Below are 57,671 nucleotides of genomic sequence, written 5' to 3'. Positions count from 1 at the left end.
GCGCAGCGTCTTAAGGATGAAGAACTGCCTGCTAATTTTAAGGTGTACGTGAACCCTTGGGCTGATGGTGGTGCCCGTGAGTCTTTTGTTCGTGATGCAACTGGCAAAGGGAAAGCAGTTAGCGATCGCCCCATCTCCAATTTAGAACAGCCGTTACCCCCATCTCTGCAATCACACAAACGGGTAATGATGTCAAGTGAATTAGAACGATATCGCCAAGTTGGGCAAAAAGCTAGTCAGGCAATGACAGAAGTACTCAAAGCCGCCAAGCCAACTTGGACAGAATATCAGTTAGCGGGTGCGGGTGCAGAGGCATTATGGGCGAAAGGCTTACATCCGGCGCTGACACTGGTAGCGGGTGAGAGGCGTTTACCGCTATACCGTCATGCTACACCCACAGGAGAACAGATTGGACGGCAAGCGATGCTGGTGTTTTGCGCTAGAGGTTACGGTTTATATGCAAATCTGACTCGATTTGTTTGTTTTGGGGCGCTTTCAGACGAACGAGCCGAATTGCATTCCCATGTGCGCGAAATAGAAGCAGTAGTTTTGAATTTGTGTCAACCCGGAACCAGTCTGGACAGAGTTTATCACGCGCTAGCTCAGGCTTATGAACAGCATGGATTTCCCAATGCCATCCACGAACATCACCAGGGAGGAACCACTGGATATTTAGCGCGAGAAATCGTAGCAAATCCAACTACTACTGATACTTTGGCAGAAGGTATTGCTGTTGCTTGGAATCCTAGTTTAGCAGGGGCAAAAATTGAAGATACTTTTGTGATTTTGAAAGATGGAAAGTTAGAAAATCTGACTTTTGATCCAAATTTTCCTAATGTTGAGGTAGAAGGAAGATTACGCCCTGTACCTTTGTATAATTAAAAATTATGGATTTTCAACAAGTATTCGGTAAACCACCTGAAACTCAAGCTAGTGCGCCAGGAAGAGTAAATTTACTGGGCGAACATACAGACTATAATGATGGCTTCGTTCTTCCAACTGCGATTCCTCAATCCACGACGGTACAACTAGGTTTTAGTAGCGATGCCTGCGGCGGGCTACGCCTACGCCAGCATCACTTTTACTCAGAAAATCTCAACGAGCAAGTCAGCATTTCAGATATTCATCATACGCCCTCTGGATTCGCCAGTTATATTTTTGGCTGTATTGAGCTTTTGCAAAAAGCAGGCTACACAATACCATCACTTTCTGTATACGTCAAATCATCGGTTCCTATGGGTTCGGGTTTATCTAGCAGCGCAGCTTTGGAAGTGGCAACCCTCCGGGCATTACGCCAACTTTTGAACCTTCCCATTGATGATGTTGAAATCGCCCAATTCGCCCAGCAAGCAGAAATTCAATATGCTGGCGTGCAATGCGGCATCATGGATCAGATGGCTTCTAGCTTGGCTGACACTGAGCATATCTTATTTTTAGATACTCGGACTTTAGAACGCCGGGTGATGCCTTTGCCTGAGAAAGCGGAGATTTTAGTTATTGATAGCGGTGTACCGCGCACACTTGCAAGTAGCGGTTATAATCAGCGTCGCGCTGAGTGTGAGGAGGCGGCGCGATCGCTCGGAGTGAAAGCATTGCGAGATATTATCGATGTTAATGTAACAGAAGTATTACCCGAACCACTAGAGCGTCGTGCCCGTCATGTGGTTACAGAAAATAATCGCGTCTTGGAAGTATTGCAGGGAGTCACATCTGAGCGTTTTGGCGAATTGATGAACGCTTCCCACGCCAGCTTGCGAGATGATTACGAAGTTTCAGTACCAGCCCTAGATAGGTTAGTAGAGATTTTGCAGAAAACAGAAGGGGTGTTTGGTGCAAGATTGACAGGTGCAGGCTTTGGGGGGGCAAGTGTAGCTTTGGTTAAATCAGGTGAGAGCGAAAGTATTGCAACTCATGTCCTTGAACAATACAACCAAGCAGGTTACAACGGACGAATTTTGGTTCCTTCTTTGGGATTGAGTGATGCAGCCTAAGAGGATGTTTGAAAAGTCCTTTCGTTGGTAGCAAAAAGTTTTAGATCCCCCTAAATCCCCCTTTTCAAGGGGGACTTTGATTCTAATTCCCCCCTTTTTAAGGGGGGTTAGGGGGGATCAACAAGTGCCTAAAATCACAGCTAACCACTTTTCAAACAACCTCTAAAGTTGTTTATGGAAATGTTGCCTAATAATTTAAGGTAAAAGGTGAATATAAATATCTATATGGTGCTGTGGATTCAGCAGGCAATACTATTTTAGGGCTTACGCACTCTATAAACGAATGATCATATTTATTAAACCCAATCTCACCTAAATCATCTCAAACTCTAATTGATGACTCTTGAGAAAATCATGGGTGAAATGATCCAGCACATTTGTATCAGCTAGTTCCAAATTATAAAAATCTACAGCTTCATGATCAAAATAGGGGCCAGCGTGCCAAGTACCCTCATGTAGCTTGATAAAACAATTCCCCGGAATGCGGAAAGCAGCAATCTCTTCTAATGCTGGTTCATTCACATCATTATTAGGAGGACAAACTGCAATTAACCAATCCTTCCCTTCCAAAGAACCCAGACATTGAGTGCATTGCACATGGCGAGTAATTTTGTGAAACTTTTGCCCCCTCTTCTCCAACCGCATAATATAAAATCGTGGAATCCCGTTTTGCAGGTTTAACTGGGCATCTTCCACATCGTAAGCTTTGCCATCAAGACTTGCAAAAATCACCTGTCCATAACGCCGAAAGTTTTCAGAAGTCACCCATTGTGCTTGCAATTGTTGCACTGTCTTTGATGTACTCATATCAAACCTTTGAGATGCTTAGGTTTATTTTCCCCCAAAATAACCAATAATTATTAATTCATAATTCATAGTTAAAAAATTCAATTATGAATTAGTAATTATAAATTATGAATTATTTAGCTAGCTAAATAACTACGTACTTGTTCTTTTTGCCGTCGGAGGAGGCTGAGAGCTTTTTGCTCTATCTGACGCACCCGTTCTCGACTAATACCCATGCGATCGCCAATCTGTGCTAAAGAAAGTTCATATCCATCAGTCAGACCAAAGCGCAAGGTTAATATTTCTCGTTGCTGGGGAGACAGCTTTGCCAACAAGTCTTGTAAGTCTTGGTGAAGAGATTCTTCAACAGCATAGTCTTCGGGAGAAGGGCCATCATCCTCCAGTATGTCCTGCAATTCTGTATCTTGTTGTTCACCAACTCGCGCCTCTAAGGAGAAGGGTTGACGCGCTAAGTACAAACACTCTCGAACTTGGCTAGGTGTCAAAGATAACGCCTTAGCAATTTCAGCAGTAGTAGGAACCCTACCTAACTGTTGAGATAATTCTCGCTGCACCCGTTTAATTTTGTTCAGTTTCTCAAAGACGTGGATCGGTAAACGAATTGTCCGTCCTTGTTGAGCGATGGCTCTTGTGATTCCTTGACGAATCCACCAGTAAGCGTAGGTAGAAAACTTATAACCAAGAGCAGGATCAAATTTATCCACCCCTCGCTCTAAACCCAAAGTACCTTCTTGAATTAAATCCATAAATTCCAGGTTGCGGTGCTGGTATTTCTTCGCCACTGCTACCACTAACCGGAGATTAGCCTGAATCATTTTCTGCTTGGCTTGATGTCCTTGAGTTAGCTGTTTCTCTACCACCTCAACACTTAACTCCACCTGATCTGCCCATTCTTGCAACGTGGGTTCGTGGTTTAATTTCACAGCCAATTCTTCTTTAGCAGCTAGTAAATTCATCATCTGCTGCACTTGCTCGGCAAAAATAACCTCTTGTTCACGAGTCAACAAATCTACACGCCCGATTTCTTGCAGATAACTACGCACAATATCATCTGTAGCTCGAGGTTTTTTATCTGCGGCTAAACTTTTTTTCTTCGTTTTTTGAACTTCGGTAGGTGGAGATGTTAAGTTGCTCATGGTTATTTGCTCCTCTGTAACCTCATCAATTTATTGGTATCAAGTCTAGATATTCAGACCCATAGCCATTTCACACTGCTAATCAATCAATTAGCAATACTGATGAATTCTGGTCTATGATACATTACAAGTCAATTCTTGGAGATAATAAACCCAAAATCAACCCACTCCCTAATAATAACATCATCAGTAGTGACAAATCAATTACCTCAAGTATGATCACCATATCTTTTGAATCTATTACACTGCTTTATTATTGATATTTGCATATAGCAGTCCTAAATGATTCATAAACTTCTTTCCTTCTTTCCTTGGCGCTCTTGGCGACTTCTCTGCGAGACGCTACGCGTTGGCGGAAGCCTCTCGCAGAGAAGGCGGTTCGATAATCTTTACAACTCAAATAGTATTGCTATATTTTGAAATATAATTATGATTTATTTAATTTTTAAATACAGTATATGAAGAAATGAAAAATTGCCCCAAAAACTATTTTATTACAATAAACAAATTAAGAACACAAAACCCCTACAGTAGTCGTATTTAAAATTATTAAAACAAAAAATAACAATTTGTTTTGATAGCTAATATTTGGGTTATATTTTAATTTTATTTTTATTGAATATCAAGTTATTAAACATAAAATGCCCATTTTTTACCCCTAATTTTTTACTAAATAATCCAATCATATTAAATAAATCCGGATACGTAGAGGGCTAACCATGAAAAAAGCACTTCTCCAGCCTCCTCTACTTAAGAACAGCTTTCTTAGGAGCAGTTCAACTGGCGGTGCAGCAACCGCTACAAAGGAAACAAACAAGTCAAATCCTACCTCAACCAAGACAGCATAGCTGCCTTGCTTCTTGAAAGTCCAGTTAAATACTTGTAATTAGGGATTTAGGACGGCAAAGACGCAGGCATCTATGATAATTGCGCTTGTGTCATACTGCACGCAGACATCTGTATTGGGTGCAGTATTATCAATGTAATTACTCTTGGCGACATTTTATTGACTAAAAGTAGTAACATTGGTCACATTAACACCAAGGATAATACTTGGCAAGATAGCAACACCCGCGATCGCAAATAATTATCCTATTTTAAGAAAAGACTTACGTTTAGGGGTGGTTATTAAACAGCATAATTTCAATAACAAGATTCCCGACTTCTCCAAAAATGCAAAAATCATCTGAAACCCTTAACAAGAGGATATCTTATATCATGTCCGCATAATTAGTTATCATAACCACAGTCATTACACCCCACCCCCAACCCCTCCCCTTATTCTTGGGGAGGTGAGACAAAGCGACGATTGTCGGGGTGGCGTGATTCGGGTTTAATAAGCAATCAAGCGGACGTGATATTAAACCTTCCACGCTTACTAGTTTTCACCTTAAGTTGATATAAAAGCACAGTTGTGAATCGACACAGATGATTGACTTGTTGCAAAAATTTTTGGAAGATGGTACTGTGTTGCAATTTTAACCTAACTTTTCAAGTATCACTTTATTAGATATTGGTTAAGAAAAACATTCACCTCATTGGCGCATAACCCAACATTAACTATTTTTCCTGCAATTCTTGAGAATATCCAATCCTTGACCATTATTACGGGAGTCTGGATCAATTATAGATACATATATTTCATGTATACGACGATCTTTGGCGATCGCTAAAGCACATGCGGGTGTGCGTCCATGAAAAGAACAAGGTTCAAGAGTTACATACATTTTCAAGAAGTTGAAAGCTTTGCCTTGAATTTGGTTAAGTGCGTCAGCCTCAGCATGGTGTTTTCCGGGCGCTTGCGTGTATCCTTGGGCTACTATCTCTTGGGCATCTATGATTACACAGCCTACTGGTGGGTTGGGCAAACATTCTGGCAAAGCTTTTCGGCTTTGAGCTAAAGCAGCCAGCATAAATATTTCATCCATGTTTTAACGTAATTATCTAGATAAATTACATTACCAATAATTAATTATCTCTTACTAAAAAAGTTCTATATCAAAACTTAGTAACTGTCACACTAATACCAGAATCGAGTTTAGGAACCTTGAGATACTCAATTGGCTCAGTACTTTGAGAAGTTTGGGTATTTGTTGGCTTTTGACATTGCTTAAAGAAAGCGCCTGGGTTATTGATGAACTCAAGTGGGTTAATCTTTTGGCATCCTTGCTCCTCTACTAGCAAAATTGATTCAGCAGTTTCTTTGGGATTATTAGTCTGTCCGGTAAAATTACTCCATGTAGTGTTAATCGTGGCTGGTTCCGTCAATAAAACTCCAGCCTGATTGTAATCGCCTGTTATCATGGGAACATTTTCTTGGTTAGCATAGACACTCTGAGGGAGAACGAGTGTACTAATGACAAGGACTAAGGTGATGGAAGATAATTTCATAATTAAATACTCTTTACATTTAATGTTAGTTTAATAATTAAAATTGGCTAGATACAGAAAGCAAAAAATGGCAGCCTAGTTTTAATGCTTCAGATTAACACAGGTAGCAAGAAGTTTAGCTAAACTTCATTAAAAATATAGTGAAGTTTATTTAGTCAGATGTAGACTTTTGTCTCAAAGTAGGCAGTTGAGCAATCCATGCTCTAACCATGTCAGAATTTGACACTCGTCTGTTCTCTGCTTTCTACTGCAACTGTGCTAACTCATATTCTTTTAGCCGTATTAATAAGTAGGTCAGCCCCAACTCTTGGAGACGCTACGCGAACTAGGAAGTCAAAAGTTAACACTGAGCGACTTGCCTTGACTTGTACTGAGCATCTCGACTTGCGGACATGGAACCGTAGCCGAAGTAGCGCAGTCGAAAGGAGTCGAAGTGTCACGCATTCACGCAGTCAAAAATTTTGAACCCCATACTTCTCTTCTTAGGCTGCGCCCTAAGCGTAGCTATGCCGCAGGCTTTACGACTACGCTCAGTAACTATAAAGAAATTTAGTTGCTCTGTACCTTTTTATTTCTGGTCAACGGAAAACTTTGTTCTTGGCATAAAGCAGCAGTGAAAACGATTGCATCCTAGTTTATCTCTCTTCACATAGTTCGGTTTTATTGTGCAAACTTAGTTACTAGCCGTTTATCTCTCATGCGTGTTACCATACGGTTACACAGATAAGACAACATATATATTGTTAGATAAACCTTGGAAGGAGTATTTTGTGTCTATTGCAAAATACAAACAAGGCGATCGCAAGTTTACGGGTAAGCCTAAACGGGATATAAGCTCAACGGTTACTGTGCTGTCATTTCCACACATCAACCCACATCAAAAAAAGTCTTTCACTAGTCTGGGCAAATTAAACTGGTTGTGAGTCCTTACAAGTTCGATACTTATAATCACACAATTTGATTATCGTCATATCATGTCCGCTTAATTAGTTATTATTCCGGGCATCTATGCAAAAATATTAAAACTCTCTTTCCCCCAGCTAATAGCCCCCAGCAAAAACTGCGGTCTTAATGATAAGTCTTTTACCGGACATGATATCAGTCCCGTATCGTCCTCAAGATTGACCATTATTCCAAGTAAGAACTAATTATTGTTGAAAGCTTTTAAGCAGAAGATCACGTAAATATCCATCCAGTCTTTCTAAGCGTCTCTTTTCACTGTCCGAAGCCTACCTCTGAAGTGGTTCCATTGCTTGTAGGCTGGCACACTTGTTTTATTACTTACCCTTAAGCAATTAATTCCTCTTGTCTTTTCAGAATCAACAAACAGGCAGCGAATATAGTAGCATTTGTATGAATATTTTGTAAAGTTATCCAATTCAGTGTTCTTACATAATATGATGTTGATTATTAGATGATTAATCAATACTTCCGTCAGTAGTAACACAAAGCTAAGTTAACCAAAAAATCGGAAGCCACTCAATTAAGGAGAGATTTTTGAGTTATCCTGTTTTTGTTGTCAGGATAAGATCAAGCAATATCAGGTAAAGTTCGACTGATAAAACTATATACATGTGGAGGATAAAATTGGTGCATTTTAGTCAAATATCTTCAGTGAGCCAGGAAATACAGAAAGATTTTAGCTTCAAAATAATTGACTATTAATTAGCAAAATCATCAATATCTACACCTATCCATCAGAGGATCACTACCAAGCTCTAGTCAATTACTATTTAGTCTTTCGTAGATAAGTGGAAGCCAGATACTGCTAGTTAAGAATGTCTATTAGTTTACAAAGAAAGGTAGCGGGCAGAAGGCAGTCCCAATGAACAAGTTTCACAACCAAGCATGAAAGTGGTCTTTCCCCACTCACCACTCACTACTCACCACTCCCTACTCCTGCCTCCTGAATTCACCTCTTGAACAACCTCAACAAAAAGGCATTAGCTGACAATCAACGCAGATATTACCATAGCAAAGTAGACTCCAGTGCTAGTGTCGGTAAAATACTGAGAAATATCTCCTGTAAGTAAATCAACTTTTTTATAAAATTTGTATATATTATGACGATGGAATCTTTGCCACAGTTTGAAGAAGTAAATATTCAGAAATACTTAGAAGTTATCCGACGCCGTTGGCTACCTCTAGTCGGAATTTTTGGCATAACTGTTACCCTTGGATGCTTGTATGCATTTTCACTAAAACCCTCATACAAAGCTGAAGGAAGTTTGATGATTAAAACAAATCGCTCTTCCTCACTCACAGGGTTACCGCAAGACATAGGACGCTTAGAAGCTTTAAATGTGAATGACAATCCCCTGGAAACTCAGGTGAGAGTTATTGGATCAAATCCAGTGATTGAGAAAACAATTAATTCCCTTAACCTCAAAGATAGCAAAGGCAAACGGCTGTCGATTCCCGATTTGGCAAAAAAACTTAAAATAGAAGGAATCAAAGGCACTGATGTTGTACAACTTTCTTATAAAGGCAGTGATCCTGAACTGGCTGCCAAAATTGTCAATGAAGTTATCGACAGTTATATCGACCTAAATATCAAAGCTAATCAGAATGAAGCACTGACAGCCAAAGAGGTTCTCGTAACGGAAGTACCCAAAGCTGAGGAAATTGTCAGAAGAGCCGAATCAAAACTGCGGCTATTTAAAGAAAAGAATAAAGTTGTTGTCTTGGGACAAGAAGCAAGCGCAGCAGTTGATACGATTTCCAAGTTAGGAAACCAAATTTCCCAAGCTTTAGCTCAACTAGATGATGTCAAAGGTCGTTTAGAACAGTTACGCAGTGAAGCTAAGATAGATTCACAGCAAGGTGTAATCGCATCTGAATTGACTCAAGCACCTGGAGTTCAGAAAGTGTTTGCCCAACTCCAAGACACAGAAAGCCAACTGGCACTAGAGCGTACACGTTTTTCACCTGAACACCCTACAATTACTAACTTACAAGAAAAAGTCGTAGCTCTTCAGAGCTTGCTAAAAGAGCGGATAGGACAATTCGCTGGTACAGGGCAGATAACAGAGGGAAGTTTGCAGGTTGGACAACTGCGGCAAAGCTTAATAGCAGATATTACTCGTGCTCAGGCAGAACGCGTCGGTCTAGAAAGACAAATTGCCACACTTTTGCGACAGCAAGATGCCTATATCAAACGAGCAAATAATTTGCCAAAGCTAGAACAGAGTCAACGAGAACTAGAACGGAAGCTGCAAGCAGCTCAAACGACTTACGAAACACTCTTAAAGAAACGCCAAGAAATTGATATTGCACAGAACCAAAAGATTCCTAATGCTCGTGTCATTTCCTATGCTTTAACCCCCGATAAAGCAGAAGGGCCTCGCAAAATCCTGTTTATTGTTGGTGGAGGAGGAGTTGGTCTTTTCTTAGGTATCATTGTTGCCTTTGGTTTAGACTTAGTAGACCGCTCGCTCAAAACGGTCAAAGAAGCCAAAGAAGTCTTAAAATACAGTGTTTTGGGAGTGATTCCGACACAAGCTAGAAATGGTAAAGATAATTCTTCTATAGCAGGAATCGATAGAGCTATTCCCAAAATCATTGGCAGAGATATTCCTTACTTCCCTCTTGGTAACGCATACCAAGTACTACAAGTGAACTTGAAGTTTCTCTGTTCTGATAAACCGCTAAAAAGTATTGTAATCACAAGTTCCGTTGCCAAAGAAGGAAAGTCTGACGTATCTGCAAATTTAGCTGTGACTATGGCTCAGGCAGGGCGGCGGGTCTTGTTGGTGGATGCAGATATGCGTAATCCCATGCAGCATCATATCTGGGGGCTAACAAATGCAACAGGGCTAAGTAATGCCATTGCTGGTCAAGTTTCTTTAGATGCAGCAATACAAGAAGTAATGCCTAATCTTGAGGTTCTTACTTCTGGAATCTTGCCTGCTAATCCAGTAGCAATGCTAGATTCTCAACGCATGGCAACATTAATTAGTAACTTTGGGATTGATTACGATTTTATAATTTTTGATACACCTCCTTTGTCAGGAATAGCAGATGCTGCTGTTTTAAGTACCCTCACTGACGGAATCTTATTAGTCGTTCGTCCTGGAGTAGTTGACTTGAACAGTGCGAATTCAGCTAAAGAGTTTTTAACTCAGTCAGGTCAGAAAGTGTTAGGGATAGTCATCAATGGTGTGAATACCAAAAATGAACCTAATAATTATTTTTATGAGAACAAAAAGCAACAAATTGAACAAGATTTAGTATCTAGCAGCTTAACAAAATTTTCCAAAGAGCGTTAATTAGACAAATTGCAAAAGTGAAGGTTGCTGCAAGTAAATTAACCTATCTTATTCCTGATTATGGAGGCATTCTTACATGGATAAAATTAAAACATCTTGTTTAATTAATAACTACAATTATGCTGAATTTGTTTTAGAGGCAATTGATAGTGCTTTAAATCAAACGGTTAAATTTGATGAAATTATTATTGTTGATGATGCATCTACAGATAATTCTGCGGAAGTTATCGATAAATTTGCTCAATTAGACAATGTTAAATGTATCTTTAAAGAAAAAAATCAAGGACAATTATCATCCTTTAATGAAGGTTTTTTAGCTGCAACCGGAGAGATTATATTTTTTTTAGATGCTGATGATATTTATGAACCTCAATATTTAGAAAACGCACTAAATTTTTATAGGAGACGTACTGAATGTGATTTTATATTTTGTGCATATAAGAAGTTTGGGGCAGTGGAAGGAATATTTCAAACTGATGCAGTTGATTTAGATTTGGGTTATTCAGTAATCAGAACTTTATGCAATGGTGAATGGATTGGCTCTATAACTTCAACATTATCAATACGTAGAGAAATAATCAGAAAAATTTTACCTATTCCAAATATAGAAGATTGGCGTGTGAGGTCTGATGACTGTCTGGTATGGGGAGCCTCTTTGGTAGGGGCTAAAAAGTTTTATATGTCTAAACCTTTAGTGATGTATAGAATACATGAAAATAATCAATATCATAACAATAAGTTTTTAGATACAGACAAAAACTATGAATATAAAAGATTTTGGAAACGCAATTCCTTATTTAATTACATTCTTCACAAAAATAATTTGAGTTTACCGTTATTATTGGCTTTCACATCTCTTGAGGAGCTAAAAACAATCCCATGTCCCAAATTTCAGGATTTTATTTCATATTTGAAAATAATTTTTTTGTTTGAACATAATTTGTATTGGAAAATCAAGGGTATTGTTTTGTTATTCAGCTACTTTATAAAAATTTTGATGTCTGGCAAATTCAAAAAATAGTAACTAATAATTATCTCAAATTCTGGCTTAACTTATTCTATTTTGAATAATTTAGGAAGCTAGCAAAATTCATAAATAGTATTACATGGTTAAATTAAATGGCAATGCTAAGTAAATTTAGGCTTCAAAGCTTATCACAATTTAAATCTAGTTCTGGTCTGCGTGCAATTATTGCCAATACAGGTTGGTTGTTTGCTGACCGCATTCTCCGTATGGGTGCAAGCTTGGTTGTCGGAGTATGGGTAGCACGCTATTTAGGAGTACAGCAGTATGGTCTGTTTAACTATATTTTAGCCTTTGTTAGCTTATTTACTCCGATTTTTACTCTAGGACTAGACGATGTAGTAGTTCGCCATCTTGTGCGTCAATCATCAAACAAAGATGAAATTTTAGGAACCACTTTTTGGCTAAAGTTGCTGGGTGGAATTGCTTCTGTCTTATTGACAGTTAGTGGCATGTTTTTCTTAGGTGAGCATGAAACACTGAAGATATGGCTAGTTGCAATTTTAGCAATGGCAGGAATTTTTAGAGCAGCTGATACTATTGAACTATGGTTTCAATCACAGGTGGAGTCGAAATACACCGTGATTGCTAAGAATATAGCGTTTCTGCTAAATAGTCTCATTAAAATAGCACTGATTTTAACAAAAGCCCCATTGTTAGCTTTTGCTTGGGTAACATTAGCAGAATTTGCAATGAGTGCAATTGGTTTGCTGATTGTTTATCAAGTCAAAGTATCTTCATTATTGTTATGGCGTTGGAGTTTTTCTACTGCCAAAACTCTTTTGAAAGAGAGTTTACCTCTGATTTTTTCGGGGTTCGCTATCATGATTTTTATGAAAATTGATCAGGTAATGTTAGGTCAAATGACCGGAAATAATGAGGTTGGAATTTATTCTGCTGCTGTCCGTATTTCAGAAATTTGGTATTTTATTCCGGCGGCTATTGTCTCTTCGGTTGCTCCTTCAATTTATGCGGCCAAAGAAAAATCAGAAAGTCTTTATTATCAGCGAATAGGACAATTACTTCGTCTCCTTACATGTATATCTTTTGCAATTGCTCTGCCAATGACATTCCTCTCCGGCAAGATAATTATGGTGATGTTTGGAAATGGATATGCAGAAGCGGGGCCAATACTAGCAATCCATATTTGGACTTCTTTATTTGTATTTATGGGTCTTGCAACATCACCTTGGTTTATTGCTGAAGGTTTGAACCACGTTTCTTTAGGTAAGAATTTATTTGGGGCGATACTAAATATCATTCTTAATTTCTTGCTTATTCCTAAATATGCAGGCTTTGGGGCTGCGATCGCAACCATAATATCTCAAGCTGCTGCTGCTTTTGTGTGCAATGCATTTGATTCAAGAACACAAAAAATATTTAAGATTCAGGTGCGATCGCTTATTCCATTTTATAAGTATTAATAGTTCTTATCTAAGCTTTGAATATCAACAAGGGCATTAGCCAAATTAATCAAAAATGCAAACACCAGTAACTTTTATTATTTTCAAGCGTCCACAAATAACAGAGAAAGTTTTTGAAGCTATTCGCCAAGCCAAGCCAACAAAACTTTTTGTAATTGCAGATGGCCCCCGCACTGATCGCGAAAATGAAGCAGAAAAGTGTGAAGCAACTCGGGCAATTATTGAAAGAGTTGATTGGGAGTGCGAAGTTATCAAGAATTATTCTGATATCAACTTAGGCTGTGCAAAACGAGTATCTAGTGGTTTAGATTGGGTATTCAATAATGTTGAAGAGACAATTATTTTAGAAGATGATTGTATCCCTCACCCAACATTTTTTAGATTTAGTGAAGAACTGCTAGAAAAATATAGGAACGATACCAGAGTTGCCACAATCTCTGCTCAAAATCTTCAATTCGGACGAAAGCGCACAAATTACAGTTACTATTTTTCTCGCTACAATCACTGCTGGGGTTGGGCAAGTTGGAGGCGTGCTTGGCAACATTATGATTTGACGATCAAACTTTGGAAAGAGGTGCAAGCAGAAAACCTTTTACATGACATTCTTGTAGACCCAAAAGCAGTAAGTTATTGGCAACGAATATTTCAGTCTGTTTATAACAATCCTACAGGTATAACCTGGGATTACCAATGGACATTTGCTTGTTGGATGCAGGGTAGCTTAAGCATTATTCCCAATGTCAATTTAATCTCTAATGTTGGTGTTGGTGCCGACGCGACTCATTTCACTTCCAACCAAGAATTTTCATTCATCAATATGTCGATGCAAGCGATGGAATTTCCCTTAAAAGATCCACCATTTATTGTGAGGAATCTAGAGGCAGATAACTTTACACAGAAAACAGTATATAAAGCAACTGTATTGGATATTTTTAAAGAAGAAGTAAAGAAAAGATTGAATTACTCAGCGATGAAAAAATAGTGATATATTTAGTAAATTAATAAATTAAATATCAGCCATGAAGGTAAAATTAACAGAAAAAATATTAGCTATATTGTTATTAATAATTGCTGTAGGAGCATTAACAATACATCCTGCACAAGAAATTTCCATGTCTACCCTTGGAGGCGATAAGGTAGATACTTTTTTCAATATAGTTTCATATTCAATCTTATTTTATTTCCTAATTTCATACTGGAAAGGTTTTATTTATGTAATTACCAAAAGTCCATTACAGTTTTTTTTCTTAGCAATAGTTATATTTTCTATATTGTGGTCAGAAGACTTGAGTTCTACTCTAAAAGATATCAAAGGTCTAATCCGAATATATTTTCTTGCAATCTATTTGGCAATCCGTTATCCCCTTAGGGAACAAATGAGGCTAATAGCTTGGGCGCTTGGCGTATCTGCATTATTATCTATGATATTCTCTGCATTCATACCAGGTTATATTCATATATCGCCTGAATTAGTAGATATGTGGAGCGGAATTTATGGTCATAAAAACGAATTAGGTTACATGATGAATTGGAGTGCAGGAGTGTTTTTACATCTTGCCCTTAGTAGTTATCGATATCGCTGGTTAATGTGGGCGCTATGTGGGTTATCTATATGTCTAATTATCCTTACACGTTCAACAACATCTTTGGCGATCCTATTGACAATGATATTACTTTTACCTTTTTACCAATCCTTTAAAAAAACTAATTATAAATTACAAGTTATTATGATAACTTCAGCTTTAATGTTACTCATTATTGTTTCAATATTACTAATCAATAATGCTGAAACTGTAGTTGGTACTTCTGGTAAAGACCTTACCTTGAATGGGCGCTCTGATCTCTGGGAATTAGTGATACCTAAAGTTTTGGAAAGACCTTGGCTAGGTTATGGATATTCTGGATTTTGGACTAGTAATGCTGCATCTAATCTGAGAGCTACTTATGATTGGGCAAGCAATGCTCACAATGGCTTTTTACAACTATTGTTAGAATTAGGATTTTTAGGTTTCTTAACTTTTGCAGCAGGATTTATCCGGTTCTTCGTAATGGCACTGACTCGAATTGTTTCAGTGGCAGAAAAACCGGAAGATTATTGGCCAATGCAGATGCTAATTATCATCGTCATAGTGAATTTCTCAGAGGCAAGATTATTAACTCCCAGTTGGAATTGGTTGATGTATATCACAACCTCTCTGTCTCTAACTCTTAGTTTACAGCAGGCGCGAATATATAAATAGGTAAATACTTTACATACTTAGATAATTGAAAGGAGAAAAAGCATGAAAAAGTTAAATTTTGGATGCGGACATAGATTTTCATCTGGATGGATAAATATAGATTTTAATTCTGAGCATCCTGAAGTAATTGCCCATAACTTATTGCAACCACTTCCATACCCCAAAGATTATTTCGATGTGATTTATAGCAGTCATGTCCTAGAGCATTTTTCTAAAGACACAGGAGAAATGCTAGTGAAAGAATGCTATAGAGTTCTAAAACCTCAAGGGATTTTACGCATCGTTGTTCCTAACTTAGAGCGAACATGCCGTGAATACTTAAGACTTATCGATAGTATTGAAAATGAGGAATCGAGGAAACAATATGAATGGATTATTATTGAGTTAATCGACCAATTGGTTAGAACAGAACATGGTGGGTTGATGAAAACTTATTGGCGACAAGTGCTTGAAAACAATGATGAATCATCCATAAACTATGTACAAGCAAGAACAGGTGTGAATATCAAAGAAGAAATTGCAACTAATAATACTAATTCTGTGTTGCAAAAGGTATTTAGTATAAATCAAAATAAACTCAAAAACAAATTTAAATACCTCTATATTGACATGGTAAAGAGGTTGATACCACGCTATGTCCGCAAGTCTATGATAGATGAAACCTCCCTTGGGGAAAAACATAAGTGGATGTATGATAGCTATAGCATGAAAACCCTTTTTGAAAGAGTTGGTTTTTCAAATATTGAATTTCTGGATGCCCATACAAGTAAGATTATAAACTTTAGTAATGAAGTCTTAGATATTAATCCTGATGGAACAGTATATCTACCAGGCTCGTTATATTGTGAGGGCATCAAGCCAAATAAATAATACTGATTATCTGCGATAGAGAAACAGTATTAGGACTTACGCAAACTCTACGATTCTTCTCTACGAGACGCTCCGCGTTGGCGGAAGCCTTTTGCAGAGAAGGCGGTTTGATAAATTAAGCTTTTTGGCACTTTTTGCGTAACCCCTAAGTATTATCAAGTAGATTTTTTCAAGTTAGATAGTAGTAATATGAACGTCTTGCTTCTTAGCAGCCAGGATGTGGCTGGTGGTGCGGCTCGTGCTGCATATCGCTTGCATAAAGGGTTACAAAATATTGACTTACAATCACAAATGCTGGTGCAAGAAAAATCTACTGATGACAAAACAGTAATTGCGCCTAAGATCAGATTATTTCAAGGCATCGCCAAGGCAAAGTTGACATTTGAAACTTTACCTTTAAAGCTTTATTCTCAAAAGCAAAATACTCCATTTTTTATTCAATGGTTGCCAGATAGAATTATTTCTCAAGTTGCTCAGATTAATCCAGATATCATCAATTTGCATTGGATTAGCGCAGCTTTTATGCAAATAGAAACTCTTGCTAAACTAAAGCGCCCTTTGGTTTGGACAATTCATGATATGTGGGCATTTACTGGAGGATGCAGCTATGCTGGAGATTGCTCCCGTTACCAAATCTCTTGTGGAGCTTGTCCTCAACTGAGCAGCAAAAAGGATGGGGATTTATCCCATTGGGTATGGCAACGTAAAATCAAAGCTTTGAAAAATTTGAATCTGACAATCGTTTCACCAGGTTCTTGGTTAGCCGAATGTGCTAAGTCTAGTTCTCTATTTAAGAATTTGCGAATTGAAGTAATCCCGAATGGGCTGGATACTCAGAAGTTTAAACCTGTTCATCAAGGTTTAGCGCGAGAATTATTGAATTTACCTCTGGATAAACAACTCATTCTATTTGGAGCGCTAGATGCAACCAATGACTGTAGAAAAGGTTTTCATTACTTGCAACCAGCATTACAAGAATTAAGCAAATCTGGCTGGAAAGATAAGTTGGAGATCGTTATTTTTGGTGCATCTAAACCCGAAAATCCACCTGAGTTGGGTTTCAAGACACACTATTTGGGACACTTACACGATGATATATCTTTAGCAACTGTTTACTCAGCAGCTGATGTGATGCTTGTACCGTCTCTTCAAGAATCTTTTGGACAGACAGCTTCTGAATCACTCGCCTGTGGTACTCCAGTTGTAGCGTTTAATTCTACTGGCTTAAAAGATATTGTTGATCATCAGCAGAACGGCTATTTGGCTAAACCTTATGAAGTTGAGGATTTTGCCAAAGGAATTACTTGGGTACTTGAAAATGAACAGAGGCTGCAAAAGCTGTCATTTTATGCTCGTCAGAAAGCGGAACAAGAATTCACTCTGGAACTTCAAGCACGTCGTTATTCAGCTTTATTTCAGGAAATATTGATCATAGCAAAGAAATCTTCATTTAGTAATTAACCTAGTAAATCAATACTTCATAATATGTCACTACCTATAGCTTTTATAATTTGTACAGAACCTGGGCGTTTAGAAGGTCAATCTTTAATGCTTGCAGAAAGTATTCGTAAGTTCTGCGGCGAATTGAAAAATACACCTATATATAGTTTTCATCCTAGAGTAGGTGAACCGATATCAAAGCAAACCCAACAAGCGTTTGAAGCCTTGCAGGTGATTCATCAACAAGTTCCTATAAATCGAGAATTTCATGAATATTATTTAGCTAATAAACCCTTAGTTTGTGCCTATGCAGAACAAAATATCGATGCAGAAATATTAGTTTTTTTAGACAGCGATAAATGCTTTTTTTGTGAACCAAAAGAATTTTTATTGCCAGTAAATTGTAACGTAAGGATGCGTCCTGAGTATGGTCAAGGAATTGGTTCTACAGGTCTACAAGATCCTCAAGAATGGTACTGGCAAAAGCTATATGAAGTGCTGGGGGTAAAGCGTGAGGTATTTGTTGAGACACCAATTGGTAATAAAAAAATCAGAGCCTACTGGAATTCTGGCTTGGTTGTTGTGAGAAGGAGCGCAGGTATATTTACAGCTTGGAAAAATAATTTTGAAAAAGTAATGCGGCTGGATATTACTCCTCCTCAGGGTATTTATTTTGTTGAGCAGTCTGTTTTGTCTGTAACTTTATGTGCCTTAGAAGAAAAAGTCGAACATCTTCCTCCTAATTATAGTTATCCATTACCTTTACATAACCGTTTATCAAAAGAACTAAAAATTAAAGATTGGGATGATATTATATCCATTCATTATTTCAATTTATTCTTCTACAACGATTGGAATGCACAAATCAAAAACTTGAAAAAACTTAATAATAATTCAGCTAAATATCGATGGTTGTGTCAAGAGGTTGTCAGACTCAATATGCCTCGTGTATCAGTTTGGCATCGATATATGTTGGTAGTCAGAAGAATGGAACAAAAATTACAAAGTTTTAATCTAGATATTAACCTGAGTAGCTGGATAGAAAGGATGGCTAAACTTTAAACCTAATCGAAAATAAGTATTTATTGCTCTGAAAATGAAGATAAGTATGTAAAAGTTACGCGTAAATTTATTATTTGCATTGAACATATAAATTAGATGAGGTAAATCAGATGAAACGAGCAAATTTAGCTGTAGTTATGACCTGCTACAACAGGCGTAATACAACTCTTGCCTGTCTACATACTTTATATGAGCAAACAAATCATTGTGATGTTTATTTAACTGATGATGGTAGCTCTGATGGGACTGCACAAGCTATCAAAGCAGAATATCCAGAAGTACACATTCTTCAGGGTAATGGCAATTTATTCTGGGTGGGAGGGATGCATCTCGCCTTTGGTGAGGCGATAAGAAATCAATATGATTATTATCTGTGGTTGAATGATGACACATTTCTGGAAGCCAATGCTGTCAGCAAATTATTACAGATTCATCAAAATTTGACTGAACAAGGTTATTCAGACTCAATTGTAGTTGGTTCAACTCAAGACCCAATCACAGGAAGAGCAACCTATGGAGGAGCAGTAAAATCTAAAAAGTGGTACTCTAATAAGTTTGAATTTTTAAAACCAAGTTCGGTTATCCAAAAATGCGATGCCATGTATGGTAACTGTGTGCTAATGCCTAAAACTGTTGTCGCCAAAGTTGGCAATATTGATACAGCTTTTGTTCACACTTTAGGAGATTTAGATTATGCCCTCAGAGCGCGTAAATTGGGTTGTCAAATATGGGTAGCTCCTGGATATGTTGGTACTTGTACTAAAAATTCTATCCGGAATAGTTGGGTAGATACCAATTTAACTATACTAGAACGCTTGAAAAAGGCGCTGCAAATTAAAGCATTTCCATTGAAATCCTGGACTATATTTTGTAGTAGACACTCTGGGCTATTCTGGATATTTTACTGGTTTTTACCCTATATCAGAGCAATTATTGGTTACAAGAATTTGGCACTTTCTCCCACATTTTCTGAGGATATTAACCAAACTAACTCACAAGCTTGATACTTGCACTAAAGTTTTTCTCCAAAAATATTTGCATAATTCATTAGCATCTGATTGAAGAAGAATGCAGAATGCAGAATTCAGAATTCACCAATCTTGACGCTCTCTACGAGACGCGCAAAGGACGCGAACGCAAGTGCGTCTCTAAGAGTTGCTATGCCGTTGGCGTTGGCAAAACCAAAGCCTCTCGTTCGCGTTAGCGTCTCCGTACTACTTCCCTGCGGGACGCTACGCGAACGTGGAAGCAAGCTAGCAACAGCGTCTCTGACAGGAGAAGAGAAGCCTTTACGCTGCGCTATCCGCAATTTCTGCTCAGTTTACCCAACTGAATTCTGACTCTTGACTCCTGAATTCTGTTCGATAAATTGGCAAATATCGCCTCAAACATGAATTTATTAAATTTGAGAATAATCAACAATCATTATTATGGGTAAACGCTTACTAATTGTGTCAACACTCGATTCTAACCAGCCATTTGGTGCTTTTACTAGACCTTTTTATTTAGGACAATATTTGACTGAACATTTTGATGTTTTTCAACTAGGATTAGATTGTTCCTCTGTTAAATATGCACCTTTTCATTCAATTGGCTCAAGAAGTTTAAAGTCATATATTAAAACTATAGAAAACTGCATTTATGAGTTTTGCCCAGATATCGTTTATGCTCAAGAAACATTACCTGGATTGGCTGCTTTAATTTCACTAAAGCTTGTAAAACGTAATAAGCCCTCTCTTGTATTAGATTTTCATACATTTTCGGCATATGAATACTGGATGCGCTTGTTTTCAGTTGCCAATCCTTTCAAAGAGTTTGTACAATGCATTAAGACATATATTGCTCAGGGAATTTTGATATTCTCTGGCAGTCCAATTATTGCCGCAGGTGACTCAATCCCTAAATTAATTTCCCAGTGGTATGGTAAAACTCCACAGCAAATTTATAGTATCGGGAATGGTGTGACTGAAGACTTACTAAGTACTGAATCGTTTCTGGAGCAAGACCCATATCAAGCATTCAGACCAGCAAAAATAGTGGTTATTATTGCTCCTAAAACTTTTCAATTCCCAAGCAATGATATGTCTGTGTTAATGACTACTGAGGTTGCTAAATATCTTCAAAATCATCAGCAAAAAATACATTTTGTTGTTATCGGTAGAGATGGGAAAGATATTTTAGCACCAATACCTTCCAACATTTCTTTTTTAGGGTTTTTACCTAAACGAAAGGATTTTGTTGCTCATCTTAAATATGCAGATATTGCTTTGCTGCCATTCTCAAAACAAGCAGTAGCAGGTGGCGCTCGCAATAAAGCATTAGATTATTTCGCAAGCAGAAAGTTAGTTGTATCAACACCAGAAGGGTTGCGAGGTTTAGAAGAATTTCGCCATTTAGAACATCTTTTAGTAACAGGATACTCTACTGAAGAAGTCGCTAACACAGTGCTGGATGCAGCTTCAAATATTGATAAATATCAATCACTTGTAGATAGAGCATATACCTTAATTACAGAAAAATATTCCTGGAATGCAAGAGCGCAAAATATTGCGGAAGTCCTCATTAAAGTTAGTTTTTCTTAGCTCTATTTACTTAAGATATTTAACTAAGAATAATTAGTATATTTAAATACTTGGGTATTTAAATATACTCAAAAATAGTTTTTAAATACTCACTTTGCCTGTGAGCTAACCTCTCATTCTTCCAAAATAAAAATTAAATCATGAAAAATCAATTTTCTTATAACCTTCTTGGTGTTAAAGTAGATGCACTCTCTATACCAGAGTTAAATTTCTTGATTGAAGAATCTATTAAGAAGAATAAAAAATGGATTATTGCTAATCACAACATGCATAGTCTTTATCTCTTCCATAATGATCCAAGAATGCAAGCTTTTTATGCAAAGGCAAAATATACCCATATTGATGGTATGCCTCTATTGTTAATTGGAAAGCTATTGGGCTTTCCTATGAAGCGAGAACAAAGAGTAACCTATGCTGACTGGGTATGGCCTTTGATGGCGGAAGCAGCTGATAAAGGCTGGCGTGTATTTTATTTAGGTTCAAAGCCAGGAGTCGCTGAAAAAGGAGCAAGTATTTTGTGCCACAGATTTCCTGGGTTACAGATTGCTTGCGCTCATGGATATATTGACATGGATAAAGATAGTCAAGAAAATCTTGCTACTCTAGCTGCAATTAATTCTTACAAACCTCATGTATTGATGGTGGGGATGGGTATGCCACGCCAAGAGCGTTGGATTTACGAAAATCTTGAACATATTCATACCAACACTATTTTGACCAGTGGAGCTTGTATTGACTATGTAGCAGGAGCAATACCCACTCCTCCTCGCTGGATGGGAAAGGTGGGCTTGGAATGGTTGTATCGCTTGTTGTCTGAACCTAAAAGACTTTGGAGACGTTACTTACTTGAGCCTTGGTTTCTAGCCACATTATTTTTACGAGAAATTTGGAGTATGTCAAGTCAACAAAAAAAGAATAGAATCGTGCTATTTCTCAGTACAAAATTTCATAAGTTTCTAGCATGATTGAATTTTGCCAAGCCTTACCAGTAGATCGCCCAATTCGTCACGAATTTATGAAATACTGTTTTAAGGCAAGGCTTAATCATTAATTAGTAAGCACGTCTGATTCAACTTTCGTACTTGTGAATAGCGAAGAATATCGCTACATTCTTCGCTTATAATAATACTTAAAAACGCTATTTACGTCTGGTTGGAGTATTAAGTTGCTTGCTGAAAAGCCTGGGCAATAGCATCGCGGGCAGATTTAGGTTGCAGGTTCTCATCGAAGGGAAGCGGACGCAGAAATTTCCAAAGATTTGGATTGTCCTTAAAGGTTTGTCTTGGCATCCAGTCGGGATGACGTATCCAGGTATGACGGTCGGTAAGTCCCCATGTAATCACAGTATCAACTTTAGCCGCAAAGCACAGGTCAAGATATCGCTTGTAACTGTCGGCTACCATCTGGTCTAGCTTTTTAATACTATCGGGCAGTGGAGCATCAATAATAATATCTAGTTCTGTGATTATTGGTTTTACTTCAAGATCATTGAGTCGTTTTAAAACGGAATTAAATCCTTTATCGTCAAAACTATAGGCAGAAGAAAACCATAGATGCGACTGCACACCTGCCCCGTCAATTTTAACGCCACTATTCTTCAGATATTCGACCATTTTTAAGAAACGGTCTGATTTCCATGTAGCGCCTTCGATGCCGAAATCGTTTAGGTAAAATTTCTTGGTGTTATCAACTGATGCGGCAATTAAAAACAAGTCTCGAATTAATTCTGGCTTTACCCCTTTACGCAAACCGTAAATAGCATTGTCGGTTTCATTTTCATTATCAGCGATAATTTCATTGGCAATATCCCAAGACTTTAAAACTTTGCTATTGCGATAATGCCCCATGACTCCCTTAACATGCCGTTCGATCATTTTAAGAGTGGGCGGGTAAGGAAGCCAGTCTGGTTTTCCCATGTGCCAGAAAAGGGTATGCCCGTGCATGTCTATATTATGCTTTTGGCAGAAATCAGCGATCGCATCTGCTGATTCAAAGGTAAATCTTCCTGGCTGTGGTTCAGTGGCGTCCCATTTTAATTCACCATTCGGTGTCACAATCGAACATTCACGAGCAATCAGGTTAGCGTAATCCTTCTCTTTTAGCAAAATATCACTAGAAATTGCTGCACCATAACACTTTCCAATGGATGCAGCTAATTGCCGAAGGGGAAAATTTTTGTTAGTATAATTGGCTACAATAATATTATTGCTATGGTCTTCTTTTTGCTTATCCTTTTGTAAAAACCCCATAGTCAATAACGCAGAAAGGGTAGTATATCCTGCTCTTGTTAAAAATTTTCTCCGATAAGGCATATATTGTACTTAATCAAAAACACATAGATTATTATATTACAGAATGAGTTTTTATACTTTTTGAGGTTTAGTTATGACTCCCACACTCATCTGTTTGATTAAAATCAATCAACTATGCTTTTACATATCAGCAATAAAGATGCTATATTAATATATAACGACCATTCGATATAAATAAGCTGAATCATGCCTAAGATTGTTGACCATGAGCAATACCGTAAAGAACTGCTCGACAAGTGCTTTGATTTATTTGCCCAAAAAGGCTATGGTTCCATCACTATGCGCCAAATAGCTGAGGGATTAGGGGTTTCTACTGGTACGTTGTACCACTATTTTCCTAGCAAGCAAGCTCTATTTGAGCAATTGGCCCAGGAGATTTGTGAGCAAGACTTAAGTAGAGCATTAGCTGAACTAGAAGGAGCGCAAACGCTACAAGAATCAATGGAAGCACTAGGAAGATACCTAGTGAAAAACGAAGATTACTTCATTAAATGGACTTACATTTGGATTGATTTTTGCCAACATAAAGATTCTAAAGAAATGTTAAAAAATAGCATTTTTAAGCGTAATAATCAGCGTTATCAAGAGGCAATTTGCGATTTATTGGGTATTCAAGATTTGGTATTGGCTTCCTTTATTTTGAGCTTTGTAGACGGTTTAGTTCTGGAGAAGTTATGGGGTAATGAAACAATTGATTTTCTTGAACAATGTGCGTTGTTAGGCAAAATGCTGACAGCATATTTGCCGCAACCTACAGCAGAAATAAAAAATAAAATGGACTTTGTATCATGTTTTGAGAGCTAAATTATGTATCTTATTCTTGTTATAAACTGCTATATGTCTAATAATTAGCCTGCATTTTCTTGACAAAAACGGACTCATTTAATATAAATAAAATAATTTCTGAGGAGAGCAAAAGAGATGGTTCAAAAGTTGTCAGAGAAAGCTTCTAAAAAAGGGTTAATTACATTAGTAATTGCAGCTACTGCTATTACAGGTGGAATTGTTGCTTATGGGATTTCTCAGTTTGGGTTAGTTGGTCAAACTGAGAAATCTGAGCCAGTTGAAACCACGCCCAACATTCAAAAAGTAGCTGCATTAGGACGGCTAGAACCGGAAGCAGAGGTAATTAGCTTGTTTGCGCCCTTAGCATTGGATGGCGATCGCATTGCCCGAATTCTAGTCAAAGAAGGCGATCGCGTTAAAGCCGGACAGGTGGTAGCAATATTAGATGCCCGCGCTCGCTTGCAAACTGCTGTACTACAAGCCCAACAACAAGTCAGAGTTGCTCAAGCTAAACTCACTCAAGTGCAAGCAGGAGCAAAAGCAGGAGAAATTCAGGCCCAGCAGGCAAGCGTTGAACGTCTCCAGGCTCAATCCCAAGGAGACAAAACAGCGCAACAGGAAGCGATATTTCGCATAGAGGCACAGTGGCAAGGAGACAGAATAGCGCAACAGGCAACAATTAAGAAGCTAGAGGCAGAACTCAAAAATGCCGAAGCCGAATATCAACGTTATCAACAGCTATATTCTCAAGGAGCAGTTTCTAATTCTTTGTACGATAGTAAGGGCTTGACTGTAGAAACTGCCAAACAGCAAGTAGACGAAGCCAAAGCAGTTCTCAACCGGATTAACACCACTGCTAGCAAACAACTTGCCGAAGCCAAAGCAGCACTCGCCCGTACTAACGCCACTGGTAGCAAGCAAGTCAGTGAAGCCAAAGCCACACTTACCAGTATTGCAGAAGTCCGACCTGTAGATGTAGCCGCAGCCAAGACAGAAGTTGAAAATGCGATCGCTACACTCAAACATGCCCAAACCGAGTTGGCGGGTGCTTACATTAAAGCACCGATGGTGGGACAGATCATCAAAATTCATACGCGAGTCGGAGAAAAAATTAGTGATTCTGGCATTGCAGACTTAGCACAAACAGATCAGATGATGGCGATCGCAGAAGTTTATCAAACCGACATCGGTAAAGTGAAACTAGGACAACAGGCAGTGATTAGCAGTCAGGCATTTGTCGGTGAACTGCGAGGAACCGTTGCCCAAATTGGTTTGCAGGTGAATAGACAAAACGTTTTCAGCAACCAGCCAGGGGAAAACCTTGATAGCCGAGTGGTTGAGGTGAAAATTCGCCTCAATCCTGAAGACAGCAAACGAGTTGCAGGTTTCACTAACTTACAGGTACAGACAGCAATTGAAATATAGAGTTGTTGTTCGCTACCTCGTGTATTCCATCATTTTTTATAAGGTGAATTTAATCATGGTTAAAGTCATATATCTTCTGCTTTGTGTACTTGGCTTCGTTCTACCTTACTCCCAGTTTGTTCCATTTATCTTAGAGCATGGTCTTGATATAAAGCTGTTTTTTGAACAACTCTTTACCAACAAAATTTCTGGTTTTTTTGGCATGGATGTTATTGTTTCATCGCTAGTCTTGTGGACATTCGTATTTTGGGAAGGAACACGTCTGAAAATGCAAAATCTCTGGGTTTACGTTGTCTGTAATCTTTCAGTTGGTGTTTCTTTAGGTCTTCCCTTATTTCTTTTCATGCGAGAGCGCCAGCTTGAACAGCAAGCTGAAACACTGGGTTATTAAAGGGTTTTTTAAATATGTTTTCTAAACTATTTCGCAAAACGCCGCTAGCATGGCGGCAGTTAATGAAAGAAAAAACCCGTCTGGCTGTTGCAGTCGCAGGTATTACCTTTGCGGATATGCTGATGTTTATCCAGTTGGGATTTGAAAGTGCGCTTTTTGATGCTGCTGTGAAACCTCATCGCAATTTACAGGCAGATTTTGTTTTAATTAGTCCCCAATTTCAAACTTTGTTTTCTGTAAAAAACTTTCCCAGAGAGCGACTATATCAAACATTAGGTTATGAAGGTGTTCAGTCAGTTAATTCTGTCTACATCAGCACTGGACAGTGGCGAAATCCTGAAACACGTCTTGAGCGTGCCATTTTGGTTTGGGGTGTCGATCCGGCACAATCACCATTCAAATCGCCCGAAATTAAACAAAATCAGGAGCACCTTAAACAGTTGTATCAAGTTCTGTTTGACCAGGCAGGTCGTCCAGAATACGGGGCAGTTGGCGATATCTTTAAGAAAACAGGCAAATTTAACACGGAACTCAATAGTAAAGCCGTCTTTGTTAAAGGCTTGTTTACTGATGGAGCCTCCTTTGCTGCCGATGGTAATGTGATCACAAGTGACTCGACCTTTCTCGAGCTATTTCCACAGCGTAAACCCGATCGCATCGAAGTTGGATTGATTACGCTTAAACCAGATGCCGATTCTGAAAAAGTGCGATCGCAACTTGTCAATGGACTACCTAAAGATGTCAGAGTCTTGACTCCAGAAGAGTTTGCCAAAGTGGAGAGAACTTACTGGGAAGCCGGTACTGGCATTGGTTTTATTTTCGGTTTAGGTACTGGAGTCGGGTTTATTGTTGGCATCGTAATTGTCTACCAAATCCTTTACTCGGATGTTTCTGACCACTTGCCAGAATATGCCACCCTCAAAGCAATGGGATACACCGATAATTATCTTTTAGGAGTTTTAATTCAAGAAGCATTATTATTGGCTATCTTAGGTTTTCTGCCTGGATTTATCCTTTCTTTTGGATTGTATCAAGTCACCTATGCTGCCACAATGCTTCCCATTTTCATGAAAATGGAACGGGCTATACAGGTTTGGATTTTGACCGTGATCATGTGTAGTGTTTCTGGAGCGATCGCAATGCGGAAGTTACGATCTGCTGACCCTGCCGATGTTTTTTAGATGCGATTAATCGTACAAGAGACGCGATTAATTGCGTCTGTACAAAAATTAGTAATTATCTTCCCCATACCCAATGCCTATAAAATCTTATGTTGCAAAAATCTTTCCCAGTAAATTCCGATTCAACATTTTCTACTTTAGAATCTGTAATTTCTATTAGTAACCTCAACCACTACTTTGGTGAAGGTGGGCTTCGCAAACAAGTATTATTCGACATTAATTTGGAGATTACTGCTGGAGAAATCGTTATCATGACTGGCCCCTCTGGTTCGGGGAAAACCACCTTGTTAACCTTAATGGGTGGATTGCGTTCTGCTCAAGAAGGTAGTCTCAAAATCTTAGGGGAGGAAATTCGTGGCGCTAAAAAGCTGCAATTAACTAAACTTCGCCGCCAGATTGGCTATATTTTCCAAGCTCATAACCTGATGACTTTTTTGACAGCAAGAGAAAATGTGCGGATGTCCTTAGAGTTACATGAGGATTTTCTGAATCAGGATATCAATGCTAAAGCGATCGCCATTTTGGAAACTGTCGGTTTAGGTGATCGTGTAAATTACTACCCAGAGAAACTATCTGGAGGGCAAAAGCAACGGGTAGCGATCGCTCGTGCTTTAGTCAGCCATCCTAAGATTGTTTTAGCAGATGAACCTACTGCTGCACTCGACAAAAAATCTGGGCGTGATGTCGTAGAAATAATGCAGAAGCTAGCCAAAGAACAAGGTTGTACAATTTTGCTAGTTACCCACGATAACCGCATCCTCGATATTGCCGATCGCATCATTTATATGGAAGATGGTCAGTTGAAGACCGATGGTGTAGATTTTACCAAAACAAGCAAGTAAGTAGGCGGGGGGATCTTAACCGAACCGTATTGAGTACACATCTATTTCCTATTTTTCATATTCTCATTTAAATTTTGCATAAATTCTTGATGTTCAGTAGCAGCTAAACCTGCTTGTAACACAGATAACACTGTTGCCATTTCTCCTGAGAGTAAGGCAAGTACCGACAACCACAACCCCGGAAACACCTGGCTGCGAATAATTCCCTGCTCATCAGTTGGTAGCAAAATATACTCATCTGCTTGCAGCCTAAACCAATCCAACTGATTATCTAATGTCCGCCAGACAATATACTCTTGTACTCCATTCCGTCGATAAGTGCGTTTTTTATCATGTAAATCTATGCCTGCACTGCTTGCTGCCACTTCTATCACCAGTTCGGGTGCGCCTTGGATATAATCATCCTCACTAATCAATGCCTGTCTGCCCGGAATGAATAGTACCGCGTCAGGCTGTGGTTCATTATCCGGATCTAAACGCACTGTGGGTTCAATTCCCATAACAACGCTAGGCGTTGCCGTTTTATAGTTCCACAACCACCCGATCACGTCTGCATGTGGTTCGCCATGACTTTTAATTCTCAGTGGCAATGCCATGATATATACAACTCCTTCAACCAGTTCAGCTTTTCTTAAATGCGGCATTGCCTGATAGCGACGCTCAAATTCGCAGCGAGATAAGCGATCACCATTTTCCAGAGGTAAGACTGAAATCACTTTTTTAGGAGTTGTAACCATTCTTTTGTCCTCTTTAGCCAAATTGTCCAAAGTGAATCAAAGTATTCTAATTTGGCAGTGCTGCATCCATTTTACTACTGCACATGGCGATCAATTTTTGTTGGATACCACTAGAAGAGGCTAGCAAGAGTGACGATCAGTTATGGTGCAAGTTTGAGAAAAACTCAGAACTGGGCTGAGTACGATCAGAACAAATGCAGTCGCTTACAGTATTTAGTTTTCAAAGTTCAGGTTTTTAAAGAAAGACAGTAATAACTAAAAGCCCACACTGCACCCGATCAAGAAGACAGTGTGGGTAATTTACGCCTATAACACAAATGATAGTCTGTGTATTCCCTAGCGGAACATACTACTGACTGAAGTATCTTCATGAATCCGCCAGATAGTTTCTCCTAAGAGATTAGCTACTGATAGCACCACTAGCTGGGGAAAACGATTGTTTTCTGGTATGGGAATTGTATTGGTGACAATGACTTCCTCAAACAAACCACTAGACAAACGCTCCATCGCTGGTGGAGAGAACACTGCATGAGTTGCACAGGCGTATACTTGACGCGCTCCTTCTTCACGCAGTAATCGCGCTCCTTCAGCAATAGTGCCTCCAGTGTCGATCATGTCATCCACTAACACTGCCGTTTTGCCTTTAACATCGCCGATGACATTTAAAACTTCGGCGACATTATGAGCCTGACGACGTTTGTCAATAATTGCCAATGGGGCATCATTCAGTTTTTTCGCAAATGCTCTAGCTCGTGCTACACCACCAACATCAGGGGAAACAACCACAAGATCGGGCAGTTCTTTGCTTGCTAGATAATCCAGCAAGACTGGCGAACCGTAAACATGGTCAAAGGGGATATCGAAATAGCCTTGAATTTGAGCCGAGTGCAAATCCATTGCTAGAACGCGGTTGGCACCTGCTTCGGTGATCAAGTTAGCAACTAGCTTGGCGGTTATTGACTCTCTTCCTGCCGTTTTGCGATCGGCACGGGCATAGCCATAGTAGGGAATTACTGCCGTCACTTGTCGCGCAGAAGCTCGACGACAGGCATCAACCATAATCAATAATTCCATTAAATGATCGTTCACGGGTTGACAACATGGCTGGATTAAATAGACATCACAACCCCGAATCGATTCTTGGATTTGAACATAAAGTTCTCCATCTGCAAATCTTTTACGAATCATTGGCCCCAAGTCCATGCCCACATAACGAGCAACTTCTTGAGACAGTTGTATATTGGCAGAGCCAGAAAACAGCCGCAGGCGATGATTATCGGTCAGTGCTGTTGCAGATGGTTGCACTTTGAAAGTTGCAGAACTGAGCACAGCAGATCCTCTATGTGCATTCATAGCAATATTATCATTGGAGATTTAATAGATTTAACCGAGAAATTGCCTAAAAAAACATCTGTGAGTTTTGTTAAAGCTTCCATACAAAATTTAAACATTTTCCCATAAAATTATCATTCGCTTATTGTTTAGCCCTCTTAGCAAACAAGCTATTGATAGCTTAACTGACATCAAGCCCGTCCACTAGGTCTATAAGTTCAAATTTTTTGGGTTGAGGTAAACATTAGTGTAATAGGTTTTTCTAACTACCTTATTTATAGCTGACAGTAAAGCATTTACAACTTAAGTGATATTCAACTTTGTTCTCATACAGTATAGCACCCGTAACTAAGTATTGAAATTGTAATTTATTATTCTAAAATTTACGTATTGACAAAAAGCGATAATTACATATCCTATAAGAAGCTAGTAACATACACAATTAGGCAAGGTTTTAGATAAAAATTTAATAAATTTTAAATAAAGATTGATTAAAAACCTTCTTCATGATACCAAAACATTACTCAGAAAGGGTAATATCATCTAAAGTATTAAGTAAAAATTTGTAAATATTATTACTTAAGTAAATTTTAATTTAAATCTAGAAAAGTTGTTTAGTTTAATTCCATTCTGGGACTTCCAAGAAATAAATTACCCAAATAAACGAACCACAGAGACACAGAGAAGCCAGTGCGTTGGGCAAGTTCCCCGACTTGAAGCAACTGGCGCCACACAGAGGAATGAGGAGGAGAGAGCTTTTTCGTGAATTTTTGGGTATTTTTTTATTTGAAAGCCCCTCTACTGACACATAAAAGCGGGAAGCATACTTATGGACTCTCGACCTACTTCAGTAGTAGAAAAATCTTTAACTGCCATAGTAAGTAGTTCCAAGAAGTCGCCGTATTATTTAGCTGCTATGCGACCGCGACAATGGACAAAAAACCTGGTGGTGTTTGCAGCACCCTTGTTTGCATTTAGCATCAATCTGCAATCTTTGCTAGGTAGCCTATTGGCATTTGTATTATTTTGCTGTGCATCAAGTGGCTTCTACTTAATCAATGACATCGCAGATATTGAATCTGACCGTCAGCATCCTGTCAAACGCAAGCGGCCAATTGCCGCTGGATTAGTTAGCATCCGTGTTGCTAGTGGTATGGCATTGGTGCTGTTGGGTAGTGCTGTGATTTTTGGGTGGTTGCGATCGCCCCAGTTGGGTGCAGCCATAACTGCATACGCCCTGTTGCAGATCGCCTATAATCTGCGACTCAAACGGATGGTGATTTTAGATGTTGGGGCGATCGCCACCGGATTTGTCCTCCGAGCCTATGCAGGTGCTGCTGCTACTGGCATTGTTTTATCTAGTTGGTTTTTAATTTGCACTGCAATGCTGGCGCTATTCTTGGGTATTGAAAAGCGCAAAGCAGAACTACGATTAGCACAAATTAAAGGCAACAAGCCTCGTTCTGTCCTCAAATACTATTCCTTGCCCTTACTGGCTCGCATGGAAAATGTCGTCACTACTTGTACGGTTGTCACCTATACTCTTTGGAGTGCAGGCCCTTACTTGCATGGAGCACGCACCTCTTGGATGCTACTCACTTTGCCGTTTGTTTTCTATGGAATTTTTCGCTATCAACTGCTGAGTGATCCTGAGATGATTGCCAGTTACAGTGACGACGCGATCGAGCAAGGTGGACGCAGTGAAAGGCCAGAAGAAGTTTTATTGAAAGATTTACCCATCCTATTAACTGTTATTGGTTGGGTGATAACTTGCTTTATGATTCTTTTGCTCAAACAGCAAGGGCTGATCGAATAAAGTTAATAGCAGAATTTTTGGCAAGGGAATTTGTGGATGAAAAATGTCAAAGCTTTTTTGATGAAGTGGCGCAAATTGCGTTTTCAAGAGAAACGCCGTAGGCTTCCACGACACGTCCATACACTCGCTCAAATAAAAATTGACGAAATCAAGATTTGTGGTGTTAAAGGAATAATTCTTGATTTAGATAACACTATTATTTCTGAAGATGATCGCTACCTATCTCCTTGTGCAGAAGATTGGATTCAACAAGCAAAGTTAGCCGGATTGCAATTTTTTATCCTCTCAAATGGGAAACGTCGCTATCGCGTCAAATATTGGTCTCATCGTCTTGATATTCCAGCGCTCAGTCCAGCGAAAAAACCCTTTCGCCCTGCATTTCGACATGCAATAGCTTATATGCGGTTACCAGCAAAACATGTACTCGTCATTGGTGATAGTTTACATACTGATTTTGTAGGATCACTGCTTTGTGGATGTGGTTACATGCAAGTTGCCAGCCTACCGCACCCACCCCGATGGTGGGAAAAACTTGCTGGTAAATGGGTGCAGATACCTTATCCATCTGGAGGAGAACTTTGGGATTTTGACGGAGCTGCTGGCTATGAAAGCTTCTTATAAATTGCTCTTTTTCTGAAAAAATATTACCTTGTAAAGTGACTAAATTTTTACCATGAATAATCAGATAGTTTTTAGTTTACTAGTTCTAATCACAGTAGGGTTAAATACACTTGCTCAAAATCTCTTGAAACTAGGAGCAGGACAAAATCCGTTAAATATCTATTTACTAGGAGGAATTTGTACTTATGGTCTGAGTACGATTTTTTACGTTTTGGTTTTAGGAAAGCTGAATTTATCTGTTGCCTATCCAGTAGTAATAGGCTTAACAATTATATTCACAATGATCACTGGCGCTGTAATTTTGCGAGAAAAAATCTTAGTTTTGCAATGGTTAGGAGCTGGTTTGATGTTGAGTGGGATCGGGGCAATTGCTTTAGGTAAGCATTGACTAGTAGTGCAAGTCAAAAGTCAAAAGTTAACACTGAGCGACTTGCCTTGACTTGTACTGAGCATCTCGACTTGCGGACATGGAACCGTAGCCGAAGTAGCGCAGTCGAAAGGAGTCGAAGTGTCACGCATTCACGCATAATTGTATTTCGGGCCTTTGCCCCATTTGAAATGGTATATTTATTTCCACCGTGTTGTACTAGTGTTTTAATAATAGTAAGTTATTTAACAATACCTTCGTTAATTGACGAGGGTGAGTTGATGGTGCTTGAAATATTAGCTCCCTTTTCTCTGAGACTTGGCAAAACAATAAGTTCTAAAAATTCCTTTAAGGTTTCCCACAAGGTTTTTTTAACGTATTGACCACAGTATGAGGGTTTGAGATGACAAACTACCTTTTAAGTGAAACGCTTATGTATGGTTGATTTTGCCGATTTTGCCAAAGGTATTGATTTAAGTAAAAGAGCCAAAACGTAAAACCCTTTATCGTAAGAATACTAATAAACTACACTTAACTCATCACATTGATTTGAAGCAATTACTTGATTCCTTGTGCCGAAAGTTGGATTTAAATAAGATGTGCAGTACTGATTACTGTAGTGTCATAAAAAGGAAATAAAATTATGATTAAAATTTTAAACCAGAGATGGTCAAGATATTATCTATCTGTTTTAATAGTGATTATTTTAGGTGTTTTCCTACGTTTTTTTGTGTTGGCGAAACAGAGTCTTTGGTATGATGAGGGTTTGACCTTAACTCTTTCTGATGCCTCGACACTTCAAGAGAGCATTGCGAAAGTAAGCTCCGTAGGAAATAGTGATAGATTTCAACCACTATACTTTATAGTTCTATTTTTGTGGCGTCAGATATTTGGTGAAAGTGAATTTGCCCTTCGCTCACTCTCTGTTGTTTTAGGAATTGGCTCAACTATCATTATATTCTTTACTGCTTTGCGAGTATATGGAAAAAAGCATGCTTTCTGGTCTTTGCTAATCCTGACATTCAGTTCTTTCTGTGTATACTACAGCCAAGAAGCAAGAATTTATGCCTTAGCAATGTTTATAGCTTCACTTCAACTATATTTCTTCAGCACGGCATTAGTTAAAAATAAAGATAATCAAGGTATTTCAATATGGCTATTCAGTATTTTTACTGCCATAGGAATTTTTACTAATATTAACTTCTGCTTTTCCACTATAGCTCTATGTCTTTCTCATCTTGCCATCTATAGAAAATTAAACCAATGGCTGCAATGGTGGCTTCCTGCTGCGTTTTTATCTTTACCGTCAGTTTTATATTACCTGACTTTACCTGGAGCTACTGATCCGGAAAGCATTACAGTTTCTCGCTTGGGATTCCCCATAATTCAAAATATTATTTTTGTGCTACATGGAATTTTAGTGGGGACAACCTATGGGCCTTCAATGGAGCAGTTGCGAGGCGATGATAAAGTACAGGTTGTGCTTCGTTACTGGCCTCACATACTTTTATTGGTGATTGTCGGTAGTGTAATTTTTCTGGCTTTCATAAAAGTTTTATTGAGACACAAAAAAAATAACAGAGAGCAGCATCCTGATTACTTCTTTGCTTCTGTTGTTGTCATGGCATTTTTACTAGGATTGCTCTTAGCTATAGTTACCAAATTTAATTGGGTACCGCGTCACTCTTATTTTCTTTGGTTCCCACTTGCTATGCTTATCCCATCAACTTTGAGGCAAAGACCTGGTATTACTCCAAAGCGTTACGGAGTGTCTCATTTGGCTCAAATTGCTGTTATATCTCTGATAGTTCTGAATATTTATTCTCTTTGTAACTACTACTTTAATGATGACTATCAAAAAGATGACTACCGTTCTACCGTTCAGTACCTTATAAAAAATCAATCACCTTCTACAAAATCTGTAGTTTTATTTGGTAATCCCAGATTATTTAAATACTATGGTGACACTCTAACTGTGGATGGGCAAAATTTGGGTAATCAGTTAAGAAAGGGCATTACTGATGAAAATTTTGCAGAAAAGATTGAAAAATTAACAAATAGTGCGGACATAGTTTTGCTCGTAGTTAATCGTGAACATCTATTTCCTAAAGGATTGATTCAAAAAGAGATGAGCGATTTGTATAACCTGGATTCTCAAGTTAATTTTGCATATTTCAAAATCTATCGTTTTCCCAGGAAGAAAAATTGAATTGGAGATTGGACATTTTGAAGTTATGCAGTGCGAAACAGGCTTGCTCTAGTGGGGGACTACCCGTTGAGTATAGTAAAATATTGCCGCAGGTAACTGTCTGTCGCCTCTAGGACTTAATCTTTGTGGGTGATCTCCTCAGTTGCTACTACACTCAATTAATCGATCATGCAACCACCCATTACAGTTGGCACTGTCTTGCAAAACCGTTATCGCATAATTCAAATTCTTGGACAAGGAGGATTTGGTAGAACCTATCTGGCAGAAGACCAGAGGCGCTTTAACGAACTTTGCGCGATCAAGGAATTGATTTCAACAGCAACGGAGGCTTTGGCTTGGGAGAAAGCACAAGAGCTTTTTCACCGAGAAGCTGCCATTTTATATCAAATTGAACACCCACAAGTCCCTAAATTCCGGGAAAGATTTGAGCAAGACCAACGTTTATTTTTGGTGGAGGACTACGTTGCAGGTCAAACGTACCAAGCTCTGCTGGCTGAACGTCAAGCTGTAGGTCAAACTTTCACAGAGTCTGAAGTATTGAAGTTGATAAAGTTGTTGTTGCCTGTTTTAGAGCATATTCACAGTCGAGGGATTATTCACCGAGATATCTCGCCAGAAAATATTATTTTGCGAGATAGTGACGCTAAACCTGTGTTAATTGACTTTGGGGTGGTAAAGGAACTGGCAACTCGTTTACGATCGCCAGAGAGTGCAATGCCAGAAACCACTGTGGGAAAATTAGGCTACTCTCCTAGTGAACAAATGCAAACAGGGGGAGCTTATCCTAGCAGTGACTTGTATGCATTAGCAGTGAGTGCAATTGTTTTGCTGACTGGTAAAGAACCAAGGGATCTATTTGACGAAAACCAAGTAACTTGGAATTGGCAACGGTGGGCAACAGTTAATCCTCGATTTGCTGTAGTGTTGAATCGAATGTTGAATCATATACCGAGCGATCGCTATCAAAGTGCTGCTAGTGTATCTCAAGCACTACAATCTTTAGAGCAGCAAGTCAATCTTCCTCCCTTGAATGCGTCTAACTTGCAAACAATCGCTGTTGGTCGCCGTCCTGACTCAGTACCACCAGCAGCTTCGCCCAAGAAACAACCCGCTCCTGTGATTCCACCAAGTTCCCCTAGTTCACTCTTGGATAATCCATTAGCGATCGCAGCAATTGGCATCGCTGTAGTGATCATAGCCGGATTCGGTTCTTGGGCGCTGGTAAGTTCCATCCGCAGTCAGTCGAAAACAGCAAATGAGACGCTTCCACAAAATTTCCCTTCACCAGTTATTTCTGGTGGTACTACATTCACATCCACACCCACCACTGAGGAACCTATTATATCTAGTAGGCGGCTCAATCTTAAAGCATCTAACCCAACCACGGTTGCAGATACTCTCAAAACAAATCAAATCATCCGGTATACTTTTTTTGGGCAGGAAGGTGACAATTTAACTACGTTTATTGACCCAGGAAGCAGCGTTTTGCTAACAGTCTTCAGTCCCAATCAACAACCAATTGATCAGGATGTCCAACAAGTAACATCATATAAAGGCACATTGCTGGTTACTGGTAGATATACTATTGAGTTAACACTGGTTCCAGGAGTTGCCGAAAGCAGTTACAACCTCAATGTTGCATTAGAAACACCAACAAAACCAACATTTACAGAGACACCCACTCCAATTCCAACAGAGACACCCACTCCAATTCCAACAGAAACACCCTTCCCAATTCCAACAGAGACACCCTTCCCAATTCCAACAGAGACACCCTTCCCAATTCCAACAGAGACACCCACTCCAATTCCAACAGAGACACCCTTCCCAATTCCAACAGAGACACCTACCCCAATTCCGACCACTGGTGAAACGCCAAGTTTTCCGCCAGCTGATGGAACACAACCATTTTCTGGCCAAAGAAATTAATGTTAAACACACTACTGATTACTGGAACTGATACCGAAGCGGGTAAAACTGTTTTAACAACAGCCCTAGCAGCCTATTGGCAAAAATATTACCCGCAGCGTAGCTGGGGAATCATGAAACCGATTCAATCAGGGATTGGCGATCGCGAGTGGTATCAAAAGCTATTTGCACTAGAACAATCCGCAGAAGAAATTACACCTTTGTACTTTCAAGCACCTTTGGCCCCTCCCATAGCAGCAGCGCGAGAAAATCGCCAAGTAGATTTAGCAGTAGTTTGGCAAGCTTTGTCTAAACTGCGATCGCAACGTGATTTTGTGCTTGTAGAAGCCTTGGGTGGATTAGGTTCGCCAGTAACCGAGGAATTAACCGTAGCCGATTTAGCGGGAGAATGGCGTTTACCAACAGTATTAATAGTGCCAGTGAGATTGGGTGCGATCGCTCAAGCAGTGGCGAACGTAGCATTAGCTAGACAATCGCGCATCAATCTTAAAGGCATTGTTTTAAACTGCGTACAACCTCGAACCGATGCAGAAATAGCCGACTGGACACCACAGCAATTGATTCAATCACTCACTAACACACCAGTTTTAGGCTGCTTACCCTATTTAGATAACCTGACTGATTTAGATAAACTTGCTCAAGTAGCATCAGATTTAGATTGGGAAACACTGACACTTTAAATCTTGTTATTACCAACATCTTTATAAAAAACTCCACGCCACTTGCGGGATGGAGTTTTTGGGCATGGGGAATGGGGCATAGGGGAGGCAGTGACGGGTACGCAGGGGTCTCCCCAAGTGGAGCAACTGCCGTCATGGGGAAGAAATTACCAATGCCCAATGCCCCAAGCGGCGGGGCGGCTGTCCCTCTCCACGCCACTTGCGGGATGGAGTTTCCCGCCGCTTTCGATAAATCTTTGCTTCGTTGCCATCCCGCCTTGGAATAAATTCCAAGGCTAATAGCTAAAGTCCTCTCAAGAGGACTAAATAGAAGATTTTAAGTAATGTAAATAGCAATACTCTGTAAAAGCAAAAATTTGAGTCCACTTGAGTGGACTTGAGCTATTAGCCCGGAACTTCAGTTCTGGGCGGGATATCAGTCAGGGTTACACTTTGACTTTTACAAAAATGTGGGTAACGACAAGCACTTTAAATTGGGCATTGGGAACTTGTACTGAGCGTTCGCGTAGCGTCTCGTAGAGAAGCCGAAGTATTGGGCATTAATTTTCTTCCCATGTTGCATGTCCCATTCCCTACAATAAACTAAGTTAGCTGCCTAAGTTAGCTGTACTTAAACTAGCTTGTCTTTATAATGGTTTCCACCTTTCCCAATCCTTCTTCTGTTGATCTATCTCGCATCCGACTTTCAATCCGTTCATTGCAACCGCAATTAGTAGAGTGGCGACGGCGATTGCATCAACAACCAGAGTTGGGTTTTCAAGAAAAACTGACGGCTGAGTTTGTATCACAAAAGCTGCAAGAATGGGGAATTGACCACCAAACTGGCATTGCCCAAACTGGCATTGTTGCCACCATCAAAGGTAACAAACCCCTCACTCCTCAAGTTTTAGCGATTCGGGCAGATATGGATGCTTTGCCAATCCAAGAACTCAACGAAGTGCCGTACAAATCGCAGCATAATGGAGTGATGCACGCTTGTGGACATGATGGACATACTGCGATCGCATTAGGTACAGCTTATTATCTCCAACAGCATCGCCAAGACTTCTCTGGTACTGTGAAAATTATCTTCCAGCCAGCAGAAGAATCACCAGGAGGCGCAAAGCCGATGATTGAAGCTGGAGTTTTGAAAAATCCTGATGTTGACGCAATTATTGGTTTGCACTTGTGGAATAATTTGCCCTTGGGAACAGTGGGTGTACGGGCTGGGGCGTTGATGGCAGCTGTGGAGTGCTTTAACTGCACAATTTTGGGCAAAGGTGGACATGGCGCACTACCCCATCAAACTGTGGATTCAGTTGTAGTTGCTGCCCAAATTGTAAATGCCTTGCAAACCATTGTCGCTCGGAATGTGAATCCCATTGATTCAGCAGTGGTGACAGTGGGCGAACTTCATGCTGGAACCAAGCGGAATGTGATTGCTGATACAGCGAGAATGAGTGCCACTGTCAGGTATTTTAATCCTAGTTTGAAAGGCTTTTTCAACCAGCGTGTCGAGCAGATTATTGCTGGAATTTGTCAAAGTCATGGTGCGAGTTATGACTTAGAATACTGGTCACTTTATCCACCAGTAATTAATGATATGAAGATGGCGGAATTGGTGCGAACTGTAGCAGAAGAAGTGGTAGAAACCCCGTTGGGTATTGTGCCAGAATGCCAAACTATGGCTGCTGAAGATATGTCATTTTTCTTGCAAGAGGTTCCTGGTTGCTATTTCTTTTTAGGTTCTGCGAATCCAGAGAAAGACTTGGCGTATCCCCATCATCATCCCCGGTTTGATTTTGACGAAACGGCGTTGGGAATGGGTGTGGAAATATTTGTGAGATGCGTGGAGAAGTTTTTTAGTTGAGTGGGTGTAAACTAGATGTTTTTAATCAAGCTAAATTTACTTGAATTTTTATGAAAAATAACTATATAAAAAACCGGAGTTTTTACCTCCGGCTTTATCACTTTATAGTTGTTCGACACCCAATACGGTTTGGTTAACGTATTTATTCATCGAAGATCCCCCCAACCCCTCCCCGCTTGCGGGGAGGGGAGACAAAGCGTAGCTTTGGCGGGGTGGGGTTCTTATTTTGGATTCATGCAAGAAGTCTAAATGAAGCAATTCCCTTGACTTTGGGATTGCCGCGCAACTCTTAGAGACGCTGCGCGAACGCTCGCTTTTGACTAAGTACTAAGTCGGACATGATATCATTGGTTGATTATCTCAGAGAGTTATATTAATTTTTGCATATAGCCATTCTCCTGTGGATGCGATGCCTACGGCGGGCTATTCGGCGTCGCACCTGGAAAATGTGTGTTATAAAACAATACGCTTGGCTTTGTGAAAAATTGCTTTGTTGGGTTAAGCAAAGCGCAACCCAATAAAGTTACCCAACATCAAGCCTCGATATTTCCGAACCCATTTTACGGTGACGTGTACTAAGTCTTTTTTAGGTGCAGGCTTCCCACTGGCGGCATATTTAGCAACTGCTGCTTATGGCGAGTTATCAGCCTGGAACTCGGTGTTTTGTCCGAACTATGCTTGCAAGACAAAATCTGATGCAGCCAGAGTTGGCGCACCAGTTAGAGTTGCAAATAAACCACCACTGCCAAAACCAGCTGCGTTGCCATTAGGGTTGTAGAACAACTGTCCACTCACGGGATCGTAGACAATTTTTGCTGTGCTAGTCCCCGCTAAATTAGTGACTTCAAAATCACTCAAGTTATTAAAACCCGTTCCCGCAGCAGAGGTAATGGCACTAAAAGTAGTTTGATCCAGTACAATCTTGTCAGCTTGGGAACTGTTGAAGTCAGTAATGGCATCTTCACCAATAGCAGTCAGGGCAAAAGCAGCATCGGTGTTGTAAAGGAATCTGTCAGCACCTACACCACCAACGAAAATATCATTGTCTACACCACCCACAAGAGTATCATTGCCGAATCCACCGATGAGAATATCATCGCCTGACCCGCCCCGCAACAGGTCATTGCCACTCAAGCCATTAATGATGTCATTACCTCCTTGACCATTAATCACATCATTGGAATTATCAAAACCTGCGATGTTATTGTTTAATTCATTAAGGAAGGTGACGGTGTTTTTGTTGAAAATGCTGGTTTGAGTCGAGTTGGCATTAATTACATCAAAGCTGTCGGTGATGCTGGTTTGCCCATCAAACAAGATATTGCCAATCGCTCCTTGTGAAGAATTTGCTGGCAGGTTATCCAGATTTTCTAAGAGGAAGTTTTGCAGAGTGACCTTGGTGTTAGCCACATTTTCAAAGGTGACTTCTAAGTTGTTGCCTTTTTGAGTTAGTTGCAGATTTTCGGCAGTCAAGCCCGAACCTATAAATTGCAGTGTATCAACATTGGCAATTACTGCCGACGATGGGTTTGAGCCTTCACCAACGCCACAAAAATCGGTGATAGTGCCATTGCCATCGCCAGAGCGAAATACAAACTTATCTTGACCACCGTTGCCTGTCAGGGTATCGTTAGCAGTTAACCCATCAATGTTGTTGCTAGGTGTGCCAAAGAAGGTATCTGCACCAGGAGTTCCAGTCAGGTTGCCAGAGGTGCCACCACTGCCCAGATTTGTCCCCCCAAACACTACATAGCTTTGCCCAGCATATCTGATGCCGTTGGGGGAGGCATAATATGCCCCAATAATCAGGTCGTCAATGCCATCGTTGTTGATGTCCCCTGCATTGCTGACTGAGGTGCTTGAAGAGTCAAATTCTGCAATGCCGTTAATTATAAAGCCATTAGTGCCATTCAAATCAGAGGGGTTGAGGGTGCCGCCACTGCCCAGATTTGTCCCCCCAAACACTACATAGCTTTGCCCAGCATATCCGACGCCGCTGCGGGAGGCAAAGGGTGCCCCAATAATCAGGTCGTCAATGCCATCGTTGTTGATGTCCCCCGCATTGCTGACTAAGGTGCCTGAAAAGTCATATGGTGCAATGCCGTTAATTATAAAGCCATTAGTGCCATTCAAATCAGAGAGGTTGAGGCTGCCGCCACTGCCCAGATTTGTCCCCCCAAACACTACATAGCTTTGCCCAGCATATCCGACGCCGCTGCGGGAGGCAACAGATGCCACGATAATCAGGTCGTCAAGACCGTCACCGTTGATGTCCCCCCCATTGCTGACTAAGCCGCCTGAAGAGTCACCCCCATCAATGCCGTTAATTATAAAGCCATTAGTGCCATTCAAATCAGAGAGGTTGAGGCTGCCGCCACTGCCCAGATTCGTCCCCCCAAACACTACATAGCTTTGCCCAGCCTTAGAGGTGTCCTCGCCGGCATAATATGCCCCAATAATCAGGTCGTCAAGACCGTCACCGTTGATGTCCCCCCCATTGCTGACTGAGCGGCCTGAATAGTCATATGCTGCAATGCCGTTAATGAAAAAGCCATTAGTGCCATTCAAATCAGAGAGGTTGAGGCTGCCGCCACTGCCCAGATTTGTCCCCCCAAACACTACATAGCTTTGCCCAGCCCCAGGGTTGCCGTTGGGGGAGGCATAATATGCCCCAATAATCAGGTCGTCAATGCCATCGTTGTTGATGTCTCCTGCATTGCTGACTGAAATGCCTGAATTGTTATATGCTGCAATGCCGTTAATTATAAAGCCATTAGTGCCATTCAAATCAGAGAGGTTGAGGCTGCCGCCACTGCCCAGATTTGTCCCCCCAAACACTACATAGCTTTGCCCAGCACTAGAGATGCGGTTGGGGGGGCAAAGGGTACCCCAATAATCAGGTCGTCAATGCCATCGTTGTTGATGTCCCCTGCATTGCTGACTGAGTCGCCTGAATAGCCTGAATAGTTATATGCTGCAATGCCGTTAATTATAAAGCCATTAGTGCCATTCAAATCAGAGAGATTGAGGCTGCCGCCACTGCCCAGATTTGTCCCCCCAAACACTACGTAGCTTTGCCCAGCCCCAGAGTTGCCGTTGGGGTCGGCACCGGGTGCCCCAATAATCAGGTCGTCAATGCCATCGTTGTTGATGTCCCCTGCATTGCTGACTGAGTTGCCTGAAAAGTCACCTTCTGCAATGCCGTTAATGAAAAAGCCATTAGTGCCATTCAAATCAGAGAGGTTAAGGAAATTGAATAATGAATTAGCCATAATTACCTCTCCCACATGTGGTTATTAAATAGTTATTGACTGCGTAGTTAATATATCAACTCGGAAAAAGATAAATCAAGGGTTTATACAAAACATCCCACTTTTTTACAAAGCATTCCAAAATAGGTACGCCCTAAACCTCTCTTTTGATCTCATCCATCCCTAGTGAAGAACTCGATTAACGACCCAATACCAATACTCCATAATTCCCGTAGCACCTCGTAGCGTGTCTTGTAGCACAGAGTTGATCTTTGGTGGTTTGATCGGTTGGTGCGATGCCTAACGGCGGGCTACGCCTACGCTAAAGTTGTTTTTTGAAATCTCGTTTCTAGGTAAAACCTGGAAATGCTTTTGAGCGAGGCGGAACCTTATAGTAGGCATTACAGCTATTTTCAGGTAAATAGACCACGCGGTAGGGGTTTAGCAATGCTCATACGTGTCAACTTAAGCCCAAACACTCAATTCTCCGTAGTTTTAGATCCCCCAACCCCCGATAAATTGGGGGCACTCGATTCTAATTCCCCCCTTTTTAAGGGGGGTTAGGGGGGATCAAAAGTTTAGGGTGCTAATAGAGAGAACCCCAAAGACTTACGCTGTATGGTTCTAAGCTTAAGTTGACACCAATGAGCAATGCTAAACCCCTACGACAGATGTAGTTAAAATATATGATTTCTGCTGTAAGAGTTTGTTATAACCGTTAAATTGCTTAAATCTTCTGATGAATATCTAAGCATTGTCAAGAGGCTAGGTGTAATTATGGTAAAGTTAAAGTCAATTTTAGGAAGTGCTATATAAAGTTTTCGTGTCACCGATAGCGTAACCCTACGGGGAGGCAAGCTAGCAAGAGCGTCTCCAAGAGTTGGGTTAGTAAATCTTGTGTGCAACACGCTCTTGTGTTCGAGGATGACAGGCGATCGTAAACATCGCGCTCTTTTTAGAGATTGTATTGAGGAACTAAACCCAACATTGGGGCGTTTGTTGACTAAAATTTGAGTTCAACACAACTTAAACTACAGCGTTAGTAACAAAAATAACGACTTTAGTAACCAAAATGATTATTTGGTAACGAAAATTCTGATGTTTGTAACGAAAATAATGACTTGAATAACCAAAATGGTTATTTAATCACCAAAATTATAATGTTTGTAACAAAAAGAATTATTTTACTAACCAAAATGATTATTTTGTAACGAAAATAACGATTTTCGTTACAAAAATGGTATGTTGTAACGAAAATTGCGACTTGATATCATGTCCGCTTGATTGCTTATTAAACCCGAAGAACCCCACCCCGCAAAAGCTACGCTTTCGCTCCCCTCCCCGCAAGCGGGGAGGGGTTGGGGGTGGGGTTCTTTTATTATGGGTAACTTGGCGGACATGATATGAGTTACTAAAGTCGCAATGTTTATAACTAAAATCAGGGGCTAATGTTCAGAGAACATCACGCTTTGCCAGATATTGGTACATCTGCCAACGTGCATCTACCTCAGCTTGCGCTTGTTCTAACAAGTGCTTGGCTACTTCGGGTTTGCTCTTGGTAAGCATCTTGAAGCGATTTTCTTGATACATCGAATGTTCTACAGATTGCTGAGGCGATCGCATATCCAATTGCAATGGATTTTTACCCTGGAGGAGCAACTCTGGATTATGCCGATACAGCAACCAACGACCTGATTCTACCAAAGTTTTCTGATGATTCATCCCTGTGGTCATATTAATGCCGTGGGCTATGCAGTGGCTGTAAGCAATAATTATTGATGGGCCATCATAAGCTTCTGCTTCCAGAAATGCTTTCAGGGTATGTTCATCTCTAGCGCCAAGGGCTACACTCGCTACGTAGACATTTCCGTAGGTCATGGCAATCATCCCCAAGTCTTTCTTCGGTGCTGGCTTACCACTGGCGGCATATTTCGCAACTGCGGCTCGTGGCGTAGCTTTAGAAGATTGACCGCCTGTATTAGAATACACTTCTGTATCCATCACCAAAATATTCACATTTCGACCACTAGCAATTACATGATCGATGCCGCCAAAGTCAATATCATAAGCCCAACCGTCACCGCCAACAATCCAGACGCTTTTTCTCACCAAGTAATCGGCAAGGGATTTTAGATTTTGGATTTTGGATTTTAGATTAGGATCGAAAGTTACGATTTCATCTAACTTCTGCTGCAACAGTTCTATCCTTTCGCGCTGTTCCCAAATATCAGCCTCAGATTTTTGTTCAGCTTTCAGGATTGACTGAATTAAATCATCAGGAATTATTGATTGATGAATTTCCCCATTCTCCAGTACAGACGCGATTAATCGCGTCTGTACCGATTCCCCACTCCCTAACTGCTGCAACAATTCCGCCGCAAACTCAGCTTGTTTGTCGAGAGAAAGACGGAAGCCGAAACCGAATTCGGCGTTATCTTCAAATAAATTATTAGACCACGCGGGGCCGCGTCCTTGGGCGTTGGTTGTCCAAGGAGTTGTGGGGAGATTCCCACCATAAATTGAGGAGCAACCTGTAGCATTGGCGATGACGGCGCGATCGCCAAACAATTGTGTTAATAATTTTAAGTAAGGGGTTTCACCACAACCTGCACAAGCACCAGAGAATTCAAATAAAGGTTCTTGCAGTTGTTGTTGGCGAATCTGGTTTAATTTTAGCGATCGCCTGTCAGGATTAGGTAAACTCAAGAAGAAATCCCAATTTTTCCGCTCTTGTTCGCGCAATGGCAACTGCTGTGCCATATTAATTGCTTTCCGCAATGGCTCAGATTTATCTTTAGCAGGGCAAATATTTACACAAATAGTGCATCCTGTGCAATCTTCTGGGGCAACTTGAATGGTAAATTTTTGATTGGCAAAGTCTTTATCTTTTGCACCAGTTGACTTGAAGGTTCCTGGTGCATTGACTAACTCATCCGCTTGATAAGCCTTTGCCCGGATGGCACTATGGGGACAAACCATCACGCACTTACCACATTGAACGCAGACATCCGGCTCCCACACAGGTATCTCTTCGGCAACGTTACGTTTTTCCCACTTGGCAGTACCTACCGGAAACGTGCCATCAACAGGTAATGTGCTAACAGGTAAGTCATCACCTTCCCACACCATGATTTTGCCCAGAACTTCTTGCACAAATTCGGGAGCGGAGAGAGACGCGATTAATCGCGTCTGTACAAATTTGGTAGAGATGCGATTAATTGCGTCTGTGGGGATTGTTTGGGGGACATCTACTTTATGCAAGTTGTCTAAGGTGTTGTCTACAGCTTGCAAGTTCATGCGGACAACTTCTGCGCCTTTTTTACCATAAGTTTTGTCAATCGCTTGTTTGATTTTAGCGATCGCTTCTTCCTCTGGCAAGACACCCGCTAAGGCAAAGAAGCATACCTGCATAATAGTGTTAATTCTGCCACCCATGCCACTGTCGCGGGCAACCTGGCTAGCATTAATCACATATAACTTCAAATGCTTTTCGATAATTTGCTGCTGCACCTTCAACGGCAGATTTTCCCAAACGATATCTGCATCATAAGGACTGTTAAGCAGCAAAGTCGCCCCAGGAATAGCAGCCTTCAAAACATCTATGCGTTCCAGAAATCCCCAGTGATGACAACCAATAAAGTTGGCTTGGTCAATCAAGTAAGTAGAACGAATTGGTTTTGGCCCAAAGCGTAGGTGAGAAACAGTCATCGAGCCAGATTTCTTGGAATCATAGACAAAGTAGCCTTGGGCGTAATTATCGGTTTCTTCACCAATAATCTTGATGGAGTTTTTGTTAGCCCCAACAGTGCCATCAGCACCCAGCCCATAGAACATTGCCCGAACAACATTATCCGATTCTGTAGAGAAATTAGGATCAAAGCTCAAGGAAGTATGACTAACGTCGTCATTAATCCCAATAGTAAAGTGATTTTTCGGTTTAGCTTGAGCAAGGTTGTCAAAAATGCCCTTCACCATCGCCGGAGTAAATTCTTTAGAAGAAAGACCGTAACGCCCACCAATGATTTTAGGCAGAGGGGCAGGGGGCAGGGAGCAGAGGGGAGGATGTTCTCCCCTGCCCCCAGCTAAGAGCTCCCCTGCTTCTTCTCCCCACGCTTCATGGATAGCAGCTACAACATCCAAATACAAAGGTTCCCCAGCGCTACCTGCTTCTTTGGTGCGGTCGAGAACTGCGATCGCTTGTACACTAGTTGGTAATACTGCAACAAACTTTTGGACATCAAAGGGGCGGTAAAGTCGCACTTTCACTACGCCAAGTTTTTCACCACGGGCGTTAAGGTAATCGACTGTTTCGTGGACGGTTTCACAGCCTGAACCCATAAGAACGATAACGCGCGAGGCATCGTTAGCGCCGTAATATTCATAAATTTTATAATGCCTTCCCGTGCGTTCTCCAAATTCATCCATGATGCGCTGGACAATTTCTGGACAGGCGTTGTAATAAGGGTTAGCGCCTTCACGTCCTTGGAAGTAAACATCGGGGTTTTGAGCAGTCCCCCGCAATACTGGACGATCTGGGGTGAGCGCACGGCTGCGGTGGGCGAGTATAAGGTTATCGTGAATTAGCGATCGCAAATCGTCATCTGAGAGCAATTTGACCTTCTGCACTTCATGTGATGTGCGGAAGCCGTCAAAGAAGTGCATAAACGAGACTCGCGTCTCCAGCGTAGCAGCATGGGCAATGAGAGCAAAATCTTGACTTTCCTGCACCGAAGCGGAACACAGCAGGGCGAAACCAGTAGCACGGGCTGCCATCACGTCGCTATGGTCGCCAAAAATTGATAACGCATGGGTAGCCAGGGAACGAGCGGCAACGTGAACCACAGCGCTAGTCAGTTCACCAGCAATTTTGTAGAAGTTGGGTATCATCAACAATAATCCCTGAGATGCCGTGAAGGTGGTACTCAAGGAACCTGTTTGTAATGCCCCATGCACAGCACCGGCTGCTCCTCCCTCGCTCTGCATTTGCACAACACTGGGAACAGTACCCCAGAGGTTGGGACGACTTTCTGCTGACCAAGCATCTGCCCATTCACCCATTGCTGAAGAGGGGGTGATGGGATAAATGGCAATCACTTCATTTAATTTATAAGCAACACGGGCAACAGCCTCATTCCCGTCGATGGTTGCAAAGGTTTTGTTCATAATATGATTTTTGTCCCCGCCTTTAAGCTGCATTATCAGAACATGTGAATCTAAGAATCAGAAATAGCCAGTACTAGAAAGTAAGTGTATTATCTGCATTAAAGATTTATCGGTAGGATTTACTCCGTGTTTAAAGGATAGTTTGTTGATAGCTTTAGGCTCTTAGATTAACTTTCGATCAATACTGCATTTATTAATATCTCATCTGCAATACTGCATCTATTAATATGTATTAATAATGTACTCAATGACCAAAGCCTTTATTTGATAACACTTTAAAACAATTTATTCTTTTTTGTGGGGTATAGGGTCGGGAACAATACTGCTCGGTTAAAAAAATTGGTAGGTCGGTTGAAGGTCACAGAAGAGGAAAGGGGGCAGTTCTTGCTGGGAGCAGGGGGAGAACCCCATAAATAAATTTAGGGGCAAGAAAACGGACGCATTATTTATCGTGCCACTTTCCGCTCGAAATAAATATTTTTGCTTTTGAGCATAAATAAATTTACTTGCTCTAAAACCCGAATGGCAGGGGAATTCCAGAATCTTTCTCCCCTGCTCCCTGCTCCCTGCTCCCCTGCCTCTTTGGTCATGAAACCCAACAAAGCCCTGAAAATGTTACGTCTACATTTCTCAAAGGAAACTATGTTGAAGTTATGTTTTAAGCAAAACCTACGTAGTATTGGGATATTTTGTACAATGGTCAAATATCACTTTCAATCGCATAGCAACAGAAGTCAGATGGCAATAAAAATTACATCGTTAATCGCCGATTTCCATAGCATTGACTCAAATCATCCTCAATCGCCTCAATAATCGCGATCGCCTCAGTGATTGATTAGACCTCTTGCAAAAGTCGAACATCCGCCCGAAAATTTATTTTCGGGCTAATAGCTCAAGTCGGTTTAAACCGACTAATAACAATAATTTTAGTCCGTTTAAACGGACTTTTGCTATAAGAGAGGGACTTGAGTCCCTGGCGGATCAAGGATTTTCGCAAGAGGTTTATTTTGCATCGGCAGCTAAAAGTGTAAAAGCTCGCTCAACCCGTTGTTGATAGTCAGTAGGGCAAATAGCAAACCTATTAGCGACTGCGTTGGCGTAGCCCGCCGCAGGCATCGCCCCTTTTTCATTTAACAGGTAATCTTCGTTGAGCGCGAATAAAACCTGATTCATACACGCCACACTGCGGAAACAACAACCTGCTGCGTAAACAACATCATCGCGTGCGTTGGCGCAGCCCGCCGCAGGCATCGCCTTTTTTGCGACCAACAGCCAGAAACTTATTTCCCAAGCGAAAGTATCAATAGTTGCCTGTTTCAGCCCAACTGGATAAAGCTCTGTTTTTACCTTCAAAGCCTCTAAAACACCATCAGGGTCGTAAAGTGCCTGACAAATAGCAATTTCCCCCATATAAATAGAGGACACAAACCCATGAGGATGTCCTGGTTGATAATCAATAGTAATGCGTCCGATATGGCAATCATCAATGACACGATTGACCTTCGCCAAATCGCGATAGAGAAAATCTACACCTACACCTTGAACCTGTAGCCAACCGCCACCGTTAATCCACTTTCCCCATTCCCCAATCGCAGTAATCAAATTTACGCGATGGTTATCATCAAGCTCACACGCGAGTCGATTTAAAGCAATTAAATCGGGCGGGTTTTCTGGATTGTAATAAATTCCCAAATCCACATCTGACTTTAGGGTATGGTTGCCCCGTGCCCGTGAACCACCCAGTGCGATCGCTGTAATTCCCTCAATTGACCGCAAACTTGAAACAATATGGTTAATGAATTGGGGCGATTCCTTATTCATAGAGCGATTGTTGGATTCCATCGCTGGTCATTATATATTTTAAAAGCATCATCCCATTAGGGCCAATACAGTTCAGTTAGCGGCAAAAACCATAAACTGCGTAGGTTGGGTGGAGGAACGAAACCCAACATTTTCGCGGGTTTGTTGGGTTTCACTACGTTCCACCCAACCTACGATTATCCTTAACCCAAGCGTATTGCCATTAGGGCAGCTACCAGTTATATTGTGTCCGGTTAAAGACTTATTATTAAAACTGCAAGGGGGAGGAGAAGAAAGAGTTTTCAGGTTTTTCCACAGATGCGAGAATCATAACTAATTACTACGTAAGTTTTGCCTAAAAAATAATTTTGGTGTCGCACTATTGACCGAAAACGAAAAGGGTACAGAGCAAGTAAATTTATTTATGGAGAACAGAAAAAATGTATTTTGAGACGCAGAGCGCGTTCGCCTTTGGCGTCTCGTAGAGAGAAATACTACGTCATTATTACAGAGCAACTAAATTGATTTATGGGGATTAAAAATTATTGAATTTTGAATTTTGAATTTTGAATTTGGAGCGGAGCGACGTGACTCCCCACTCCCCCTGCCTCACCGATACAGCCAAACCCTTAGTAGCGAAAGCAGTTGCTCTGTATCTACAGGTTTGGTGATGTAGTCAGAGGCTCCAGCTTCGATGCACTTTTCGCGATCGCCTGGCATGGCTTTAGCAGTTAAAGCAATTATTGGTAATGAGCGAAACTGTTGTTGCTGGCGGATGGCGCGGGTAGTTTCATAACCATCCATTTCCGGCATCATGATGTCCATCAAAATTATATTAATCTCAGGATTAGCTTGCAGGCTCTCTATGCCATCTCTGCCATTTTCGGCAAACAGCACTTGCATTTGATAGCTTTCTAAAAAGCTGGTGAGGGCAAAAATATTTCGGAGGTCATCATCCACAATCAAAATTGTCCGATTAGCCAGCACCGGATCATTTTGGTGTAGTTGTTCTAGCATTTGCCGCTTTGGTGGGGGCAGATTTGCTTGCACCCGATGCAAAAACAGGGCAGTTTCGTCTAACAACCGCTCTGGCGATCGCACATTTTTAATAATAATTGTCTCTGCTAGTCCCCGCAGTTGTGTTTCTTCTTGTCGGCTGAGTTCTTTGCCGGTGTAAACAATGATCGGCAGTTTTAAAAGCCTGGGTTCAAGCTTTATTTGCTCAATTAGTGTAAAGCCGCTCATATCGGGCAGGCCGAGATCCAGTACCATACAATCAAAGTGATGCGATCGCAAAATCGAGAGGGCTTCTGCTCCCGTACCCACTGCTGTACTATGAACATCGCCATTACCGATCAGTTCGATAATACTTTGGGCTTGTACGGGGTCATCTTCTACGATGAGAAGATTTTTTACCTGACGCTCAATAAAGCCTTTTATTTCTGTCAATACTTGAGTTAGCGCTTCTGGAGAGACGGGTTTTTGTAGATAGGTAATCGCTCCTAGCTGTAATCCCCGTTGCTGTCTTTCATCAACAGAAAGTATATGTACTGGTATATGTCTGGTGTCTGGCTTATGCTTCAGACGATCTAGCACCGTCCAACCATCCATCTCTGGCATGTGGATATCTAGCATAATTGCATCGGGCTTAAACTCTTGCGCTAGTGCTAGACCTTGTTTGCTCTGTAAAGCAACAATGGTTTTAAAGCCCTGCTCACGGGCCATATCTAATAAGATACGGGCAAATTTATCATCATCCTCGATAATTAGCAAAATGCGATCGCCCGGTTGAATGATTTCCCGGTCATCTGGGATATCGTTGGGTAAGCTGACAAGGACTTTCGGCGACGGAGAGATGTCTTGAGTTGTGGGTCTGTTTTCGACTAGAGGCACTTCTTTTATAGTCGATAGTGCGTTAAGGGAGATGATTGACCCAGTAGGTGATGGAGTGAGAGTATTTTTACCTTTCCCTTCATGTCGCCAGGGCAGGTAGAGGGTGAAGATGCTTCCCTGCCCTGGTTGGCTGACTAGTTCAATTCTCCCGCCCAACAGTTGAGCTAGTTCGCGGCTAATGGACAAGCCCAAGCCTGTTCCGCCGTACTTGCGGCTGGTTGTGCCATCTGCCTGCTGGAATGCCTCGAAAATAATTTTTTGCTTCTCGTCTGGAATGCCTATACCCGTGTCGCTAACTGCAAAAGCAATCATGGGATTCTCAGCTTCGCCTGCCTTAGTTGCTATGCCAATTTGTAACTTCACGCCTCCTTGTTCGGTAAACTTAAAGGCATTAGCTAAAAGATTTTTCAGCACTTGTTGCAGACGTTTGGAGTCGTTATAAATTGTCAGTGGTAATTTTTCATCTCGTTCAATAGTAAAGCTGAGTTCTTTATTGTGGGCAACTTGCCGGAAAGTCTGCTCTAAAGATGTCTCCAAATCTGCAAGAGCAATTTGCTCAATATCGAGCGACATAGTACCCGACTCAATTTTTGCCAAGTCTAGAATGTCATTGATCAATTCCAGCAAATCAGTCCCAGCTGAGTAAATAGTCCGGCTGTACTCTACCTGTTTGTCGGTCAAGTTGTTAAGAGAGTTATCTGCTAGCAGCCTTGCTAAAATTAACAGGCTATTTAGCGGTGTCCGTAACTCGTGGGACATATTCGCCAGAAATTCCGACTTGTATTTGGAAGACAATTCCAGTTGTTCAGCTTTTTCTTCAAAAGACTGCCTCGCTCGCTCAACTTCCTGGTTCTTGCGGGCAACTTCCCGATTTTGAACTTCTAGCAATTCTGCCTTTTCTTCTAGCTCCTCATTTAGTTGCTGCAATTCCTCGTTAGACTGCTTGACAAGAAATTGCGATTCCTCTAACTCCTGCGCCTGTTCTTCCAGGCGTTGATTGCTCTGTTGTAGTTCTTCTTGCTGGTTTTGCAGTTCTTCTGTTAAAGCAACAGACTCTTCAAGGAGTCGCTGGGTTTGCAATTGTGAGGCGATGTTATTTAAAAATACACCCAGAATTTCACTCAATTGCTCTAAAAATGTCAGATGGAGATGGCTGAAAGGCCCAAATGATGCCAGTTCAATTACAGCACTCACCTGCGTCTCAAACAGTATAGGCAAGACAATAATATTTAGCGGTGGAGCTTCTCCCAACCCGGAACTAATACGGATATAGTCACTAGGAACTTCTGTTAGGAGGATTCTTTGTTTTTCTAAGGCACATTGTCCCACCAATCCCTCACCCAAACGAAACTGGTTTGCCAGATTTTTTCGCTCTTTGTAAGCATAGCTACTCAATAGTTTCAGTACAGGCTCGTTGTTTATTGAGTCCATGAAATAAAAAATGCCCTGCGATGCCCCAACCAGTGGTGCTAATTTTGACAAAATTAGGCCAGAGGCAGTTTCTAAATTTCGATGCCCTTGGAGCATCTGGGTAAATTCAGCTAAGTTAGACTTTAGCCAGTTTTGCTCGTCATTTTTTTTATTTGTGTTTCGCAGATTAATGATCATCTGATTGAAGGTGCGTGTCAATACACCAATTTCATCCTGGCGATCGCTATCTGGTAAACTCACCAATAAATCCCCATCCGCCATTTTTTCTGCCAAATCAGAAACTTGCTTTAGCGGTGCTGAGATATGTCTGGTCAGGATAAATCCGATCAAAGCTAAGATTAAAGAAAATAAGGGAATACTATATACAATGCTGGCGATCGTTTTTTGAGCAGCAGCTTGTGCCTGACCAGAGCGCTGTTTGAGGAGTTTATTTTCCTCAGTTTTCATCGCCTGGATAACTTTGCGGATATCAGCCATCAGTTGCTTGCCTCGGTCTGTCAGAACAACCTTCTGGGCAGCTTCAAAACTTTGGTTCTGACGCAAGTCAATGGTTTCTTTCAGTTCAGCCAGCTTTTGATCGATTAGTGACTGTAAAGTATCAAGCCGACTCTGTTGGTTGGGGTTATCTGCTGTTAACCTCTGAAGTTCGTTAACTTTTTGATTCAGTACTTGAATGGCAGCGTTATAAGGTTCTAAATAGCGCTGTTCTCCAGTAAGAATGTAACCACGTTGCCCAGTTTCAGCATTTGTCAGTTGCAAATTAAGGTCTTCAAGCTGACTTAACACCTGATAGGTATGGCTTTCTTTAGCTGAAGTTTGAATTAGATCATTGGTGCTTTGGTAAGAGATTAGACCAATAGTGGTCAGAGTTGCTAAACTCAAAGCAAAACTAATTCCAATTTTGGTTCCAATCTTCAAACTTTTCAACATTATTCCAGGCAGCTATTCCAATTATTTATATTTTTGGCACTATTCGGATTATGTTTTGGCTATACAAATCAATACTGTTCTAACTGTGGATACTGGTCATATCTCATAGAAATGGAAATGGGTTCAGAGCCAGAAATAGGTATAATTGGTTATGAAACTGCAATTTTACTATTTGAAACAGATATTATCTTACCCCAAGACGAGCCTGTTGCAACTTCAATTTCAGCTTGAGATAATCTTTTTAGCAAAAAGTCATTGGAGTATATTTGTCGCGGAATATTTTTTTGTAATGCTTAAACAGCTTTTAGGGCTGAGAAAAACTTTGGTAATGCTACCCAAAATTTGTAATTAGTAATCCCCTATGGTTAGGCATAAAGCACTATTATGGCATTTATAATTACTATAAAGTAAGGATTTTCTTGATTTTAATAATGGTTGCTTTAGCTCCCCATCCTGTATTTTATAATAAAACTCCGAATAGGTAAAATTAAGCTCATTCAAGCATAACTTCCATAGATGTTAAATAATCTAGCAATCCTAAATAATTCGTAAAAATATCTCTTTATTCTCTCTGCGTTCTCTGCGCCTCTGCGGTTCCTGATAAAAAAATTATTTTTCCCAAAACAAATCAGATAGGATTGCTATAGTGCATATTCCTGCTAGATATAACATCAATGCTATTACTAACCCAAAACTATTGACTAATAACCTGGCGATCGCTTCTACTCGCATTCACTAAAGATGAGCTATAGATACAAAATTTTTCAATTTTGTGACTCTCTAAAATAGCTCTTGCACCTGCCATGTAGATATCAGTACTCTTTAGGACTAATAAGTAATTGCCAAGGCTCACTTGATGTTCATAATATCTGGCTAGCTCCTCAGAAATTCCTAAACAAGTGTAGTTATCTTTGGAACTGCTGATATCTACCTCAGTAATACCATTCAGTGTGTTTGTATTTTTAGCAATCACCGAAACTTGAGCCATAGGAAAGCCAGCGATTTTTAGTTCAGTAAGTGCTTTTTCTGTATTTTGGCGCGTAGAAAAAACACCAACTGCATTTTTATAGCGACTATTTGGGGTGAAGTATGGCTCATAAATGCTCCACTGTTGAGTATCACGGCGATTAAAAACCCTCTTAGCAAGACGAATCTCTATATCTATGCCCGTTACTATTACCAAATAATAACCTTTGCAAATTAGATCGCTGTAACCCTGTGCTTGCTCTTTTGGAATTCCTAAACCTAGTAGTACACCATGTAAATCACCTGCGGTTGCATTGATCGCACCTCCTGTTAAAGTGGTAGCGATCGCAGTTGCTTCTGCTCCGGCTAGAATCACTCGTCCTATACCAGAAATTACCCACAGGACTAAACCGGGTAATAAGCCAGTAACACCGCCCAAAGCACTACTTGTAAAGGCTTCAGCATCTTCTAAGCATATATTATTGCCAGTGCTATCTTTAACTTCAGCACTAGCAATATCGCTTTCTTCTTCTGCATTCTGTGCAATTACAGAAACTTTGTGCATAGGAAAATTAGAAGCTTTTAGTTCCTGAAGTACCAATTGTGTATCGGAACACCTAGCGAAAACTCCTATAGTTGTTCGCTCTTTTTCTAACGTCATTTTATTGGTTTGTTGCCGATTGAAGGGATTCCCAAGAGGGTTAGCTGATATGAGGTAATTACACAGCTCGGCGAGTCACTAAACCCCAAAGGAAAATCAGTAGCATCGCGCCAAGAACAGCAAATAAAATGCTTCCAAGCGAGAAAGCTCCAGCAGATGCAGCGGCTGCCGAACCACTTCCTAGTAAAACTTGACCCAAATAACCCCCGACTACAGCTCCAAGTATTCCTAATATAATCGTAGAGAGAATACCGCCACCTTGGGTTCCTGGATAAAATAACTTAGCTAACGCACCTGCAATTAAACCCAAAACCAGCCAAGCAATAATGTTACCCATTGAATTTCTCCTTCGTTGAGAATCTTAATTTGTTTGCTTTTGACTATTTCATATTAAAGTTTTCCTGCAAAATTCCTGATCTATCTAGAGAACTAATATCAAAAATCTTTAGATATCATTTGAATATTCACTCCTTTGTCTTTGAGAATAAATATATAAATTTAGTAACAATAATCTATTTGGTATGGCAATAACACTTTTTTTGCTTGAACTATATAACCCAAGTTGCGGTTGGGCAAATTATGAGTGCTTTATCACCCTCGACTCAGGCGATGTCTGTAGTTTTTCCTAGTCTACGCACATAAAAAGTTGACTTTAAGTTACAGTTATGATATATGAGAGTCAACCCAAGATAGGAGTTTGAACTCGACTTGAGGATTATCCCTGTCCTAAAATATCGAGCAGAAAATTTTGTTTATTCAATTATTGACAGAATTCTACAAAAGCGGTAGGATTTGCTCACAACTCAGGAGTGAGGGCTATAGAAAGAGCTAGTTGATAAAGTTGGCGACGGGGAAGAGAGGTAAATTTTGCTAACTGACGGCTAGCTTGCGATCGAGATATCCCCTGACTAATTAACTGCTTCAATTCGGCTTTTAATTCCTCTTGTGTCAGTTGGGGCTGACTGGCTGGAATTCCCGCCACTACTAATGTATATTCACCTTGGGGTTCTCGTTGGGTGTAGTGAGCCATCGCCTCGGCAATTGTCCCCCGCCAAAATTCCTCATACAATTTAGTTAACTCCCGCCCTAACACAATTTGGCGATCGCTTCCCCAAACAAGAGCTAAGTCTTGTAAAGTATCTCGCAAACGGTGGGGCGATTCGTAGAAAATCAATGTGCGAGATTCTGTTTGCAGAGATTCTAAATGTTCTTGTCTCTGTTGAGTTTTAGCTGGGAGAAAGCCTTCAAAGACAAACCGATCTGTTGGTAATCCAGCTGCACTCAATGCAGTAATTGCTGCACTAGCACCAGGAATGGGAACTACTGCAATTCCTGCCTCAATACAGGCTTTCACCAGTTCATATCCAGGATCGGAAATTCCTGGCATCCCCGCATCACTCACAAGAGCGATCGCTTTATTGTTAACTAAATGCTCTAATAATTCTGGGATGCGGCTGGTACGATTGTGTTCGTGGTAACTCACCTGGGGAGTTTTAACTTGAAAATGCTGTAATAGTTTCCCAGTATGACGGGTGTCTTCCGCAGCAATGATATCTACAGTCTGTAAAATTCGCACCGCCCGAAAGGTTATATCTTCCAGATTGCCAATTGGTGTGCCGACAATGTAAAGTGTTCTTGGTTTTGGATCGGTTTGCATGAGGGAGAGGTAAAAGTTAGGAGTTTGTAGAGACGCGATTCATCGCGTCTGTGCAGGAGAGACAGGAGAGACGCGATGAATCGCGTCTGTGCAGGAGAGACAGGAGAGACGCGATGAATCGCGTCTGTGCAGGAGAGACAGGAGAGACGCGATGAATCGCGTCTGTGCAGGAGAGACAGGAGAGACGCGATGAATCGCGTCTGTGCA

42 protein-coding genes and 1 pseudogene (1 of these 43 cut by a window edge) are annotated in these 57,671 nt (G+C 40.6%); 27 read left to right on the top strand and 16 right to left on the bottom strand.

Going from position 1 to position 57,671, the window contains the following annotated elements:
• Together LC653_RS14930 and galK are read left to right on the top strand one after the other, a co-directional pair.
• Window positions 1-882, top strand: partial view of a M24 family metallopeptidase gene (locus LC653_RS14930; RefSeq protein ID WP_229495215.1) — the 3' portion only. The gene continues 207 nt to the left of window position 1, outside the view; 882 of the gene's 1,089 nt are visible here — the last part of the coding sequence; its start codon lies off the left edge, out of view; its stop codon occupies window positions 880-882.
• Between the two features lie 5 nt (window positions 883-887).
• On the top strand, window positions 888-1,991 hold the full coding sequence (gene galK, locus LC653_RS14925; RefSeq protein ID WP_229495214.1) for a galactokinase: 1,104 nt from the start codon (window positions 888-890) through the stop codon (window positions 1,989-1,991).
• Between the two features lie 312 nt (window positions 1,992-2,303).
• Here galK and LC653_RS14920 read toward each other — a convergent pair whose 3' ends face one another.
• The 5 genes and pseudogenes from LC653_RS14920 to LC653_RS14905 all read right to left on the bottom strand — a co-directional run bounded on the left by LC653_RS14920 (window position 2,304) and on the right by LC653_RS14905 (window position 6,325).
• Complete coding sequence (locus LC653_RS14920) at window positions 2,304-2,798, bottom strand: ureidoglycolate lyase (protein WP_229495213.1); 495 nt, start codon at window positions 2,796-2,798, stop codon at window positions 2,304-2,306.
• A 116-nt stretch (window positions 2,799-2,914) separates the two neighbouring features.
• Window positions 2,915-3,934 (bottom strand): RNA polymerase sigma factor, RpoD/SigA family, encoded by a 1,020-nt coding sequence (locus LC653_RS14915; RefSeq protein WP_229495212.1) that lies wholly within the window; start codon window positions 3,932-3,934, stop codon window positions 2,915-2,917.
• A gap of 886 nt (window positions 3,935-4,820) precedes the next feature.
• Window positions 4,821-4,925, bottom strand: a pseudogene (locus tag LC653_RS47320) (DUF3172 domain-containing protein); the annotation flags it as partial.
• Window positions 4,926-5,490: 565 nt separating this feature from the next.
• Window positions 5,491-5,862, bottom strand: a complete 372-nt coding sequence (locus tag LC653_RS14910) for a deaminase (RefSeq protein WP_229495211.1) — start codon at window positions 5,860-5,862, stop codon at window positions 5,491-5,493.
• 70 nt (window positions 5,863-5,932) lie between these two features.
• The gene (locus tag LC653_RS14905) at window positions 5,933-6,325 is read right to left on the bottom strand and encodes a hypothetical protein (protein ID WP_229495210.1); all 393 of its coding nucleotides are present in this window, start codon (window positions 6,323-6,325) and stop codon (window positions 5,933-5,935) included.
• Between the two features lie 770 nt (window positions 6,326-7,095).
• On the opposite strand from LC653_RS14905, the gene LC653_RS14900 reads away from it, so the two are divergent.
• From LC653_RS14900 to LC653_RS14845, 13 genes are all read left to right on the top strand, one after another.
• On the top strand, window positions 7,096-7,248 hold the full coding sequence (locus tag LC653_RS14900) for a hypothetical protein (protein WP_229495209.1): 153 nt from the start codon (window positions 7,096-7,098) through the stop codon (window positions 7,246-7,248).
• A gap of 1,140 nt (window positions 7,249-8,388) precedes the next feature.
• Window positions 8,389-10,593, top strand: coding sequence for a GumC family protein (locus tag LC653_RS14895; protein ID WP_229495208.1), 2,205 nt, complete (start codon window positions 8,389-8,391; stop codon window positions 10,591-10,593).
• 76 nt (window positions 10,594-10,669) lie between these two features.
• Window positions 10,670-11,614: a glycosyltransferase family 2 protein gene (locus LC653_RS14890; RefSeq protein WP_229495207.1), complete on the top strand. Its 945-nt coding sequence runs from the start codon at window positions 10,670-10,672 to the stop codon at window positions 11,612-11,614.
• Between the two features lie 104 nt (window positions 11,615-11,718).
• Window positions 11,719-13,041: a flippase gene (locus LC653_RS14885; RefSeq protein ID WP_229495237.1), complete on the top strand. Its 1,323-nt coding sequence runs from the start codon at window positions 11,719-11,721 to the stop codon at window positions 13,039-13,041.
• A gap of 55 nt (window positions 13,042-13,096) precedes the next feature.
• On the top strand, window positions 13,097-14,023 hold the full coding sequence (locus LC653_RS14880) for a glycosyltransferase family protein (RefSeq protein ID WP_229495206.1): 927 nt from the start codon (window positions 13,097-13,099) through the stop codon (window positions 14,021-14,023).
• Between the two features lie 37 nt (window positions 14,024-14,060).
• On the top strand, window positions 14,061-15,281 hold the full coding sequence (locus tag LC653_RS14875; protein ID WP_229495205.1) for an O-antigen ligase family protein: 1,221 nt from the start codon (window positions 14,061-14,063) through the stop codon (window positions 15,279-15,281).
• Window positions 15,282-15,323: 42 nt separating this feature from the next.
• Entirely contained in the window at window positions 15,324-16,151 is an 828-nt protein-coding gene (locus LC653_RS14870) for a class I SAM-dependent methyltransferase (protein ID WP_229495204.1), read from the top strand.
• A 189-nt stretch (window positions 16,152-16,340) separates the two neighbouring features.
• A complete protein-coding gene (locus LC653_RS14865; RefSeq protein WP_229495203.1) occupies window positions 16,341-17,612 on the top strand; it encodes a glycosyltransferase family 4 protein in 1,272 nt (423 codons plus the stop codon).
• 24 nt (window positions 17,613-17,636) lie between these two features.
• Window positions 17,637-18,653, top strand: coding sequence for a GT-B fold glycosyltransferase domain-containing protein (locus LC653_RS14860; RefSeq protein WP_229495202.1), 1,017 nt, complete (start codon window positions 17,637-17,639; stop codon window positions 18,651-18,653).
• 110 nt (window positions 18,654-18,763) lie between these two features.
• A complete protein-coding gene (locus tag LC653_RS14855) occupies window positions 18,764-19,657 on the top strand; it encodes a glycosyltransferase family 2 protein (protein ID WP_229495201.1) in 894 nt (297 codons plus the stop codon).
• Window positions 19,658-19,728: 71 nt separating this feature from the next.
• A complete protein-coding gene (locus LC653_RS46225) occupies window positions 19,729-19,857 on the top strand; it encodes a hypothetical protein (protein ID WP_267921776.1) in 129 nt (42 codons plus the stop codon).
• A 226-nt stretch (window positions 19,858-20,083) separates the two neighbouring features.
• Window positions 20,084-21,235, top strand: coding sequence for a glycosyltransferase family 4 protein (locus tag LC653_RS14850; RefSeq protein ID WP_229495200.1), 1,152 nt, complete (start codon window positions 20,084-20,086; stop codon window positions 21,233-21,235).
• A 140-nt stretch (window positions 21,236-21,375) separates the two neighbouring features.
• Window positions 21,376-22,200, top strand: coding sequence for a WecB/TagA/CpsF family glycosyltransferase (locus LC653_RS14845; protein WP_229495199.1), 825 nt, complete (start codon window positions 21,376-21,378; stop codon window positions 22,198-22,200).
• A gap of 195 nt (window positions 22,201-22,395) precedes the next feature.
• On the opposite strand, the gene LC653_RS14840 is transcribed toward LC653_RS14845, so the two are convergent.
• On the bottom strand, window positions 22,396-23,547 hold the full coding sequence (locus LC653_RS14840) for an endo-1,4-beta-xylanase (protein ID WP_229495198.1): 1,152 nt from the start codon (window positions 23,545-23,547) through the stop codon (window positions 22,396-22,398).
• 186 nt (window positions 23,548-23,733) lie between these two features.
• Here LC653_RS14840 and LC653_RS14835 point away from each other — a divergent pair, with 186 nt between their 5' ends.
• The 5 genes from LC653_RS14835 to LC653_RS14815 all read left to right on the top strand — a co-directional run bounded on the left by LC653_RS14835 (window position 23,734) and on the right by LC653_RS14815 (window position 28,172).
• Window positions 23,734-24,351 (top strand): TetR/AcrR family transcriptional regulator, encoded by a 618-nt coding sequence (locus LC653_RS14835; protein WP_229495197.1) that lies wholly within the window; start codon window positions 23,734-23,736, stop codon window positions 24,349-24,351.
• Window positions 24,352-24,468: 117 nt separating this feature from the next.
• Window positions 24,469-25,758, top strand: a complete 1,290-nt coding sequence (locus LC653_RS14830) for an HlyD family efflux transporter periplasmic adaptor subunit (protein ID WP_229495196.1) — start codon at window positions 24,469-24,471, stop codon at window positions 25,756-25,758.
• A 55-nt stretch (window positions 25,759-25,813) separates the two neighbouring features.
• The gene (locus tag LC653_RS14825) at window positions 25,814-26,149 is read left to right on the top strand and encodes a DUF2834 domain-containing protein (RefSeq protein ID WP_229495195.1); all 336 of its coding nucleotides are present in this window, start codon (window positions 25,814-25,816) and stop codon (window positions 26,147-26,149) included.
• Between the two features lie 14 nt (window positions 26,150-26,163).
• The gene (gene devC, locus LC653_RS14820; protein WP_229495194.1) at window positions 26,164-27,330 is read left to right on the top strand and encodes an ABC transporter permease DevC; all 1,167 of its coding nucleotides are present in this window, start codon (window positions 26,164-26,166) and stop codon (window positions 27,328-27,330) included.
• A gap of 89 nt (window positions 27,331-27,419) precedes the next feature.
• Complete coding sequence (locus LC653_RS14815; protein ID WP_229495193.1) at window positions 27,420-28,172, top strand: DevA family ABC transporter ATP-binding protein; 753 nt, start codon at window positions 27,420-27,422, stop codon at window positions 28,170-28,172.
• Window positions 28,173-28,213: 41 nt separating this feature from the next.
• Here the strand turns inward: LC653_RS14815 and LC653_RS14810 are convergent, their stop codons facing one another.
• Window positions 28,214-28,909, bottom strand: coding sequence for a Uma2 family endonuclease (locus tag LC653_RS14810; RefSeq protein ID WP_229495192.1), 696 nt, complete (start codon window positions 28,907-28,909; stop codon window positions 28,214-28,216).
• Between the two features lie 336 nt (window positions 28,910-29,245).
• Window positions 29,246-30,262, bottom strand: a complete 1,017-nt coding sequence (locus LC653_RS14805) for a ribose-phosphate pyrophosphokinase (protein WP_229495191.1) — start codon at window positions 30,260-30,262, stop codon at window positions 29,246-29,248.
• A gap of 808 nt (window positions 30,263-31,070) precedes the next feature.
• Between LC653_RS14805 and LC653_RS14800 the strand changes: the two genes are divergently transcribed.
• From LC653_RS14800 to LC653_RS14770, 7 genes are all read left to right on the top strand, one after another.
• Entirely contained in the window at window positions 31,071-32,057 is a 987-nt protein-coding gene (locus LC653_RS14800) for a decaprenyl-phosphate phosphoribosyltransferase (protein WP_229495190.1), read from the top strand.
• A gap of 36 nt (window positions 32,058-32,093) precedes the next feature.
• Window positions 32,094-32,678: a YqeG family HAD IIIA-type phosphatase gene (locus LC653_RS14795; protein WP_229495189.1), complete on the top strand. Its 585-nt coding sequence runs from the start codon at window positions 32,094-32,096 to the stop codon at window positions 32,676-32,678.
• A 52-nt stretch (window positions 32,679-32,730) separates the two neighbouring features.
• The gene (locus LC653_RS14790) at window positions 32,731-33,066 is read left to right on the top strand and encodes an SMR family transporter (RefSeq protein ID WP_229495188.1); all 336 of its coding nucleotides are present in this window, start codon (window positions 32,731-32,733) and stop codon (window positions 33,064-33,066) included.
• Between the two features lie 622 nt (window positions 33,067-33,688).
• Entirely contained in the window at window positions 33,689-35,254 is a 1,566-nt protein-coding gene (locus tag LC653_RS14785; RefSeq protein ID WP_229495187.1) for a glycosyltransferase family 39 protein, read from the top strand.
• 168 nt (window positions 35,255-35,422) lie between these two features.
• Window positions 35,423-37,183, top strand: coding sequence for a serine/threonine-protein kinase (locus LC653_RS14780; RefSeq protein ID WP_229495186.1), 1,761 nt, complete (start codon window positions 35,423-35,425; stop codon window positions 37,181-37,183).
• Window positions 37,183-37,863 (top strand): dethiobiotin synthase, encoded by a 681-nt coding sequence (bioD, locus tag LC653_RS14775; protein WP_229495185.1) that lies wholly within the window; start codon window positions 37,183-37,185, stop codon window positions 37,861-37,863. Before LC653_RS14780 ends, bioD begins: the two co-directional genes overlap by 1 nt.
• Window positions 37,864-38,494: 631 nt before the next feature.
• Window positions 38,495-39,712, top strand: a complete 1,218-nt coding sequence (locus LC653_RS14770) for a M20 family metallopeptidase (RefSeq protein WP_229495184.1) — start codon at window positions 38,495-38,497, stop codon at window positions 39,710-39,712.
• 672 nt (window positions 39,713-40,384) lie between these two features.
• Here LC653_RS14770 and LC653_RS14765 read toward each other — a convergent pair.
• From LC653_RS14765 to rsmI, 8 genes are all read right to left on the bottom strand, one after another.
• Window positions 40,385-42,550 (bottom strand): beta strand repeat-containing protein, encoded by a 2,166-nt coding sequence (locus LC653_RS14765; RefSeq protein WP_229495183.1) that lies wholly within the window; start codon window positions 42,548-42,550, stop codon window positions 40,385-40,387.
• Complete coding sequence (locus tag LC653_RS14760) at window positions 42,550-42,984, bottom strand: integrin alpha (protein WP_229495182.1); 435 nt, start codon at window positions 42,982-42,984, stop codon at window positions 42,550-42,552. Before LC653_RS14760 ends, LC653_RS14765 begins: the two co-directional genes overlap by 1 nt.
• 1,431 nt (window positions 42,985-44,415) lie before the next feature.
• On the bottom strand, window positions 44,416-48,126 hold the full coding sequence (gene nifJ / locus LC653_RS14755) for a pyruvate:ferredoxin (flavodoxin) oxidoreductase (RefSeq protein ID WP_229495181.1): 3,711 nt from the start codon (window positions 48,124-48,126) through the stop codon (window positions 44,416-44,418).
• A 1,002-nt stretch (window positions 48,127-49,128) separates the two neighbouring features.
• Window positions 49,129-49,947, bottom strand: a complete 819-nt coding sequence (locus LC653_RS14750) for a nucleotidyltransferase domain-containing protein (RefSeq protein ID WP_229495180.1) — start codon at window positions 49,945-49,947, stop codon at window positions 49,129-49,131.
• A 588-nt stretch (window positions 49,948-50,535) separates the two neighbouring features.
• The gene (locus LC653_RS14745) at window positions 50,536-54,180 is read right to left on the bottom strand and encodes a response regulator (protein WP_229495179.1); all 3,645 of its coding nucleotides are present in this window, start codon (window positions 54,178-54,180) and stop codon (window positions 50,536-50,538) included.
• 694 nt (window positions 54,181-54,874) lie between these two features.
• Window positions 54,875-55,807, bottom strand: coding sequence for a general stress protein (locus LC653_RS14740; RefSeq protein ID WP_229495178.1), 933 nt, complete (start codon window positions 55,805-55,807; stop codon window positions 54,875-54,877).
• 58 nt (window positions 55,808-55,865) lie between these two features.
• Window positions 55,866-56,144 carry a GlsB/YeaQ/YmgE family stress response membrane protein gene (locus LC653_RS14735; protein WP_229495177.1) on the bottom strand — a complete coding sequence of 93 codons (279 nt, stop codon included), beginning with the start codon at window positions 56,142-56,144 and terminating at the stop codon, window positions 55,866-55,868.
• Window positions 56,145-56,603: 459 nt separating this feature from the next.
• Window positions 56,604-57,464, bottom strand: a complete 861-nt coding sequence (gene rsmI / locus LC653_RS14730) for a 16S rRNA (cytidine(1402)-2'-O)-methyltransferase (RefSeq protein WP_229495176.1) — start codon at window positions 57,462-57,464, stop codon at window positions 56,604-56,606.
• Window positions 57,465-57,671 lie beyond the last annotated feature (207 nt).

This window comes from Nostoc mirabile CHAB5784, from assembly GCF_020829645.1.
Lineage (GTDB): Bacteria > Cyanobacteriota > Cyanobacteriia > Cyanobacteriales > Nostocaceae > Nostoc > Nostoc mirabile.
This window is presented reverse-complemented; position numbering and strand designations above follow the sequence as displayed.

What these genes read in the sequence shown, in the direction of transcription:
- galK (WP_229495214.1), top strand. Translation starts at nt 888, where the DNA reads ATGGATTTTCAACAAGTATTCGGTAAACCACCTGAAACTCAAGCTAGT.
- LC653_RS14920 (WP_229495213.1), bottom strand. Translation starts at nt 2,798, where the DNA reads ATGAGTACATCAAAGACAGTGCAACAATTGCAAGCACAATGGGTGACT.
- LC653_RS14915 (WP_229495212.1), bottom strand. Translation starts at nt 3,934, where the DNA reads ATGAGCAACTTAACATCTCCACCTACCGAAGTTCAAAAAACGAAGAAA.
- LC653_RS14910 (WP_229495211.1), bottom strand. Translation starts at nt 5,862, where the DNA reads ATGGATGAAATATTTATGCTGGCTGCTTTAGCTCAAAGCCGAAAAGCT.
- LC653_RS14905 (WP_229495210.1), bottom strand. Translation starts at nt 6,325, where the DNA reads ATGAAATTATCTTCCATCACCTTAGTCCTTGTCATTAGTACACTCGTT.
- LC653_RS14895 (WP_229495208.1), top strand. Translation starts at nt 8,389, where the DNA reads ATGACGATGGAATCTTTGCCACAGTTTGAAGAAGTAAATATTCAGAAA.
- LC653_RS14890 (WP_229495207.1), top strand. Translation starts at nt 10,670, where the DNA reads ATGGATAAAATTAAAACATCTTGTTTAATTAATAACTACAATTATGCT.
- LC653_RS14885 (WP_229495237.1), top strand. Translation starts at nt 11,719, where the DNA reads ATGCTAAGTAAATTTAGGCTTCAAAGCTTATCACAATTTAAATCTAGT.
- LC653_RS14880 (WP_229495206.1), top strand. Translation starts at nt 13,097, where the DNA reads ATGCAAACACCAGTAACTTTTATTATTTTCAAGCGTCCACAAATAACA.
- LC653_RS14875 (WP_229495205.1), top strand. Translation starts at nt 14,061, where the DNA reads ATGAAGGTAAAATTAACAGAAAAAATATTAGCTATATTGTTATTAATA.
- LC653_RS14870 (WP_229495204.1), top strand. Translation starts at nt 15,324, where the DNA reads ATGAAAAAGTTAAATTTTGGATGCGGACATAGATTTTCATCTGGATGG.
- LC653_RS14865 (WP_229495203.1), top strand. Translation starts at nt 16,341, where the DNA reads ATGAACGTCTTGCTTCTTAGCAGCCAGGATGTGGCTGGTGGTGCGGCT.
- LC653_RS14860 (WP_229495202.1), top strand. Translation starts at nt 17,637, where the DNA reads ATGTCACTACCTATAGCTTTTATAATTTGTACAGAACCTGGGCGTTTA.
- LC653_RS14855 (WP_229495201.1), top strand. Translation starts at nt 18,764, where the DNA reads ATGAAACGAGCAAATTTAGCTGTAGTTATGACCTGCTACAACAGGCGT.
- LC653_RS46225 (WP_267921776.1), top strand. Translation starts at nt 19,729, where the DNA reads ATGCAGAATTCAGAATTCACCAATCTTGACGCTCTCTACGAGACGCGC.
- LC653_RS14850 (WP_229495200.1), top strand. Translation starts at nt 20,084, where the DNA reads ATGGGTAAACGCTTACTAATTGTGTCAACACTCGATTCTAACCAGCCA.
- LC653_RS14845 (WP_229495199.1), top strand. Translation starts at nt 21,376, where the DNA reads ATGAAAAATCAATTTTCTTATAACCTTCTTGGTGTTAAAGTAGATGCA.
- LC653_RS14840 (WP_229495198.1), bottom strand. Translation starts at nt 23,547, where the DNA reads ATGCCTTATCGGAGAAAATTTTTAACAAGAGCAGGATATACTACCCTT.
- LC653_RS14835 (WP_229495197.1), top strand. Translation starts at nt 23,734, where the DNA reads ATGCCTAAGATTGTTGACCATGAGCAATACCGTAAAGAACTGCTCGAC.
- LC653_RS14830 (WP_229495196.1), top strand. Translation starts at nt 24,469, where the DNA reads ATGGTTCAAAAGTTGTCAGAGAAAGCTTCTAAAAAAGGGTTAATTACA.
- LC653_RS14825 (WP_229495195.1), top strand. Translation starts at nt 25,814, where the DNA reads ATGGTTAAAGTCATATATCTTCTGCTTTGTGTACTTGGCTTCGTTCTA.
- devC (WP_229495194.1), top strand. Translation starts at nt 26,164, where the DNA reads ATGTTTTCTAAACTATTTCGCAAAACGCCGCTAGCATGGCGGCAGTTA.
- LC653_RS14815 (WP_229495193.1), top strand. Translation starts at nt 27,420, where the DNA reads ATGTTGCAAAAATCTTTCCCAGTAAATTCCGATTCAACATTTTCTACT.
- LC653_RS14810 (WP_229495192.1), bottom strand. Translation starts at nt 28,909, where the DNA reads ATGGTTACAACTCCTAAAAAAGTGATTTCAGTCTTACCTCTGGAAAAT.
- LC653_RS14805 (WP_229495191.1), bottom strand. Translation starts at nt 30,262, where the DNA reads ATGAATGCACATAGAGGATCTGCTGTGCTCAGTTCTGCAACTTTCAAA.
- LC653_RS14800 (WP_229495190.1), top strand. Translation starts at nt 31,071, where the DNA reads ATGGACTCTCGACCTACTTCAGTAGTAGAAAAATCTTTAACTGCCATA.
- LC653_RS14795 (WP_229495189.1), top strand. Translation starts at nt 32,094, where the DNA reads ATGAAAAATGTCAAAGCTTTTTTGATGAAGTGGCGCAAATTGCGTTTT.
- LC653_RS14790 (WP_229495188.1), top strand. Translation starts at nt 32,731, where the DNA reads ATGAATAATCAGATAGTTTTTAGTTTACTAGTTCTAATCACAGTAGGG.
- LC653_RS14785 (WP_229495187.1), top strand. Translation starts at nt 33,689, where the DNA reads ATGATTAAAATTTTAAACCAGAGATGGTCAAGATATTATCTATCTGTT.
- LC653_RS14780 (WP_229495186.1), top strand. Translation starts at nt 35,423, where the DNA reads ATGCAACCACCCATTACAGTTGGCACTGTCTTGCAAAACCGTTATCGC.
- bioD (WP_229495185.1), top strand. Translation starts at nt 37,183, where the DNA reads ATGTTAAACACACTACTGATTACTGGAACTGATACCGAAGCGGGTAAA.
- LC653_RS14770 (WP_229495184.1), top strand. Translation starts at nt 38,495, where the DNA reads ATGGTTTCCACCTTTCCCAATCCTTCTTCTGTTGATCTATCTCGCATC.
- LC653_RS14760 (WP_229495182.1), bottom strand. Translation starts at nt 42,984, where the DNA reads ATGGCTAATTCATTATTCAATTTCCTTAACCTCTCTGATTTGAATGGC.
- nifJ (WP_229495181.1), bottom strand. Translation starts at nt 48,126, where the DNA reads ATGAACAAAACCTTTGCAACCATCGACGGGAATGAGGCTGTTGCCCGT.
- LC653_RS14750 (WP_229495180.1), bottom strand. Translation starts at nt 49,947, where the DNA reads ATGAATAAGGAATCGCCCCAATTCATTAACCATATTGTTTCAAGTTTG.
- LC653_RS14745 (WP_229495179.1), bottom strand. Translation starts at nt 54,180, where the DNA reads ATGTTGAAAAGTTTGAAGATTGGAACCAAAATTGGAATTAGTTTTGCT.
- LC653_RS14740 (WP_229495178.1), bottom strand. Translation starts at nt 55,807, where the DNA reads ATGACGTTAGAAAAAGAGCGAACAACTATAGGAGTTTTCGCTAGGTGT.
- LC653_RS14735 (WP_229495177.1), bottom strand. Translation starts at nt 56,144, where the DNA reads ATGGGTAACATTATTGCTTGGCTGGTTTTGGGTTTAATTGCAGGTGCG.
- rsmI (WP_229495176.1), bottom strand. Translation starts at nt 57,464, where the DNA reads ATGCAAACCGATCCAAAACCAAGAACACTTTACATTGTCGGCACACCA.